The following is a 52,527-nucleotide window of genomic DNA, read 5'->3' as shown; positions in this document are numbered from 1 at the left end:
TAAAGTCCTCACTACAAACCTGTCAATTATTCTTCATAAAAAGTTCGTAGTGAGGACTTCAGTCCTCAGAAAGAAGGACTAAAGTCCTCACTACAAACCGATTTTACTTTTGACTTTTTGCGAGATCGGTAGTTCGATCGCAAATTCTGTTCCCCGATCAACTTCTGAATGACACCACAACTTACCGCCGTGGCGGTCTTTCACAATTTGGTAACTAATCGACAATCCCAAACCAGTGCCGCTGCCGATCGGCTTTGTACTAAAAAATGGGTCAAACATCCTTGACTGAACCTCAGGACAGATACCGGGCCCGCTGTCAGCAATCCGCACGCACACTTGATTTTCGCTGCAAACTTCCGTAACAATGCAAATCTGATTAACTTTGTCATTACAGGTTGCTGATGACTCTTCCACAGCATCGATCGCATTTGACAGCAAATTCATAAAGACTTGATTTAATTGCGCCGGATAGCACTCGACATTTGGCAGTTTGCCGTAATTTTTGACAACTTGAATTTCCCGACTTTCTGGCTGTGACTGCAATCGATGCTGCAAAATCACCAAAGTGCTCTCTATCCCTTCATGAATGTCGATGACTTTGCGCTCTTTTTCGTCGAGTCTCGAAAAATTTCGCAAAGACAGCACTATCTGCTTAATTCGGTTAGCACCTTCTTGCATTGAAGCCATGATTCTCGGGAAATCTTCAGCAATAAAATCCACTTCGATTTCTGCCAATTCTTCGGCAATTTCCCGAACCGGTTCGGGATAGTGTTGCTGGTAGAGCTGGATCAATTGTAGCAAATCGCGAGCGTACTGTGCGGCTGGAATAATATTTCCGTAGATGAAGCTGACGGGGTTATTAATTTCGTGGGCAACTCCCGCTACCATTTGCCCGATACTTGACATTTTTGCGGATTGAATGAGTTGGGATTGAGCATTTTTTAAGTATTCCAGAGTTTGTTCTAACTGTTGGGCTTTTTCTCGTTCTCGCTGTTCGCTACTTCGCAAAGCTGCTTCGGCTTGTTTGCGATCGCTAATATCAATGTGCGTGCCAGTCATCCGCAAAGGATTTGCCGATCCGTCGCGTTCCATCACCTTCCCTTGAGTCAAAATCCACTTCCACTCACGGGATTTTGTCAGCATCCGGAATTCCACTTCGTAGGTCGAATTTTTGCCTTCCAGGTGAGCATTTAGTGCTGCTGTAACTGATGCCAAATCCTCTATATGTACCAGTTGCTCCCACGATGCGAAACTATTTTCTATCTCCTCTACTTCATATCCCAGCATCGTTTTCCACCGCGAATTAAAATAGACTTCTCCCGTCGCAATATTCCAATCCCACAATCCCGTCGCACTGCCTTCAAATGCCAGATAAAAACGTTCTTCACTAAGAAGCAAAGCTGCTTCGGCTTGTTTGCGATCGGTGATGTCCATTACTGTTCCCAACAGTTTGATTATTTCTCCGGTTTCCTTAAAAACAGATGTCCCCCTTGCTTCCACGTATCGGATTTGACCGCCCGGATGCAAAATTCGCCATTCTTTTTTGTAGGAAGTTCCTTGTGAAATAGCGAGGCTGACTGTTTGTTGGAACAAGTCTCTGTCGTCGGGATGATGCATCTCTACAACTTCGACATAGGTCGGTTCAGGTGCAGTTGGATCCAGACCAAAAATGCGGAATACTTCTGCTGACCAAGTAAGTTTATTTGTGAGGAGATCGAATTCCCAACTGCCGATACGGGCAATTTTCTGGGCTGCTGCTAGACTAGCTTCGCTTTGTTGCAATTTAAGTCGCTGCTGTTTATCTTGTTCGAGAAGATTGGCTTGGGCGATCGCAATTCCCATTTGTGCGGCGACAGCTTTCAATAATCTAATCTCATCTTGCGTCCAGTGGCGGGGCTCATCGTACTGGTGCAAGCACATCATTCCGTTGGGTTTTCCCTGGTAGGAAGTGCGGATGGCTATCATCGACTTCAAACCTATTTGACGGCACAAATCAGTAACATTTTCCAGCAGCGGTTCAGCAAAAACATCGTCAGAAACTACAGGTTTATCTTGAGACAACACCAACTGAGCGTGAGGATTTCCCAGGACAGGAATTTCTACTACATCGCACAGCGTTGCTGATTCAGATTTCCTGTACTGAGTCATACAATAGATGCGGGGCAGTGGGTGTTCTTTGTAGGTGTGAATCAAGCAAGAATCGGCATTAAAAACTCGACCTATTTGAGCAGCCGCTGTTTGATAAACTTGGTCTTGCTTTAAGCTGTAGCGAATTTCGAGAGTAATTGTTTCTAGCAGAAATCTTTGCTTGATTTGCCGCTCCAAAGCAGACAAAGCTGTTTTAAGCTCGAATTCTGCTTGTTTGCGATCGCTAATTTCAGTAGCAGTTCCCAGAATTTTCCAAGGTTTGCCCTCCGCAGTCCTTGAAAACACCGTATCCCGGCTAAAAAACCAGCGAAATTCACCATTTTTGTGTTGGATTCGGTATTCAAACTCAAAGCTTTCACCATCTTTTGATGCCTGAATCCTCCTCATGTGTTCTGAGAATGCTGGCAAATCGTCAGGGTGTATTAAGTTAGGAAGAAATGCTGATGGCATTTGCTGTATTTCTGCCAGCGAGTAGCCAAGATCGATATATAGTTCGCGATTGAGATACAGAATTCGCTCTTCGATCACATCGTAAACGTACAAAACATTAGGATTCATTTTAATTACTGCCGACAGCCATTGCTGACTTTCTCGCAGTTGTGCTTCGACCCGCTTGCGTTCTTCTATTTCTGCTTCCAGCCGCGCATTTTGTGCTACTACTTGCCGAGAAAGCCTGCTCAGATGCAGTTGACTTTCGACGCGAGCGACCAATTCTTCTATTTGAAATGGTTTAGTAATGTAGTCTATCGCTCCCAGCGAAAAAGCTTTTACTTTATCAAAAGTTTCATTCAAAGAGCTGATAAAAATCACAGGAATATCTTTGGTTTCAGGAGCAGCTTTTAGCTGTTCGCAGACTTGATAGCCATCCATACCTGGCATCATAATGTCCAGCAAAATTAAATCCGGTGGAGTCGAGCGCGCAAACTTCAGGGCTAATTTTCCATCCAGTGTTGGCCGCACTTGATATCCCCGATCGGACAACAACTTGGATAAAAGACGCAAGCTTTCTGGGTTATCGTCAACAATTAAAATGTTTTGTTTTAATCCAGATGTTTCAGATATTTTGGTTATTTTAGCGTGTTTTTTGTCAACTTTATTCACAATAACTCCTCATAGTCTTACGAAGATATACGCAGCTTTTTTTATAAACGGGATTTGTTTTTTCTATGCTTATGATATAACTTTTGTGCGTACTATAGTGTGTATGAATCAAATTTTAACAATTATTAAATTTCACAATTGTTTGTAAATAAAACTATTAGATTGCGATGGCAATAAAATTGGGTAGATGTTGATTTATGGCGCGAATTTGAGCAGTTGAAGTTTCAATCAGCTCCGCATCCTGTTTGTCAATCGCTGGCGGTCATTCGATAGATTTGAGCTTTGAGCTTTGAGATTTGAGATTTCGGCGTGAGACTTTCCGTCAGCGCAATCGTCCAACGATTTTAGATTTACAAGGGTAGATGAATCTGGGAGATTGAACTTTTATCTAAAATTTTGGAATGCTCGTGACAGAAGAATGTGAGACGGTATCCGTTTTTGGACAGGAGTCAATGAGTGGCTGTATGCGATGCTTTTATTAGCTATGGCAGTATAAATCAGACACACAGCTTCCCTTTTGTGCTATGCCAGTGGCACTGTCCGATCGCCTGCCAACATAGCGCACCCCTTAATTTGTATTCAGTCTATCAAAAATGTCTGCATTTTTAATTTTTTGTTTCAGCAAATTATTGCAGGCGATCGAGAAAACAGCCGATATTCCTCAAATCAGGCATAAATCCGGCAAATTTCATTAAATATAAAATTCAAACAGTGATTAGAACGCGGTTTCGCTACTATTGGGCCAGTTGCTCAATGTTTGTTTTTAAGTATATCTACTGGCTCTGCACGGCAAGCAAATCTAGCCTGACAACCTGCTACCGTATCTTAAGTTTTGTTGAGGCGTTGACGCGATCGCCTGTACAGCATCTAGATTGTCTGCGATCTTAAAGGAGGAGAGGATTTGACGAGTAGGGAATAGGGCATTGAAATCTACAATTTAAATGCCGTACAGCTTACTCATCAGTCAACATCAATCTAAAATATAAAATCTAAAATGGCACGATCTATGGCATTTTTGTAGGAGCTTGCAATTCACTGCAAGCAGCATACACGGCTTTCACATTATACCAATTTAGAAAAATCCGAGCAATTTCTAATGCTAACTGTGACTTGCCTCGGTCGATCAACCACTGCAAAAAAGGTTTCATTGTGCGCTCATTTAGCATCCCGCCCAAAGATAAAACTCCCCACAGTATTTGGTGCAAAACAGTCATTTGAATCATCAGCCGCACTTCCCAACTCGGGTGTTTTTGATAAAACAAAACTCCCATTCTCCCGCGCTGAATTTCTCGGTCAATCATGCCAGGAATTTGCTCTAAATTAAAAGGTGGATGCCAGTGATAGCCGACAGCCTGCGGACATTTAATCAATTTTAAACCTAATTTTTTCAATCTGACACCCAATTCTAAATCTTCCCATCCGTAAAGTTGAAAGCGATTGTCAAACAGTCCAGCTTCCAGCAGCCAGTGACGGGCGATGGCGACATTTCCCGTAGCAAAATAAGCGGCCGAAAAGTCAGTGATTTTGTAAGGTTCCGCAGTCGGATTGTCGAAATTGCAAGTATTAATCACGCTGCCGTAAGTAAAAACCGCATCAGTATCCTTGTAAGCCTGTAGCAAAGCATCTGCGTGCGATCGCAAAAAATCCTTTGTTACCACCAAATCGCTGTCAATAAAAATAATCGTCTCGCCCTTAGCATCTTCAACGCCCAAATTCCGGGCGGCGGCGGGGCCTTGGTGAGATTGACAGATCGATCGCACGTGCGGCAAAAACTCAGCATCTGCGGCCAACCACTCGATCGTCCCGTCCGTCGAACCGTCATCGACTACAATCACCTCATAATCTGTGACAATGTTACCAAACTGCTGATTTTCCAAAGCCTGTAGACATTTTGCCAAAATTGGTTTACGATTGTACGTCGGAATCACAACACTAAAAAACACGGCTTTCCCCCATCGCCACAGTTACCGTATCCCACGGTAGCAGATTTTTCGCAGCAACCGGGTCGGGAAATAGCAAACTTCAGCAAAAAAAAGAATATCTAAATCTGTACTATTTCTGACAAGCATTGATGTCAATTAGGTGCATAATGAAAAATCGGTTAAATTCCAATACGGTTGGGTGAAGACTGTTTATGGCCCGGAGATCCCCCTCGCATCCCCCTTAAGAAGGGCGACTTTGAGAAGAATCTTGTCCCCCCCTTTTTGAAGGGGAGTAGGGGTTGACTTTGATAACACTCTTGTCCCCCCCTTTTGAAGGGGGGCTAGGGGGGATCGGGCTTAACCCAACCGTATTAAGTAAAATTCAGGATGTAAATACGAATGAGTCGCGCTAAAAAAGTTGTGCTAGCATATTCCGGCGGAGTCGATACCTCTGTCTGCATTCCTTACCTCAAGAATGAGTGGGGTGTGGAAGAGGTAATTACTCTGGCGGCGGATTTAGGACAGGGAGACGAATTAGAACCGATCCGCAAAAAAGCTTTAGCATCCGGCGCTTCGGAATCGCTGGTAATCGATGCTACCGAGGAATTTGTCAAAGATTATGCGTTTCCAGCAATTCAAGCTAACGCGCTTTACGAAAATCGGTATCCGCTTTCTACTGCGCTCGCTCGCCCGCTGATTGCTAAATTGTTGGTAGAAGCTGCGGAAAAATACGGTGCGGATGCGATCGCCCACGGTTGTACGGGTAAGGGAAATGACCAAGTACGGTTTGATGTGTCGATCGGCGCCCTGAACCCCAAGATTAAGATTTTAGCACCAGCGCGGGAATGGAAAATGAGCCGCGAGGAAACAATTGCTTACGGTGAGAGATGCGGTATTCCGTCGCCGGTGAAGAAGTCTTCGCCTTACAGTATCGATCGCAATTTGTTAGGAATGGCGATCGAAGCCGGAATCCTCGAAGATCCGTGGGCGGAACCGCCGGAAGAGGTGTTTTTGATGACAAAGGCGATCGAACAAACGCCCGACAAACCCGAATACATTGAAATCGGTTTCGAGTACGGAAATCCTGTCAGTTTGAACGGCAAAGATTTATCGCCAGTCGCCTTAATTACCCAACTCAACGAAATAGTTGGAAATCACGGAGTCGGGCGCATCGACATGATTGAAAACCGCCTAGTCGGGATTAAATCGCGGGAAATTTACGAAACTCCAGCGATTTTGGTTTTGATGCACGCGCACCGAGATTTAGAAAGTTTGACCCTGACAGCAGATGTAACGCGCTACAAGCGCGGCATTGAAGAAACCTACAGCCAAATGATTTACAACGGTCTTTGGTACAACCCTTTAAAAACAGCTTTAGACGCATTTATTCAGGACACGCAAAAGCGAGTTACTGGAACCGTGCGCCTCAAACTTTTCAAAGGAAATGCGACAATTGTCGGCCGCAAATCCGAGAATTCGCTGTACAGTTTCGACTTAGCAACCTACGGCGCTGAGGACGAATTCGACCACAAAGCAGCCGAAGGATTTGTCTACGTTTGGGGACTGCCAACTCGCGTTTGGTCGGAGAAAAATAGAGGGTAGAAATTAGGAGAAATTATTCGCAGGGTGCGTAATTCCGCCAGGGGTTTAAACCCCTGGCTAATAGCTCAAGTCCTCTGAAAGAGGACTGAAGAATTCATGAGTTTTTTAATTAACCCGATCTGAATTCGATCGAAGTTTTTCAGTCGTCTTTAGACGACTTTAGCTATGAGACGGGGGTTTAAACCCCCGGCGGACTGTGCAGCGCAGATGGGGACTAAACAATAGAAGCAATATTATGGCAGGATTTGGTATCATAGCTATGCCTGACTCAATATTTCCAAAAACTCCTGTACAACTAGATCCGGTTGTTCGCTGCATCGGGTAGCTTCGTAATGTTTGACAAGACAGATCCCAGAATCTATCGAAAGTCGATCGCCCATTTCCTCTTCAGTTGCATTTTGATGGGATGATTCGCTGTCAATTTTCAGCATTCCTAATTTACCTTGGTGGAAGATCAGAAAGTCAGCTTCTAAATTCTGTCTACCTTCCGGTGTTGCGAGTCGGAGTTGGGAGTTGGGGATGAAGAGTGCACAAGTGCGATCGAGCTATTTTTTCTTTCGTTTGAGTTCAGCGCACTCGTTTCAGAAAATGCGTAAAAAATGCCAGGGCTTCGTCGTAAGGCTTACAGGGCCGTTAAAAAACTGTCCGAAGTATTGAAACCGCATATGCTTGCGGAAACGGCATCACAGGCTCGCCAAATGTTTTGCACGATACCGTCTTTACCATAAACTCAGGAGAACCGCTGAAACTCTCATTGTACGGTTGGTAATTGAAAACTGTCCGGACTATTGTCAATGGCAATAGCATTAAGTAGCAGTCCCAAGGATTTCATTTATGGAGGGAAGAGGTTAATGTTTAAATTGTTGCAAACGTTGCAAAAAATAATGCTGGGTGGAAATAACACATCACAAAATATTGACAGACAGATCGGGAAGGCTACAATAGAAATCACCAAAAATACAGTTCAATTTGATTCTGATGTCTATCAGTTTCGTAATGTCACAGGCTTTGGCGTATGCCCTGTTCCGACATTTAAAGTGCCATTATCATGGATTTGGTTTTCGTTTATCTTTGGACTTTGGAGAACCATGAATTCTTCTCTGAGTAGTGACGAGAAAACCGGAGCAATGTTGACGATCGGATTTGCAATTCTCTCATGGGCTTTTAATAAATTATGGCCGCCCAAATATGGTCTTAAATTATACCTAAATTCTGGTTCTCCATTGCCAATATTTATCACCAGGGATGTTCCAGGGTTAAAAAAGGTAGTTTCAGTCTTATATAATTTCATGGAAAGCCACGAAGAAGGTCACTATACAGTCTATTCAACCGATCGATCTATTCAAATAAAAGGAAGTGTGGGAGGAGCTGTTACAGCAGGTGATATTGGAGGCAGTTCATCAAGCAATGTTGGAGGAAATGTTTCGCGAAATGACTAAAAATAGCACTGTTATTCAAAGACAAATCAAATTAGGAGGGAATAATGGAAGATAAACAAAATAAAATTCAAATCGGAGGAAGTGTTGGAGGTTCTGTTACAGGAGGTAGTGTTGAAGGCACTTCATCAAGTCACGTTGGAGGAGATGTTTCATTCGCTATAAACGAATTCCCCTCATCCTCTGAACCTGATCAACCTGGAATCAAAGAGTTACTCACACAACTTCAAAAAGCAATTGAAGCAGAGCAAAACTTAAGTGAAGACGACAAACAGGATGCTTTAGAACAAGTAAAAGAGTTAGCTGAAGCTGCTCAAAATCCTAATGATGCAGAAATGAAAAATAAAGCCAAAAAGGCAGATAGGATGCTAGGACGAATTATCTCGGCTGTACCACAAGCCACAAAACTACTAGAATTCTGTAATAACCTACTGCCATTGATTACTAAAGTGTTTGGATTTTAGTAAGTGTTCGCAACTCTTAGAACACGCCTCAGAGTTGCGAACACTTACTATTTCTACCACAAAAAAAGTTCTTTGTCAACATAAACATATTTGCCCAAAACCGTCAGCGGTATCATCTCCCCGCTGCCCAGTAAATCGATTGAAACCCCATCTCGAATCAAGATTTTAAACAATTCCTCATCATCTTTGATCAAACTAGCATCTAACTCAATAACTTGACCTTCTTCCCTCATCACCTCCAACAAATCCGAAGTAGATACCTGAAATATTTCCTGATTATTGCACCGCGCACTCAAGCAATTGCCATAACTGCCCGTAGCTTCAATATCAGATATTGCCCATTGGCTTAAGAGATAATTTTTGTCTAAATACTCAAGGATTTTTGCAACTCTCAATTCCAGTTTTTCCTCTGCTTCGCAGCAAAGCGTCACAGCCCATTTTTGACCGATATTGTAGGTAATAGCCGATTTTTAAGATTTCATACATTCTACCAGTCTCGCGTTGCGCGGACTTTGTTTGTGTAGACGGGATTTTCGATCGCCCCCAAATCGGTGGTTTCAATACCACATTTACTCCTCACTCCTGCGACTCAAAATCCACGCGATCGTACATTTCGCCCAAAGACATCTCAAACTGCACCGAACTCAACACCATAACCGCATCAGCACCATCATACTCAGACAAAACCCACTTATTGTCATCCGTCTTGCAAAACTGTTCGACGTGCATCTCGTACTGATCGATCAAAACATATTCCCTCAATGTAGGAATGGTGCGAAAAAGTTTAAATTTTTCACCTCGATCGTAATTAGCTGTCGATTTCGATAAAACCTCAGCCACCATCACCACATTAGTAATCGCATCTTTCCTCCCCTCAGCAAACTCTAGCTTCCCCGCAACCACCATCACATCCGGATAAGTACAAAATTGCTTTTGCGGTATCCACAAACGCAAGCCCAAAGCAAATAAATGATAATGTTTCTGTCCTTTAAAAGCAAAATTCAAAGGCGTAATAATATCACCTACTATCATATTGTGGTTGGCGGAATTCGCAGGCATTGGTAATATTTGACCGCGATAATATTCACTTTTGTCCTCTGCTGCTTCTTCTAAAGCAAAATACTCGGCTGGAGAGTAATAACGCTGTGGCTTACTCTCAATTACTTCTTCGCGAATTTCTGTTGATGCCGTCATAGTACATCCTCATGGGATCGTACTAACAATTATAACCGGATTATCCGCAATCAAAACAACCGCTCAAAGCTCACTATCTTTCATTTTAATTACCTTCCCCTCAAACTCAAAACCCCTTTCCCAACCATCTAAATACTTATCCATATTAGGCTTGAACCACAGCGCCGCCTCCCCGTGTCCCAACTCCACCGCGCGATCGACTAATTCATACCAATGCGTCAGAGGCTTCCCCGTCGCTTCCACCGCTTGCAAATAATCCCAAACCACCTTTGGCACGGATACCGGCGACACCGCATACCTCAACAATTCCTCGGCACCCTCGGGCGAAATAATTACATTATTCTCAACCCAAATCATACCCACATCTTCTTGTCTTTCGCCTTGCCAATTCACCTCACCTCTCAATACATAACCCCAAGGTTCGATAAAATTGTCAATCAGATACTGCAACCATTCCACATAATCATAAAACTTTTCCATGCCGCTCCACTGAATCCCCCCGCCGTCAGCAGTCGGAATCCACTGACACCACAATCCCGGCTGAGTCTTCGGCGGGCGGTTGTAATCTACGATCGACAATTCCGACTCTTCATCCCACTTTTCATTGACAAAATAGCAGCCTTCTTCGCCCAAAGGCAAACCCACCGCCCTTCTCGCCGCATCGGGAACATCTAGCAAAATTTCAGGATTTCGCTTCATCCGCCTCGTCCGAGAAAACTCCAATAAGTAAAGAGTTTCGCTGTCCAATAACCGCTTGTTTAAATGAAATATTCCGTCAAAAATTGTAGTGTATCCCATAATTAATTCCTTCCCAATTAAACGATCGCAATTTGTGGCAAATCATTAATATGTCATCAGATCTTTCTGAATTATATAGCGGTTCTGGTGTTGAGTGCAATACATATATTCAGTAGGGATACAACAATTTTGTGTTTTGACTTTGCATTGTAGCGGAGGTAGAGAAATAACATTGTTCAGTGGTGCAAACAACCGGATTAAACCCACATTCCGGCAGGGGTTAAAACCCCTGCCTCAAAGCGAAAGTCCTCTTGCATAGGACTGAAGAACTTATCATTTTTATCCAAGAGGACTCTTGTCTATAACTCAAGAACTTATCAGTCCTCTTTAGAGGACTTTCGCTATTAGCCAGGGGTTTTAACCCCTGGCGGTCTTTGCAGTTAAGCTGACACCAATGAACATTGTTGTGTCCCTACTTAGTCTTGTCCAAATTCCGCGACTCCAACCAAATAGGAATTGCAATCCAAGCCACTGTTAACAGCAAAGCAACTACCGCAAATTGAGCCGCCCAAGCTACCAATTTCTCTAAAGACACAACTTGTCCTAGGAAATATGACAAACTTACCATGACAGATGCCCAGCTTGCTGCACCCAAAATATTGAACAGCGAAAATTTCCAGAAAGGCATTTCTGCGATACCTGCTAGGGGGCTGGCAAAAATTCGCAGCAGTGCGATGAAACGACCCAAAAATACGGCTTTAGCTGCATTTTCGCTAAACTTTTCTTTTAGGTCAAACAGTTGTTCTTCCCGAAAACGGAAAAATTTTCCCAGCTTCAGCAGTAGGGGCCAGCCGCCGTATCTGCCGATCGCATAACCGAAATTTCCCCCCACCGTCGCACCGGCGATCGCGCTTCCGAGCACATACCAGTAATTCAGTTCCCCGCTGCCGGCCAAAAACCCGCCAGCAATCGTAATCGTCTCGCCTGGAAGAGGGACTCCCAGATTTTCTAGCAAAATTCCCAAAAATACCGCCCAGTAGCCGTAATCTCGCGCAAATTGCTGAATAGTCTCTAAGGATAAAAACTCAAAAGACATTCGATACTGCCTTCGTAAACTTTTGCAAAGCTCGATACTTTTATATATTGGCTCGATTCCGCCAATAGTGCAATCTTTCGCTGTGATGAAAAACACACTACACTTGCGATCGCCAGCCAAACAAAAAAATAGCCTTCAACGCATTATAGATAAATGGAGAATTGTTGCGGTTGCCGGACGCGCGATCGCCAGCCAGTTTTTCTACTCAATTTATCACAAGAGGGCGATCGCCTGTGCTTTCACAGCAGTCCCGATCGCGCATCCTACAAACCTTAGCTAAAATCCGCTGATGCTGTTGAGACGTTTCAGCAAGTGAATTCACTTATTCATACTTTACAATCGTAGGATAACTGCTATGGAATTTTCCAACTTCAACGAACACATCATCCTGCAACCTCACAACTGCCTCGACTCCCAAGCAGGCAACCTCATCCAGCAACAGCTAGCCGAGATTTTGCCCGATCGCCCTCAACTCTGGGTAATAGACATGGCCCACGTAGATTTTATCGACAGTTCCGGCTTGTGCGCCTTAGTCGGCGGACTTAACGCCGCCCGCCACCGGGGATGCCGCCTGGTTATTTGCAACCTCTCAGTTACAGTCAGGCTCATTTTTGAAATTACTCAACTCGACCAACTATTTGAAATTTTTGACAGTTTCGAGCAAATTATCTCAACACAAAATCCCGCTTTAGTCGCTTAATAAAAATTATATCATTTCCCGTTAATTACCCACAATTAGGTTCGTAGTAAGGACTTTAGTCCTTCTTAATTCATCAAGAGAGGACTAAAGTCCTCACTACAAACATAAGAAACTCCCGCTTTAGTCGCTGGATAAAAATTATATCATCTCCGGTTAATTGCCCACAATTAGGTTCGTAGTAAGGACTTTAGTCCTAATTAATTTATAAAGAGAGGACTAAAGTCCTCACTACAAACATAAGAAACTCCCGCTTTAGTTGCTTAATAAAAATTACATTATGTTCCCTTAATTACCCACAATTAGGTTCGTAGTAAGGACTTTAGTCCTTCTTAATTCATCAAGAGAGGACTAAAGTCCTCACTACAAACATAAGAAACTCCCGGTTTAGTTGCTTAATAAAAATTACATTATTTCCCCTTAATTACCCACAATTAGGTTCCTAGTAAGGACTTTAGTCCTTCTTAATTCATCAAGAGAGGACTAAAGTCCTCACTACAAACATAGAGAAGTAATTTCTAAATCGTAAATTGGCTGATTTGTCAAGCAATGCCAGTGACAAACAAATAAATCCGGTACTTGAACCCCGACAGAAGCGATCGCAGGTGCAGCCGGAAAAGGCAAAAGTCGATCGAAAAAAATCCTGTCCCCAACGAACCCGAACTGCATCAAATAAGTCGCCGGCGGCGCATTTAAAAGATCCACGAGCAAACGGCAAGCCAACTCGTACAACTGCTGGCGCCAAACATCCGACAAATGCAGCGGTTGAGAGTAAGTCAACTCCCCCGACAACTTGTCAGATTCCCCAGCGATCGCCTCAGCATACAGCGGCCCCTTTGCCGTCAACACCACCGGCAGCCAAAAATTGCCATCGCCGACGGGCACTTGTAGTTCCTGAGCCACTCGATCGCGCGCCGCTAGAACATTAGCGCAAAATCGAAACAGATTTTGACCTGGAAAAACCAGATTTGACGGCACATCCAGCGTCAAAGGGCAAACGATCGCCCCCGAAAGAGCGATCGCGCCAGAATTGAGTTCAGAAACCGCACATATCTCGACTTCTGTTAAAGGATAGGATTGAGCGATCGCAGCCTTGAGGCGATCGGCCGGGCCTTGTTCGTAGCCTGTTACAATCACAACTTTAGGCATTGCCAAAGCTCGGCATTTGAATCCCGCGATCGTCCTCTGGATCGACGCTGGGCAGATCCAGGCCCTTAGCCTTGCGGTTGCGTACCGCCAGACGGTAAGTCACGCTCTGTAACTCAGTGTGCAACTGGTTGTTTTCCTTTTGCAGTTGCTGCAACTTTTCCTTAATCGGCTCGATCCGCTCGGCAAACTTCTGGCGGTAAACTCCCGGCAATTCCTGAACCACCTGTTCGAGCATTCTAGAGCGATCGGTCAATTCTTGCACCGACTGCCGCAGTTGGTAAACCTCAGCATCGCGCTCGGCGATTTGTTCCTGATAAAAACCAACTTGCTCTTCCACGGCTTGCAATTGTTCTCGCATCGCCTGCATTTGAGCTTGGTGGCGATCGGAAACTTCCGGCGCCGGCACAAAACTCGAATTTCCCTTTACCAGTCTGAACAGTTCTTGAGATAACTGCTGCACCAATTGGTCGCGCATTTGCAGCTCTTCGGTGAGACGAGATACCTCTGATTGCAGTTCTTTTGAGCTTACAAGTTTAGTTTGATTCACAATGATCCTCAGCTTTTACGATATTATATATTTCTTTAAAATATCTTTACCTTACCTCAGAGGCAAGAGGTACTTAAAAAGTTTTGAACCCGCAGCCGAGCGATCGATCGACCACAAATCAAGGGTCAAGCCCAGTTTAACCCCGATCGGCACCAACGTCAGTCGATTTTAGATTTTAGATTGCGGATTACTGATTTGATAAGGGTTTGGATCGCGGGCTGATAGTTGGATTCTTGTTTTAAACTGAAATTACATAAAATCGTCGGTTTCTTGTCAAGAAACCCGGTTTCTTAGCTTTTTCTGGCAAGAGTGCGAGATCTCAAGTCTAACCGATCGCCGCCGAGAGCACTTTGCCAGCTTCATCCAAGGTGCCGCCAAAACAGATAATTCCGTCCTCGTGACCGGCCATCGCCAGAATTTTGCGATCGGCCAAATTCTCCTCTTCAAAAAGTCTAAACATTTCTAGCGCCATTTGAGGAGTGCCATAGGGTATCTCTTTTCTAGTAGTAGGAATTTTAAACAGCAGTTGCTGCCATAGTTGAGGATTGTGAACGTGAATTATCGCACGCACATCATCTCTGCGAAGGTACAGTGCAGCGTGAGTTAGCGACTCCGACGAAGCTGGTACGGGGCCGCGACAGCCGAGGAAATTTTGTTCTAAGTTAAATTCGGTAACAGTACAATAAAATTCAGGCCCCAGATTTGGCAAGTGTGCCGTCTGGGTGCCTGAAATAATGAACTGACAAGAATTGCCAATTCTGATACTGATGTTACCAAAACCAATACTATTTTCGTAGACGCCTATTAGTCCCCAAGAGTGGAGTCGATCGCGCCAGTCCATCAAATCTGCTATGTTCTCGGCAGCCAAAGAATCTGCCTCTTGCCATTCGCAGCGGTACTTAACGACTCCTTCATCCATCTATTTTTATGCCTAGCAAATCCGCGACACACAAGTCTTATCCTGAGACTTCACCGAAGTTGTCAAACTGTTGTTTTGTCTGCTGCCTTCTGTCTCAATGGATGAGTGCCTTAAATAATTTACATTCCTGTGTCACCGTAATTGGCGATCGACATTAGCAAAAAGTATACTACGCAAGAAGAACAAATTATTCCAAACATCATAAGTCTAGCCTCAACAGGTCATTGCAAAAGTGGAAGGTAAAAACGCACGCTTTCAGGCTGGGAGTTTGATTCTTGGCTCTTGCTAGATCGAGTCTCTTATGTGAAACTATCTAACGTCCCTCAACAAGTTATTGCTTGAGATTACAGTATTTCTACTGAGGTTGTTAACCCTCTCAACAATATTTAACGATCGAGTAGTCCTTTATCCGGGAACTTAGGTAAAATCAACCGTACATTTACTTATTTTTTATTATATAGATATTTAAGTGAGCTGAACACAAAATCAAAAAAGTTTACCAAATCAACACAAATGCCAGCCGATCTGGAGTTGTTAATTACTGAAACCCTTGCTATTATTGCTTTTCCGTTTTCTCATACAACTCAATCAGGTTCAGCTAAGACCGTCCGGTCGCCAAAACAAGCTGAAACCTTTGCTGTTATTGATTTTCCCTTTTCTAGTATCGCTCAATGAGGTTCAGTTAAAACCGTCCGATCGCCAAAACGATGTGAAAAATAGACACGGAGATTGGTGTCACGCGCGATCGCAATTAAGTAGATCGGTGCTGTAAAACGCAATTATGTAAACCATTGTCAAGTATCCAAATGGGAAGAAAGCAGAACTCGTCAGTCTATTTACATACTGTTACATGGTTCTGTTCGCTCCCGCTGACCTACTTACAAAAAACCTTAAGCCAAGCGTATTGTTATATAACTTAAGCCTTCTTCCTGCTGCATCTGCTCGCCCCAAAAAAGCAAGCCGATCGAGCTATCACTGCTCGATCGGCTAAACTCTTCTGTGGAGGGCTCGCGCCCGCAGCCCTTTAAATGTGGAAGTGATACAAAATGCTGCCGTCGTCTTTAATTTCGCAATTGGCATTAAAGACTTCAGCTTGTTGGTTCAAAAAACGCTGGGCGACATCCGGCGACAGCCGCGTCTCCATCGCAAACCGCACCAGAGTGATTTCGCCGCTGCCTTCTTTGATCAGTCGGTACAAAGCACTTTGGAGCCTTTCGCTCTCTTCTCGCTGAAAAGCTGCTTTGTTCCTCCAATCCGCCACTGAAGGAATCAAACCGCGGCTGACCAAAATCGCCAACAGCAGGCCAACTCCCAAAATCAGAGGTACAGTTGGATCGCTCGTGGGCGTCGCCACAATTTGCGGCGCTGCAGCGGCGGCCAAACTGCTCACCATTTCTTTTTCCGAGGCTTGCGTATCCGCCATCGCCAGCTGAGTTTTGTTGTAAACGTCTTGCTGAAGCTTCATTTGCTGCAACAGGCGAGCGCGCTCTCTTTCGTATTGGTCGAGTTTTTGCTGAGCTTGTTTCAGGTCTTGAGTGACTTGTGCCAAGCGTTGGTTGAGCGTCTGATTGACTGATTGCCACCGATATCTATTAATCAGGCGGCTTTTTTCCACCATGCCCTTCATCAGCATATCTGCCGTTTGCACTGCTTGCTGCCGATCGAGCGATCGATACCCAACAGCAATCTCTAGCGGTTGTTCCGGCTTAGAAATCTGGACGCTAGCATTTTGTCGAACTTGCTGTGGCGACAGCTTAACTGCATCTGCCACTGCTTTGACAACATTATCTGCCAGCAGCACATCTGGAGTCAGTTGCTCTCCCTGCTTGAGAATTGTCGTGCCCGTGCTCGAAAATTTTACTGGCGGATTGTTAGAAGAAAGAGTGCCTTGAGCCATGAATCCGGGTGGCGGAGCTAGGCGGTAGGCAAGGGCCCCTGAAATACCCATAATTACAGCGAAACTGCCTAAGGCAATCCATCTGTACTGATTTGCTGAAGATCTAAAACGTAAATTTCCCATTTTGATAGTCAAGTCATAACATATGCGCCGTTGCAGCTAGTCCCAAACCAAAGAGCGATTGTCTCTTGATTTTGAGTGAAATTGACTGCTGAAAAATTCCTCAGATTGTAGCGAAAAGCTCTCATATCAAATCCGGGTTTCCGATACCCTTTATGAACCAGTTGGCCCAGGCCACGAAAGTTTGTATAGCAGCGGTTTCAACCGCCGAATGATAACGGGGATATCACGCCCCGGATTTGGTATCAGATCGGCTTTTGGGAGTTGCCAATATTCATGTTCCCAAAAAAGCATCGTACTTGTGTGTTATCGTAACTATAACCTCAGCTTTTATCTTTAGGAATTACTCAAAAAATTGATCGGTGACAAAGATTCAGGAAGTCTGCTACTACCTGCGGAGCCTCGTGCGAGAGTGAAATCTTGCGAAGCCTCGCCGTGTTTGTTGACACTTAAAACTTTCACCTTGGATCCTGCGGCAATCCTCCACTTATTTTACGTCTTGCTGTGCATTTTGCGTTCGCTATCGGGCAGATGCGTCGTTACTCGATCGCCCGAGCGCGAACGCAACTCGCCAGTAAATTTTTACTTTCGCGATCGCGGTGACGTTAGTTGTACGGGACTTCGGGAAAGTCTGAGATGTTGCCAAACTCGATACTTCTTCCCGTCGGCATATTTAAGCCCATCACAGTTACAAAAAGCCAAGCAATAGCGTCTACAGATTTTATCCGAGCGACTCCCGCTCACTCATCACAAACTGCTAATAATGCCCGATCTTCTCAAATAAGAGCCGGTCAAACAATGAAAAAAACCTTAAATATTATTCCTAAAAAGTTACTAGCCAAGAATTATACCACGCACTCCGAGTGTTTGCTACAAATAAAAAAAGTTGTGGAGCAGGCCGCCAGACCTGCTCCACATCAAATGATGGTTTGACAAAGGTACGATCGATCGACCGCACGAGGTGAAAGTTCAGAAGCCGATCGGCAAAATAAGACCCTCGCGGGCCATAACAGCCTTGGGAAAAGCGATTTGCACGTCTTCGGCGATGCGATCGAGAAAATCGTCAGTATGAGCCGGATCGTGGTGAAAAATCACCACCCGTTTGACCCGGGCCTCCTTAGCCATTCTCACCGCTTCCTGCCAAGTCGAGTGTCCCCAGCCCACCTTCGGAGACTTGGGGTTGTGATATTCCTCGTCGGTGTACATCGCATCGTAGATCAGCACGTCAGCATCGAGGGCTAAATTGTACACATTTTCATCTAGCCGATCGGGAAAATGTTCCGTATCCGAACAGTAAACAACAGAACGTCCCTGCCAAGTCACCCGATATCCCATAGCAGTATTCGGGTGATTCAGAGAACCAGTTCTAATCTCAATATCGTCCAGCATCATCGTCTGGTTGTGATCGATCTCGTGAAAAGTCAGATCTGCCGGCAAACCCATCAGCGGCACCGGCGAATTCGAGTGCAAAACCCGTTCCACGAAGTGCCGTTTCAGGCAATCTCCATCGGGGGGAATTGCCCCATAAATATCAAAACTATTGCCGCGAATGAAAGCTGGGGCGAACATCGGGAACCCTTGAATGTGATCCCAGTGATAGTGAGTAAAAAACATATAAGCTTGCACGGGCATTTCTTGCAGCAACTGGTCTCCCAGCATCCGCAAGCCAGTGCCGCCGTCAAAAATCAAGCGTTTTCCACCGACTCGCATTTCCAAACAAGAAGTATTGCCGCCGTAGCGAACAGTTTCCTGTCCGGGTGTCGGAACGCTGCCCCGCACGCCCCAGAACTGTACTACAAAATCATCTATACCTTTTATTGCTTCGGAGGGTTGAGGGCAATCAACGGGATTTGCCACTACAGAGGCCAAGCTGATTTCCATTTTAAAATTCAGACTTTAAGGTTCCACATTGTCCGTGATGGCGCAGCAAATGGTCGCACAATACTAAAGCTACCATTGCTTCCACCATTGGCACAGCTCTTGGTAAAACGCAAGGGTCGTGCCTTCCTTTTGCCGCCAGCAGCGTTGCTTCCCCCTCTCGGGTGACTGTGCGCTGCTGCTGGCGAATTGTCGCAGTTGGCTTGAAGGCCGCGCGCAGAATGATATTTTCACCGTTAGCAATGCCACCCTGAATTCCACCGGAGCGGTTCGTGACTGTACGAATTTCTCCTTGTTCATCAGTATAGTATTCATCATTATGTTCGCTGCCCAAAAGCAGAGTCCCGGCAAAGCCCGAACCAATTTCAAAGCCTTTGCTGGCGGGCAATGACATAATCGCTTTGGCCAAGTCGGCTTCGAGTTTGTCGAATACCGGCATTCCCAGCCCTTTGGGTACGTTGCGGGCGACGCATTCGACTGCGCCGCCGATCGAATCTCCACTGTCGCGAACTTTTTCGATCAGTTCAATCATTTTGATTGCACATTCGGCATCTGGACAGCGAACGATGTTGCTTTCTACTTGTTCTAAGGTAACAGTGTCCGGGTCGGCGACGCATTCTAAGTCAGAAATGCGTTTGACGTAGCCGACTATTTCTACGCCTGCTGCTTGGAAGAGAATTTTTTTGGCGATCGCCCCTGCTGCTACTCTACCAATGGTTTCCCTTGCCGACGATCGACCTCCGCCTTGCCAGTTGCGAATTCCGTACTTAGCATCGTAGGTAGCATCAGCATGGGAAGGACGGTAAGTTGTGGCCATTTCGCCGTAATCTTGGGGGCGAGTGTCTTGATTGCGGACTAAAATGGCGATCGGAGTTCCCAGAGTTTTGCCTTCAAACACCCCCGAAAGAATTTCGCAGGTATCAGCTTCTTTGCGGGGCGTGGTAATTTTGCTTTGTCCGGGGCGGCGGCGATCGAGTTCCGCTTGAATTTCCGAAGCGTCGATCGACACCAGGGGCGGGCAACCGTCAATTACCACTCCCACACCTCCGCCGTGAGATTCCCCAAATGTCGATATCCGAAATAGATGCCCAAAGGTATTGCCCATGATGCTTTTGCGTGAAACTTGATAATTTTTACTTTAACTGGAAGATAGATTTCTCAAATATAGATTTAGCGTATTTAAAAGAATATAGCATTGAGCCGCAGGCGACGGTGGTTCGCGCACCACAGAAGTTCGATCGCATCGTGGTAAAAGAAGATCCACGAGGCAGAGAATTGGAAGAAGAGGAAAACTATCAAAATTTCCCTTCTCCCCTATTCCATCCGTTACATCCGTTACAGAATCCGTTGCCGAACTTCCTTCCATCCGTTACATCCGTTACAGAATCCGTTGCCGAACTTCCTTCCATCCGTTACATCCGTTACAGAATCCGTTGCCGAACTTCCTTAATCTTCGTGTTCTTCAAAAGGATCTCTCAATTCCTTAGCGGGAGGGCCGAAAGCCGTGTAGATCGAGAAACCGGTGATTGCCACCAGACACATACCGAGAGAAATGCCGAGAACTGCTGCTGGTTCCATATTTGGGAGCGATTATGAGTTATCCCCTCTATAATATTACAAAAAATAACAATCCGTCTAAAAGTCTAGTAATTTTAGTCGCGGTACGGTATGGCAGACTCGGAGTGAGACAGGGAGAGGGGGAGAGTGTGCGAGTCGGGGATCTCAAAAATTGCGATCGCAATTAGGGCTAGAAATATGTCAAACTTTTGTGTAGAGATTCATTGCAGGTGACTTATGGCACAACGGACTTGGTTGGGAGACCGACTCAAACCCCTTAACTCAGAATACGGCAAGGTAGCCCCCGGTTGGGGAACCACCCTATTGATGAGCGTTTTCATTGGACTGTTTTTCGTGTTCTTGTTGATTATTTTGCAAATCTACAACTCTTCACTGATTCTAGAGAATGTGGACGTTGATTGGTCGAGTCTCGGTCGCTAAATTTTGAGCAGCGAAATTTAAGACTAACAGTAAAAGCTGAGGGTAGAGGAGAAAGGGTAAAAGCTAAGTTTTCCCGTTTTTCCTTGCCCTTTCCCGTTAGTGCGTCGGAATTAAATGTTAACTAATTAAACAAATTGCAGGAGAAACAAAATGAATATTTTTGGCATTGGTTTGCCGGAAATGGCAGTAATTTTCACCATCGCGCTGTTGGTATTCGGCCCGAAAAAGTTGCCAGAAATTGGTCGGAGTTTCGGGAAAGCGCTGCGGGGTTTTCAGGATGCTTCGCGGGATTTTGAGTCGGAGTTTACGCGGGAAGCCAAGCAGTTGGAAGAAGCAGTAGCAACCAAAAAGCCGGCATCAGAAAAACTCGCGGCGGCTAAGGAAGATACCGCAGATAGTTAAATGAACAACACTCAGAAGTCGGAAACTCCAGCGGAGTTAGTTATTCCCCAGCTAATTGTAGGTTTGGGGAATCCAGAACCAAAGTACGATCGCACGCGACACAATATCGGCTTTAATGCAGTGGATGCTTTGGCCCAAGCTTGGCAGATTTCGCTGTCGGAAAATCGCAAATTTCAAGGCATTTTCGGCGAGGGAAATCGGCCGCGCGGACAGAAAATCCGGTTGCTGAAACCGCTGACGTACATGAATCTGTCGGGCCAAGCAATTCGAGCGGCGACGGATTGGTACAAAATACCTCCACAGTCCGTGTTAATAGTATACGATGATATGGATTTGCCGATCGGGAAAATGAGAATGCGCCTAGCCGGTTCAGCGGGCGGGCACAACGGCATGAAATCCACAATTTCTCATTTAGGGACAGACAAATTTCCCCGATTGCGGATTGGCATCGGCAAACCTCAAAGCGATCCTGCTAAAAATGATAAAGATACGATTTCCTTCGTATTAGGAAAATTTTCCTCAGAGGAAAGTCAGTTAGTAGAGAAGATGCTGAAATTGGTTGTAGAGGCGATCGAGCTCAGTCTACAGCAAGGAATAGAAAAAAGCATGAGCCTCTACAACAATCGTACCATTATAGAAACAAACGCGGAAACAAAAAGGTGAGTTCGAGACGTTTGCCTGAAACTACAGCCTATGTCCGAGTTACAGGCCAATCTTGGCTAAAAGGCACGATTGAAGGTGAAGTGAGTGCCGGCAGTTTTGAGTGGCACTTTCAGTGGCGTTTTCGGGAAGAAAAAACACTAATTCTGGAGCCCTCTCAGGGTAGGGCATTGATTCAGGAACCGCTGCACCGTTTTCTAGAGAAATGGGATTATCAGCTTGAACCTGGTGGAGATTATTCGTTTACAGTTCGGGCTCAGTTTTAAAATTGATATTTATTTTGGAATAATTCTTGACACTTTATGCTAAATCTAGCATAATAGAATTGTAGGCACAAACAAAAACAACAGGAATCGATAGCCATGAGAAAAAACTTATTCAGACAATATTGTAAACATGACAAAAATATCACTCAAAACTATTGTATGGATTGGAAGTTCTCTGAACGATTTTAGAGAATTTCCAGAAGATGTACATGACATCATGGGCTATGCTCTGTATCTAGCACAAACAGGAGGAAAACACCAATCTGCTAAACCTCTCAAAGGGTTTGGAAGTGCAAAAGTTTTAGAAATTACCGATGACTGTGATGGGGATACTTATCGAGCAGTTTACACGGTAAAGTTTGGAGATACAGTATATGTTTTACACGCTTTTCAGAAAAAGTCTAAAAAAGGAATTGCTACACCGCAACAAGATATTAAGTTAATCCAAGAAAGGCTGAAACGAGCTCAAGAGCATTACGAAGAGTTCAAGAGTAAGTAAGAGTGGAATCAGTAGTGATAAGATGTGCTTATATTTCTAAATAATCTGGAAATAGACGGCTTCTTATCACTACTTTTTCAGGAATAACTAAGACTAGGTAAAAAATGGGGAAATCATGAGTAAGGAGATCGATATTCAAGTTAGTAGTGGCAATATATTTGCTGATTTGGGTATGCCTAATTCTGATGAAATGCTGATGAAGGCTGAATTGGTACGCCAGATAACTGAACTCGTTAATCAAAGGAAACTGAATCAACTTCAAGCAGCAGAAGTATTAGGAATTGACCAGCCAAAAGTTTCAGCATTGATGAGAGGAAAGCTGACAGGTTTTTCTACAGAAAGGTTGTTTCGGTTTTTAAATGCTTTAGGGTGCGATGTACAAATTGTGGTGAAGCCAAAGCTAAAATCACCTGCGATTCCTGGAATTAGTGTTGTCACTATCTGATGTCGGAAAAGCAGGCGCAGTTGCTTCTCGGTAAGCGCCGCAATAATACATAGTCAAAACAGCTTTGTAAGCCCAGTGATTTGATGGCACATCCGTAAAAGGATTTGGCAGAGTTTCCGCGCGATTCTGCACGCAAGCATTCAGAATTTGTTCTCGCGTTGGCTGGACTTGAACTAAAGAGTTATTTTGCTTTGGTTGTGCGGGATTTTGCGCCTGTGCGGGAGATGAACAACAGGCACTAACTAGCAGTATAATTGTGGAAACGATTCTGATTTTAAGCATCTCATTACTTTTTGTGCGACGATATATCCTAACTTCCACTGCATTCCCTGAAAACTATGCTGGGTCGTACCCTCCGCAATCGTTATCAAATTATCAAATTCTTGGGACAAGGCGGTTTTGGCCACACGTACCTTGCCAAAGATTTAGACTTACCCGGACATCCCCACTGCGTTGTCAAACATCTTAAACCGAAAGACCCCAATCCCAACCTTTTACTACTTGCCAAACGCTTATTCGAGACGGAAGCCCAAACTCTGTATAAATTGGGTATTCTACACGACCAAATCCCCAAGCTTTCCGCCCACTTTGAGGAAAATGGGGAATTTTATTTGGTGCAAGATTTTATCGCCGGACATGACCTTACCAAAGAACTGATTCCCGGTAAAAAATTAAGCGAATCCTATACTATTACATTCATTATTGCACAATATCTTAGAAATTTTAGCAATTGTTCATCAGCAAAAGGTGATTCATCGCGATCTTAAACCTGCTAACTTAATGCGTCGTCAAGATGGTAAAATTATCTTGATTGATTTCGGGGCTGTCAAGGAAATTAGCACAATAGTTGTGAATGCTCAAGGGCAAACGAAGTTAACTATTGGAATTGGTACTCCTGGTTATATGCCGAGCGAACAAGCAAGTGGCAAACCTAGACTTGCTAGTGATATTCATGCAGTGGGGATGATTGGGATTCAAGCCTTGACTGGTCAACCTCCTGATACCTTACCAGAAGATCCGCAGACAGGAGAAGTAATTTGGCGAAATCAGGCGCAAGTTAGCAATAATTTAGGGAATATTTTAGATAAAATGGTGCGCGACCATTTCAGTCAGCGTTATCAAAATGCAGAGGAAGCATTGCAAGCAATTTTATCTTTGTCTCGCTCTTCCTCGCCACCGCCGCCACCGCCAGGAGGTTCGACAGTGCGTGTAATTTCAACTAACACTACAAGACGAACTGTTTTACAATTTTTGGGTTTTGGTGGACTAGGACTTGTAGGCGTAGTTGTGAGTCAAAACTTGCTGAACAATTCCTCTCAAACTCCAACGGATCAGCCATCGCCACCGATATTACCCAAGGATACACCGTCTCCTTTGCCACCTTCAGAAACCCGACAACCAGAACCACCACCACCAAAAACTCCAGCGCCAAAAGTATCGTCAAATCCCCTAAAAACAGTTCAATTTGAAACGGTGACAGTGAATTCAACGGGGGAAATCACCAAGCGCAGCCAAAGTCAAGCACAGGTTTTTACTGAAACTATCGCCAAGGGCATTACTTTAGAGATGATGGCAATTCCTGGCGGCAGTTTCGTCATGGGTTCCCCCAATACCGAAGCAGGACGAGAGAAGAATGAAGGGCCACAGCGTACTGTTAATGTTGCCGCTTTTTTTATGGGAAAATATGAGGTGACTCAGGCTCAATGGATTGCTGTGGCCGGTTTATCAAAAGTCAAGATTGACCTCAAGGCTAATCCATCTTATTTTAAAGGTGATAATTTGCCTGTTGAGCAAGTATCTTGGGATGATGCTATAGAATTCTGTTTGAGGTTATCTCAACTTACTGGACGTAATTATCGATTGCCTAGTGAGGCAGAATGGGAATATGCTTGTCGTGCAGGAACGACTACACCTTTTTATTTTGGGGACACAGTTACCCCCGATTTAGTTAATTATAACGGGAATTATTCCTATGGTTCTGCACCGAAGGGAATCTGGCGTGAAAAAACAACTGCTGTGGGTAGTTTTCCACCTAATGGCTTTGGACTTTATGATATGCACGGGAATGTTTGGGAATGGTGTCAAGATGTTTGGCATGATAATTATAACGGTGCGCCGACTGATGGTAGTGCTTGGGAAAGTGGTGGGGATAATACTAAACGCCTGATGCGTGGTGGTTCGTGGAACTACCTTGCTAGGATTTGCCGCGCCGCGCTGCGTGCTTGGGACTCGCCGATTACCCGCAGCAGCGAATTTATCGGTTTTCGGGTTGTCCGTGCGTAGGCGAGGACTCTTGCCCTTTGCTATTTTGCTCTTTACTATTTTTTCTTTTTCCCTTCCCCTTATCGCCTCTGGTGACTCGATTTTTTTTGGCACTCCTGGATGCACTCCCGACAAAGAAACCGGGTTTTTTACTCTTTCTGTGGAGTACAGCGAAGGATATCGCAAAAAACCCGGTTTCTGGCCACCTGTGCGTAAGTCCTGTTTGGGAAAATTACTGTCACTGTGTCAAAATTGGGTTGATGCAACGATCGCCCTTACGCACTAACAACCGTACAGGTGCTAAACTTTTCTAATGAAGTGAGGTTGAGGAGTTAGGATTATTACACCCACACCTGAACAAAAAAATCAGTGCTATGTATTGTGCTGTTGGTTCACCAAGCTTTACTTGCCTATCAATATTGTTCGGATGGATGAGCGCACAGGAAATATATTTTTCCTGGCAGGTGAAGAAAATATCATAGAGATATACCCTAACGGACGATGGAGGTACATTGGATGAATAAGCCTAATTTTGAAGCAATGAGTCTGAAAGAATTGCGCGATTACTTTATGGCCCATCGGGATGACCAGGAAGCCTTTTATGCCTATGTAGATAAGCTGCATCAGGAAGGCAATTGGATTGAAATGCCTGCCTTGGAGTCATTGCAAGATTTAGAAAAATATCCTGAATTTACTGAGCGTTTTCGCGGTGACTCTCAATCTGTATAAATAATCAAGCAGTCGGCGGTTGAAGCCGCGTCTATACAAGCGATGTCCCTCTCTAAGAGACTAAAGAATCAAGGGTAAAAATTTGGGAAGAAGGACTAAAGTCCTGACTACGTTCCCACAGCCAACACGCTCAAAAACAATAGCCCGATCGCACCAGCCAACGGATTCCCATTAACTCCCGTCACCCAATCCGGTACAGAACCAGAATATCTGATTAATTTCCCGACATTAATCGTATAATATCCCCAGACGATACCTGCATGAAAGCCGATCGACAAACCCAATCTATCTTTGCTCTCCTCTCCTTTTAGGACTAATTTCAAATAATAATTCAGCCCGGTATAAGCAGACATCAAACTCCAGAAAGAAATTCATGTGTCCCAGAATTAATGGAGCATTCCTGTCTTTTGTCCAAGCAAAAGCTAAATCCACTGGAGGAAAGCGCTCAATGTTCGCCCTCAATACCAAGGCCCGCGCCTCAAACCTAGCCAAATTGCCTCCTAATGGAACAGAAAGTGTTTGACGTTCCCAAATTGCTCCTAATCTTAATCCCATTTCGTAGGGCAATACGTTAACACTAGAACCTGTATCTAGCAAGCCTGATGCACTTAAAGAGCAATTCTGATAAGTTAAAGTTAGTGGCAAGTAAGGCAATGTACTTAATGCACCCAGTTGCGGATCGATTTCGGTAAACGCAAATCTGACTTTATCAACCATGTTTTACTGCTTTTTCTTCTGATAATGCCTTTGCTAATACAGCAGCGGCTTCAAAAGAGTTGTAGGAATTAGTGCTAGATACTTTGCCTTGCTCTTCTAGCGGAACTATACCTGATTCTTGGAGTAATTCTGATACGATAAAATGCAGTAGTAAAAGTTTATCAGTGTGAGGCAAATCTTTCACGAGTGGTAGAAGTTCAGCAAGCTGCATAAAAATTTCCCCAGGTTGGTTGTAGAGTATGGTCTGATCTATTATGCCATTTTCAAGAAGTTTCCCACAGCCAACACGCTCAAAAACAATAGCCCGATCGCACCAGCCAACGGATTCCCATTAACTCCCGTCACCCAATCCGGTACAGAACCAGAATATCGCACTAACTCTCCGACGTTAATTATATAGTATCCCCAGACGAGACCTGTGTGAAAGCCGATCGACAAACCCAATCGATTTTGACAACTTCCCTTTGCCCAAACCAGTATCAAACCCAACAACAACAAGCCCGGAAACTGAGGCCAAGTCCGCAGCATTCCCTCCACGGATTTGATAAAATGAGATAGGGCAAACACCAGACTGTTCGATCGCACAGACATGGGATAACTGTAATCCCGCTGCAACTCGTCGAGCAACCAACCCCGGAATACCAACTCCTCCGCAAAACCCACTCCAAAGGCGCTTAATAGCCCTTCTGCAATGATTCTCGGCAAATTATGAGAATTTTGCCATGCGACAAAGCCGAGCAGTCCTTGCACCAAAAATAGGGTGAAAGTAATCGAAATGCCGATCGCCAATCCAGTCAAAAGCTCAAAACCGTTTTGTCGCGTATTGACTAAACCGTAACTTTTGAGCAATTGCGTTTGTCCGTAAACCTGTTTTCCCCAGCGCGGAAGTAGCAACAAAAACTCGGCAAACAGCAATGCCATTGTCAGAATAGTTGCGAGATTGCTATCTTTAACTAAGAGATAAATTGGTGCGGCTAACGGTAGCCAGATTGCTGCTAAGATTAATAGGAAAATTATTACACGTAACGGAAATGGATAACTGGCGATTTTTATGGGTTTAATCATTGGTTGTAAATTAGTTGAAGTTTGGTAAATTGGATTCTCCGATATTCCGACAGTCCGACAGGGGTTGAAAACCCCTGTCTCATAGCGAAAGTCCTCTGAAAGAGGACTGGAATTATTACATTATCATCGAGGTTGGCAGTCGGTTTTAACCGAATGCATGCTATGAGACGGGGATTTAAATCCCCGGCGGGCTTGTGGGTAAATCCGAAGAGTTTTGACGGAAATTCATCACATTATCATCGAGGTTGGCAGTCGGTTTTAACCGAATGCATGCTATGAGACGGGGATTTAAATCCCCGGCGGACTGGTGGGTGAATGCGAGGAGTTTTGGCTAAAATTTATTACATTATCATCGAGGTTGGCAGTCGGTTTCAACCGACTTTGGCTGTGAGACGGGGATTTAAATCCCGGCGGACTGGTGGGTGAATGCGATGTACAAAGCCCACAGAAAAAGCTAGAATAGCATCATATCAGTAGAAACTTTAAGTAAAGCAAAGCTATAACATCAGGTAACAATGACTGAAGTATCGGATTTTTCAAATGTCGATCGCGAATTAGACGACACAATATTAAGCTTCGCAGACATTCAGGCAGAACTCAACCTGCGCCGCGCTAAAGATGCTCTCCGAGATATAGTAGAAAATCTCGATTTGACAGCACAAGAGCGAACTGGACTGGAGCCGGAAATTGGCGGCTTGGAAACCATGCTCGACAAGCTAGAGCGCGCTTGCGTGCAAATCGCTGTGTTTGGGATGGTAGGAAGGGGAAAATCTTCGGTTTTGAACGCGCTACTCGGCCAAAATGTGTTTGAAACGGGGCCGACTCACGGGGTGACTCGCACCACAACTATTGGAGAGTGGGATGTCGGAAATGGTGTTGATGATGATTTACCCGATCCTCGACTTTCGCCGGTTATTTACCGTTTGTCGCAAGTAGAATTAATCGATACTCCGGGAATAGATGAAGTTGACGGCGAAACTCGCGAACTTTTGGCGCGCCGCGTCGCGCAACAAGCAGATTTGATTTTGTTTGTGGTGGCTGGTGATATTACGAAGGTGGAATACGTAGCACTTTCGCAGTTGCGGGAAGCCGGAAAACCGATGTTATTAGTGTTTAATAAAATTGACCAGTATCCGGATGCAGATAGACTGGCAATTTATCATAAAATCCGGGACGATCGCGTCAGAGAATTGCTATCTCCCGATGAAATTGTGATGGCGGCGGCTTCACCTTTGACAGCGCAGGCGGTGCGCCGTTCCGATGGAAGTATGGGAGTAAAAATGACTCGCAGTTTGCCGCAAGTTGAAGATTTAAAATTAAAAATTCTGGAGATTTTAGACCGGGAAGGTAAGTCTTTGGTGGCGCTGAATACGATGCTGTGTGCGGGGGATATTAACGAGCAGTTGGTACAGCGCAAAATGGAAATTCGAGATGATGCTGCTAACCGGATTATCTGGAATGGGGTAATGACTAAGGCTGTGGCGATCGCGCTTAATCCTCTTACTGTCATCGATCTTCTCAGCGGTGCGGTAATTGATGTGGTAATGATCTTAACTCTATCTAAAGTTTACGGCATTGCGATGACGGAAGCGGGGGCGGTGGAATTGCTGCAAAAGATTGCGATTAGTATGGGGGGAATTACTGCGGGCGAATTGTTGGCTAATTTTGGTTTGAGTTCTTTAAAAGGATTGTTGGGTTTGGCGACGCCTGCGACGGGGGGTTTGGCTTTGGGGCCTTATGTTTCTGTGGCTGTGACTCAAGCTGCAATTGCTGGGGTTTCTTGCTACGGAATCGGTCAAGTTACTAAGGCTTATTTGGCTAATGGCGCTTCTTGGGGAGATGATGGGCCGAAGGCTGTGGTGAGCAAGATTTTGGCTTCTTTGGATGAGGATTCTATTTTAAATCGGATTAAGGATGAGTTGCGGGCGAAGTTGGATTTGGGTAGTGTGGAAAAACAGCAATCTCATTGATTGTTTTGGGAATTATAGCGAGCGTAATTTCAGTTTGCAAGTCCGCAAGTTCGCCAGGGGTTAAAACCCCTGTCTCATAGCTTAAGTCGGTTGAAACCGACTGGGAAGATATTATAATACTTGTTGAAAAATGTGTTTTTCAGTCCTCTTTAAGAGGACTTTCGCTATGAGACGGGGGTTTTTAACCCTCGGCGGACTTGTGGATTAGCGCCCGGTTATGTGTTACTCACAAACCAATTACCAATTACCAATTACCAATTACCAATTACCAATATTATGTTATTAACTATCTCCACAACTCGCTTCCCTGCTACGGATTTGGGCTATTTGCTTCACAAACATCCCGATCGCCTTCAATGCTTCCCGATGACTTTCGGACAAGCCAGCGTGTTTTATCCTGAAGCGAATGCAGACAAGTGCACGGCGGCTTTGCTGTTAGATGTCGATCCGGTTGGTTTGGTGCGCGGTAAGTCCAAATCGGGCGATCGCCCGCTCGAACAATACGTCAACGATCGCCCCTACGTTGCCTCTTCGTTTCTGTCTGTCGCCCTCGCCCAGGTCTTCCGTACCGCTCTATCCGGTCGCTGCAAAGACCGCCCAGAACTCGCAGAAACTGCCATTCCGCTGACAGTAAATCTGCCGGTATTGCCCTGTCGCGGCGGCGAAAAGTTCCTGCGCCAAATGTTTGAGCCGCTGGGCTATCAAGTGACAGCAATACCCCTGATTCTTGACGAACAATTTCCCGAGTGGGGTGCGAGTCCTTACTTTGCTGTGGAACTGCAAAATACACTGCGTTTGGCGGATTTGTTGAGTCATCTTTATGTACTAATTCCTGTGTTAGATGACGATAAACATTATTGGGTGGGCGATGATGAAATCGAGAAGTTATTTCGTCACGGCGAAGGTTGGTTGAACGCGCATCCCGCCCGCGAACAAATTGCCGATCGCTATTTGAAACGCCAGCGCCGTTTGACTCGCCTTGCTGTAGCGCAGTTAGCAGAAGAAGATAGTACCGATCCTGAAAAAGTCGAAGTTTCTCGTGCTTTAGAAGAGGAAGTTTTAGAACAGCGAATTAGCCTCAACGAACAGCGTTTAGAAGCTGTGATGGATGTTTTAAAAGCCAGCGGTGCTCAGCGAGTGGTGGATTTGGGCTGCGGTGAGGGAAAACTGCTGCGATTTATGTTAGCCGAAAGTGCGATCGCCCAAATTACCGGAGTCGATGTCTCTTTTCGGGCGTTGGAAATCGCCAAGGAACGATTGCAGGTCGATCGCTTTTCTCCCGCACAGCAATCTCGCTTACAATTGATCCAAAGTTCCCTGATTTATCGGGACAGCCGCTTGACGGATTTTGACGCAGCAGCGGTGATTGAGGTGATCGAACATCTCGATTTAGAACGGTTGGCTGCTTTTGAACGGGTGTTGTTTGAGTTTGTGCGGCCGAAATTTGCGATCGTCACAACTCCTAATGTTGAATATAATGTTCGGTTTGAAAACTTGTCGGCGGGCAAATTTCGCCACCGCGATCACCGTTTTGAGTGGACTAGAAATGAGTTTCAGACTTGGGCGCATGGGGTTGGCGAACGGTTTGGTTTTGGGGTAGAGTTGCGATCTATTGGAACGGAAGATTTAGAAGTGGGTTCGCCTACGCAAATGGCAATATTTGCTTTGATAGAATAACTGCTACAGTTTTTTTGTGCTTACAATGTAGTTAAACTTGGAAAAATGCAGGCTTCAGCTATGAGCAAATCTATCCAAACCCAGATAATTAAAGTCGATCAATCTCAAGGAATTCGCATTCCTAAATCTTTGTTAGAGCAAATTGGTATTAGTGAAGAAGTAGAAATTGAAGTTCAGGGCGATCGAATCGTCATTCGTGCAGCCGCAAAACCACGGGCCGGTTGGGATGAAGCGTTTGCAAAAATGGCCGAACAACATGATGATGTTTTGCTTGATGATGTCACGACTACTGAGTGGGATCAGCGTGATTGGGAATGGTAGTCAAACGTTTTGACGAAGAACAGTATTTGTAGGGTGCGTCGCCATCAACAATCCCTAACTTTAATCGACTTTTCAAGCGGCGACGCACCCGATCGACAGAGTTGATGACAATTATTTTGTAGCAATACTTTTGAAAAATAGTATAAAAATACTCAGTGAATAATACTATTAAAGCATGAAAATTACCATTCCCGAACTATCTTTAGTCCTGCTCATCGGTGCATCCGGTTCGGGCAAATCCACTTTTGCGCGCCAGCATTTCCAAACGACAGAAATCATCTCATCCGATTACTGCCGCGGCCTGGTTTCCGATGACGAAAACAATCAAGCGGCCACCGCTGATGCTTTTGAAGTGCTGCATTTAATTGCTGCGAAACGTCTGGCTGCGGGTAAATTAACTGTGATTGATGCTACGAACGTTCAGCCGGAAAGCCGCAAACCTTTGTTAGAATTAGCCCGAAAATATCATTGCTTTTTAGTAGCAATTGTGCTAGATTTGCCAGAGAAATTGTGTGCCGATCGCAATCAACAGCGTCCAAACCGCAACTTCGGGAGCCACGTAATTCGCCGCCACGTTCAAAATTTAAGGCGATCGCTCCGAAATCTCGATCGCGAAGGCTTCCGCTACGTTCACGTCCTCCGTTCGCCAGAGGACATCGCAGCAGCCCAAATCGAGAGACAACCGCTGTGGAACAACCGCAAACAGGACACCGGCCCCTTTGACATCATCGGCGACGTTCACGGATGCTGCGGCGAATTGTCACAATTGCTGCAACAGTTGGGCTATCAAATTGTCGAATCATCCAGCCAATCAGGCTTTTGGGATTATCCCACCTACGCCCATCCAGAAGGCCGTAAAGCGGTGTTTTTGGGCGATTTGGTCGATCGAGGCCCGCGCATTCTCGACACCCTCAAACTCGTCCGCAACATGGTAAGCGCATCAACCGCTTTGTGCGTCCCCGGAAATCACGATATCAAATTATTGCGAAAACTCAGCGGCAAGAATGTCAAAATCAACCACGGACTCGAACAAACCTTAGCAGAAATAGCAGCTTTACCCGATGAATTGCGCGAATCAGCAGTTAGCGAAATTAGCCAATTTCTAGATAGTTTAATCGGACATTACGTCCTCGACGGCGGCAAATTAGTCGTCGCCCACGCCGGAATGAAAGCAGAACTTCAGGGACGCGCATCCCCCCGCGTTCGAGATTTCGCCTTGTACGGAGAAACCACAGGCGAAATCGATGAATTCGGCTTACCAGTCCGCTACAATTGGGCCGCCGAATATCGAGGTCAAGCTGCTGTTGTTTACGGACATACCCCGATTCCCGAAACAGAATGGTTGAACAATACTGTTGATATTGACACTGGCTGCGTTTTCGGCGGCAAACTAACAGCTTTGCGGTATCCTGAAAGAGAATTTGTCAGCGTTCCTGCTGCGATGATTTACTGCGAACCTGCAAAACCGATCGCCTTTCCATCCATCGCAACTCCAGATAACAGTTTTGCCGCCACAAATCTCACCGCCCAACAGCAGTTTGACGACGTGCTGGACATTTCTGACGTACTCGGAAAACGCACGATCTCAACTCGCCTGCAACGTAACATTGCAATTCGCGAAGAAAATGCGATCGCAGCCCTGGAAGTAATGAGCAGATTTGCCGCCAATCCCAAATGGCTGATTTACTTACCGCCCACCATGTCTCCCGCTGCTACCTCCAAAGAACCCGGACTTTTAGAACATCCAGCCGAAGCATTTAACTACTACCAACAGCAGGGTGTATCGACAGTTGTCTGCGAAGAAAAGCACATGGGTTCCCGTGCAGTTGTCATTGTTTGCCGCGACGAATCGGCTGCTAAACGGCGCTTTGGGATTTTTAACAACAGCATTGGCATTTGTTACACCCGTACAGGTCGCCATTTCTTCGATAATTCTACCTTAGAAACAGAGTTTTTAACGCGGGTAAATCGCGCTCTTTCTGCCAGCAATTTTTGGGATAAATTTCAAACCGACTGGGTGTGTTTAGACTGCGAATTAATGCCTTGGTCGGCAAAAGCTCAGGGTTTATTGCAAGAACAATACGCTCCCGCGGGCACCGCATCCCGTCACGGGTTTGCGGCGGCGATCCAGCAGCTAGAACAGGCGAAACAGCGCGGAGTTGCAGTTGATTCTGTGTTGGCTAGCTACCGGGAACGAGCTGATTTAGCCGATCGCTATGTCAATGCCTACCAGCGCTACTGCTGGCCCGTGAAATCCATCTCCGACCTCAAGTTAGCGCCTTTCCACATCTTGGCAACCGAGGGAAATGTTCACACCGATCAGAATCACTGCTGGCACATGGAACAGATAGCAGAAATCTGTAATTTTGACCTAGAATTGCTGTTAGCTACTGAATACAAAGTAGTGAGAATTGCCGATCTTGACAGTCAATCCGCAGGGATTCAATGGTGGGAAAAAATGACTGATGCCGGGGGCGAAGGGATGGTTGTTAAGCCGATGGAATTTATTGTTAATAATAGCAAAGGACTGATACAGCCTGCGATAAAATGTCGCGGTAAAGAGTATTTGCGAATTATTTACGGTCTGGAATATTCTTTGCCGGAACATTTAGATAAATTGCGATCGCGCGGGCTTTCCGGGAAGCGTTCTTTAGCTTTGCGAGAGTTTGCTCTCGGTGTAGAAGCCTTGGATCGATTTGTTGCGGGCGCTCCGTTGAGGCAAGTTCACGAGTGCGTTTTTGGAGTTTTAGCGATGGAAAGCGAACCAGTCGATCCGAGATTGTAATTTGGTTCGTAGTGAGGACTTCAGTCCTCTGAATATGCGGACTTTGTGCGTGTAGCAGCGGTTTCAACCGCCGATCGATTGAGGTATATCTAACCCGGATTTGGTATAATTCCCATGCTTCTCTATTCAGCTCGATCGCAAAAATAGATGGAAAAAACTCTCCCTTCTCTCCGCAATCTCTGGCGCTGGAGCGTTTAATTATAGCAGATTGGAAGGGGAGCATCTCAGTTTTACAAGAAGCATTTTTTAAAGAGCGGACACCAGGACGTACCACGAACCTTTTTTGAGTTCCCGACAGCACTGTAAATGCTCCCCTGAGATGCTCCCGATTGGAAGTTTCGATCGCAGATATTTTCTAAAACATCGGCGACCAAAGATTTGCCACCGGAATTTTCCAACCGGGCAGTAACTCCGGCACTGTTAACACATCCCGATCGCGCAATGTTGCGATCGCCCCGCCCGAGCGATATATCGTGACTGTTTGCTCGTCAGGATCGATCAGCAATCCTACCTTAACACTCAAGGCGATCGCTGCTTGTACTTGCTCCTGCAATCGAGGCGATCGATCGACAACAGATTTAATCTCAACAAACATATCCGGTGCTAATTCTGGATAGATGCGAGGAACTCGTTTGAGACGTTCGGCAGCAACAAATGCGATTCGAGGAGTTAGCACATTACCATCAGGTAAGTGAAATTCGGTGCGATAGCCGATCGCTCGTCCCAATTTACGCGGCTCGATCCAAGCAAATAACAAAGCACAAAAACGAGCGCTAATTTCGGCAGAAACAAAGTCAGTTGTTGAATTATCGCTAGATCCAACGATCGAAGCAGCTTGTTGGGTTGATTCGTTCGGGGATTCAATTTGGGCAGAAATTTCTAAGTCTTCTCCTCTTGTAGTAGCAACTTGCAATACTTGTTGCTCTAGCACTTCTAGATCTATTCCTAAGTTCTGGAGAACTTTTACAGCCACTCCTTCTCCGTTCTCTGTGAGGCGATCGGGTTTATCAACTCGCAACAAGCCCAAAAGTAGGTGTTCGGTATCAATATAAGAATGCCCTAATTCACTAGCCGATCGCGCCGCACAATTGAGCAAAGATTTTGCTCTCGCAGTAGGACTAAACGCCTGTCCTTTAGTGACAAATCCGCTGCCGCGACCAATAATTTTTTCTACTTCAATCCGTGCGGCTCTGAAATTAACTCCTGCCTCGTTCAGAACCCGAGCTGCAATTCCTGTTCCTTCCTCAATTAATCCCAGCAGAATTTGCTCCGTGCCGGCCCAATTATGACCCAGGTTGCCTGCTTCTTCTTGAGCCAAGTTAATAACTTTAATCGTTCTGGGGGTAAATCTGTGAGCGAGCGCTGTTTCGGGCAATTTAGAAAAATTCAACGGTGTTCGATCGGCAAGCATTGTTACTTCCTCCTGTGAGAAAATCGCTTCGATAGGGATGTTAAATAGTTGGGCAATTTTGAGCGCTAATGGCAGACTCGGATCGTATTTACCCGCTTCTAAGGCGTTAATTGTTTGGCGGCTGACACCCAAGCGTTCTGCTAGTTGTGCTTGCGACCATTGACGTTCGGTTCTGAGAACGCGGATCTGATTTTGCATAGATTTTTGCCTCAGCTTGCAGCACAAACCTATTCAAGCCGTACTTTTACTGTAATACGTGCTTGACTCTTATGTCAAGTATGTTTTACATTAGATTTTGATGCGGGCGCGATCGCCCTCATGACAAAGCTTTGCGGGCGATCGCGCCCTCCCTACCTCTGGTTAAACAAAAAAAGGCAGTCGGCACACCTACCTTAAAATAGTTGCGGGAGAAATCTATTCATTTTCTCCTATTAATCGCTGCGCCTCCGATGTCGATAAATTCATCATTTGTGCAACTTGCTCTAAATTCATTCCCGAATTTAATAGGTGAGAAATCAGCGATCGCAAAGCTGATTCCGCCGCCAGCCGTGCTTGTTCTGATTGCTGGTAAGTCTTCAGAAACTCTCCTGTTTGAGGATTTCTAAACCTTAATTCTCCAGAAACTAAGTGCAATTCCAGTCCCAATACTTCGCTGTACAGCCACAGCGTATCGAAGGCGATATTATTGACGGGAATCGGCTCGTACTGGTTGTTTACTAAACGCACTCCTTGCAATATCGGATTCAAATAATCCCCAGACGGATCGTACTGGAAGTATTCCCTGACTCCCAAACTTCGATAAGTTTCTGGTTTAATTTCTCGATCTACCTCTTGAGTTGTTTCTGAGGTTATTTCTAAGACAAAATGCGGTGCTATCCCTGCTTCTTTCCAGATTTTATAGTTATCTCTCTGGCGTTTTCTGACTCCAAATACTACATAAATGTCTGGAGAAACTACTGCTGATTTGTTTCCTTCTTCGTAATACACGAAAGAATTTGCTGACACGTAGACATCCGATCGCCCTTGAAAGTGCTGCTTCAGAGCTTCCACGCCGTAAGTCATGTAATCGCGCGTGATGTCACTTTCCGCCATCGGTTCTCCGTCGCTGCTGGGATATTCTATTTCTTCTTCGATTTGTTGAGTTAAAACTGTCACGGTTTAAGTCTCCTCAATTCTCGCTGATTTTATCTTAGCAGGTTCGATAAATTTAAGCATAAAAAAATGGCGTTTGTACTTGACAAACGCCATTTTATAGACTTACAAACGCGGCGTCTTATCTTGTTTAAACGACGCCAGCCATCCGCGCAGTTCGTCGGCCGCAATCTCGCGCCCGCCCAAACCAAAAGCTAGAGCAATCCCAACTGCGATCGCCCCCAGCAGCAGCCCGAAAGCCAAATTCACAATATCGCTGCCAATGCCCATCTGTTGCAGCGCTAAGGCCGAAACAAAAGCAATCACCGCGATCCGAGCCGTTTGGCCCAACAGCCGCGCTTGGCGAGTTCCAGAGCTAGCAATCAAACTAAACGCCAGATTCGCCAAATACAAGCCGATCGCAAATACGATCAAACCAGACAAAACCCTACCTGCAACCAGCACAATACCGCTAACAATCGCCGTCAGGGCCGGAATCTTCAGCACGTCGGTAGCCGCCACCACAGCAAACAGCATGATGCCTACCTGCACCACAATGCCGACAAATTGCGAAGGCGTGCGTGCCGCAACATCCGGTTCCTGAAGTACCGTTGCGTCGGGATCGATCGAACTCGGTGGTAGTAGTCGCAGCGGCTGTTTCGGCTGCATTCCCAACCAAGAAAAGACATTGTTAAAGCCAATTCCCGTCAAGATATTCGTCACCAAATCGCCGATCCAGCGCCCCAAAATGTAAGCAACGGCGAGAATTATCGCTGCTGTAAAAATGTTGGGAAGCGCGACCAGAATCGTGTTGAGCATCGCGATCGCCGGCAAGGAAATCGCCTGAATGTCCAAAGCGTTCAAAGCTGCGATCGCCGTCGGAATCAAAATCAACACGTAGACAATTGTGCCGATAATCCACGACAGCGATTGTCCGCCCGAGCTCCGGGAAATGCCAAACCGAGCGCCCAAACTGTCCGCCCCACCAGCAGCCAGCAGATTCGTGACAATCCGCCGCACCACTTGAGCTAGCAGCCAGCCGACAAACCCAATCAGCACAGCTTCCAGAATCTTCGGAATTGCCGCCAAAATTTGGTTCAGCAAATTATTCACCGGCAGCAGAGCCTGCTGCATTTCCAGTGAGTCGAGAATCAGCGGCAAAAACAGCAGAAAAATGAACCAGTACAGCGCATTCGCCACAGTATCGCTCAGCAGCAAAGGGCGCTCAGTGGGCGCAGTGCCCACCTCCTGATTCAAGCGCTCGTCTACGCCAAAAGTCCGCATCGCCCGCGATACGGCCAATTTGGCAACTGTCGCCAACACCCAAGCAATCCCCAACCAAATTAACCCGCCGGCTAACTTCGGCAAGAAACCGGTAATTTGATTGAGAAATGTATTCAGGGGTTGCGAGACAGCCGTGAGATTCAGTCGGTTGAAAAACGCAACTAGGAAAAAGATAAAAATGATCCAGAATACCGCTGCGGAAATAATTTTTTCCACTTGCGGAGATCCTTCTCCTTCCGGGCGCCCGGTAATCCAAGCAGCCAGCCGGTTGTCGATCGTCGTTTTCTTGAGCAATCCGCCGACTAAAGATGAGACTAGGGCTGATACGATCGAGCCAATTAGCAGGATGCCGATCGCCCAGACGAGATTTTCAAGGTTTGTGCCCTGAATGAAATTGTTAATTCCGCGTTCCGCATCTGTCAGGGCATTCCCGGACTGGGTCTGTGCCAAAAGGCGTAGCGTAGCGGGGCGTAAGCCATCGGACATAACCGCCACCCGGCCCGATATCGGTTGAGTTATTTCTTGCCAAGTTTCATTCATTTTTTTCTCAGGTTAACGTCAGATTTTGACATGGAGAAGACGAAACTTTAAGAATAGTTCCACCAAATCTAGACCTCGCCTAAATTTAATGTTTGTACGCTTTTAACCGTACTGGGTTAACTACAAAACCCTCTATCGAATTTGGGACCAACCCATCTCCGACTGCTTTTGGGCCAATATTCAAACAACCGTTGACATCGGCATTGATTAGTTGTCCAGTTTTGGTTCTGAACAATCCCATTTTTACTCTACCGCCAATGTACTCTGATTTTTGTTCAATTGGTTCCAAATCCAAGGCAGAACAGATCGATGTGTAACTCTCCTCTACTAACACAACGTTAATCCGGGCCAGTTGTCCTTTGTACTGCAACATTTGCACGAACCGGCGATCGGGAATGCAGGCAAAATTTTGATAGTTAACCTTGCCACGATTAATCCCATCTTTAAAATCCTGGTTCCAGCCTACAACCAGCAAGCCAATTTGATGATTGACGAGTTCCTCGATCATTGCAGAACTCGTTGTGTGGAGGTAGTAATCCACTTTACAGTTACGCTTGTGCCACAATTTGACAAGTTTTTTACTGTTTTTTTGCGCGATCGGCAACAATGATTTTAATGTCGATGAAACTTGATTGCAGTATTGGTTGGTTGACTTGAGGGCCCCTCCGCCGTAGATTCTCGCTACTAACCCAGCAACATTGTAAGTTAATGTTGCCAGATTGTTTAATCCTAAATCTATGGCAGCTACTCTCTGATTAACTTGTAAAGGCTGTTCTAACTTTTCATAAACGACCTCGACAATATAACCACCCACCTTGGGAACAATCCGGATTTCCTGAATCGAGGTGACTTTTGAGAGCAACCAAATATTAGTCTCTGAGTAACGAGCATATCCTTTTTTTAAGGCTCTTTTGCTGACAGCTTGACAATTAAATACCGCTACATAGCGCCCGCCTGCTCTTTTTCGCTCTCTTGAACCTTGATAATAAGGGATTTTGGGTGCGGCTTTAAATTTAGTTGCGTCTTCCTGATAGTTTCGCACCGCCAGATGATAGCTAGTCCATGCTTTGAGGACTAAGCCGAGGGTGCTTTGTGCTACTTTTGCGGGCAGTGCTTTGCAATCTGAACAGGTTTTGAGCGCGCGATAAACAGCCAGAGCGTTTGTTTGTTTGTTTGTTTGTTGGCGAAAAAGTTTTGACGGTATGTGTAGTTAGCCGAGTTGTAAAGATTTTTGCAATGCCATGACAGTCGATCGGCTTCTCGATAAAACCTATGATTTGGTTTGATGATGTGCCTTTCGACTAACTGCATAATCGGTATATAGCGGTTATCAAAAAAGTGAGGTATGCCCTAGGCCCTAGGCCCTAGGCCCAGTCGTCCGCGAATTTTTTTGCTCGAAAGGCTATATATACTGTTATTTTCCGATGATACACTGTATTTAGGGGTGTGTCAATCTTTTACTTTCTGGAGAAATTGACGCTACAACTAAGTAAATAACTCTAAAGTAAGCAAAGTCTTGTAATACCCTCCTTGTTGCAGGTTTCCATGTCAATTCGTCAAGTTTTCGAGCAATCCATTGAAATTCGCGCTGCTGCTACCTTGGTGGAGCGCTGTATAGTCGATCGCACTTTAATGCACAAATGGCTCAATCCCTTGCTGCGCTGCGATCCCAAGGGCGAATGGGATACTGCTGTAGGAAGTCGCAGCTTATTTATCATAAAAATTCCCGTTTTGCAACCCACTTTAGAGAGTGTTGTGTTGGAGCGACAACCGGGTTTAATTGTATGGGGGTTCGACGGATATTTCAAAGGATGCGATCGCTGGGAATGCCAGCCCCAAATCCAAGGGACACTCTTGATTAACCGCTTTGAATTTCAAATTCCCAATCCTTTAATTAGATTTGGATTCAATCGCTTTGCAGCCCCTTGGACGCAAAAAGATATGAAAAGCCAACTCCGGCGGCTCAAACGGGTAGCCGAGCAATTATCTCAAGAAATTGGTAAGGTGTAATGGGGCATGGGGAATGGGGCATGGGGCATGGGGCATGGGGCATGGGTAATTGGGTAATTGGGTAATTGGGTAATTGGGTAATTGGTAATCGGTAATCGGTAATCAGTAATTGGTAATGGGGAATTGGTAATCGGTAATCGGTAATCGGTAATTGGGAATTGGGAATTGGGAATTGGGAATCGGTAATCGGTAATCGCTGAAAAGTAACAGATAATAGGAAAAGAAAGCACCAATTCCCTATGCCCTGGGAAGGCCAATCCCCTAGGCCCTAGGCCCTAGGCCCTAGGCCCAATTCCCAATTCCCAATTCCCTAGGCCCTAGGCCCTAGGCCCTAGGCCCTAGGCCCAATTCCCAATTCCCAATTAAGAGCAAAATGATTTACTTCCCAGCCCCCGATGATGAGTTGGGCTGACAAATCATTTGTCTGGCTTGACCCGCCGTACTTTGCAAACCCGGGGAATTCTGATACATAGCTTGCAAATCTTGCATATCTTTCATCACTCGCTGGTAGATAGCCATCGCTTGATTGCCGTCAACTTCTAAAGCCGGGGGAGCGTAATTTTGCATCACTTCCATCAGCGATATTTTGCCATCTTTGGAAGCGGCGACTAAAGCATCGCGCAGTGCCGGCGCGCTTTGTGCCTTTGTTGCTGGCGTATAAGCAACCTCGCCCAATTGTTTGAAAACAATTTCCCCAAAATAAGTATTTGCCAGCCGCGATACTATTTGGGGATCTAAAGCCACTTCTCGCGTTAATATTTCGCGCACCGATTCGGGAGTTTGTTTCGCAAGACTCAAAACGCTTTGCAGTTGAGCTGATGGTTTGCCGGTTTGTGCAAAGCTTTGCAAGTCGCTCATCGGTAAAGTTACGTCAACAGCACCGTATTTTACGGTAACATTGTCTAATGCAAAGGCTTTGCCACTGCTCAGCAATACTGCACTTGTTCCCACCAAAAGTGCCAAACCTAACGATAAACGCTTTGACATTTTTTTGGCTAAATGGGCTGACTGCTGTTGCATTGCGTTGAGATAACCTTGTTGAAACTTAAAGTTCATGAGTTTGCGCCTCTTTACGTCAAAATACTGTTTCTATCGATCGCATTCGCAGCTATCAGTCGGGAAGGTGGACTCAGGAGTTCCGTAAATGACCTAGGTATTATACAGTCATGTCAAACCAATTTAACCTATCAAAAGATAGGTGTTGATTGATAATTTATATGTTACCCTCGGACTTTTGACAATTTTATATACCTTTGCAAAACTTATAAAAGCGAGATTTGGTCGTCGCGCACCAGTATATAGATTGTCGGTTTCACCTGCGATGTTGTGCGATCGATCGCAAATTTAAGTTCAGATATCCCGATCGAGCCTTTCGAGCAACAGGCGAATTCTAGGAGCATCCTCAGCATTCGGAGCATTTCTCAGGTAGATTTCCAAATCCTGACGCGCCTCGGCCAAGCGGCCCTGTTGATGGTAGAGAATTCCGCGATCGCGCCTTTCCAAGAGTGCATCAGGAAACAGCAGCAAAATCCGATCGATCGCCCCCATAAACCTCACAGCATCACCCTGCTGGAAGTAAATCGCCTTCAGATTTCCCAGCATTCGCCCCAACAACTGCCGCGGACTTACCGGGGCGAGAAAAGCCGGCTGCAACTCCATAGGTTGACCGTAAATTTGAGAAAGCCTCCCTTGACAATCTTCTGGAAATAATATCTCGCCGCCGTTAAACGCATCCACAAAAATCCCAGCATCCTCAAAATTCGGCCTAATTAAAAAATGTCCCGGCATTCCAATCCCCACCATCGGAAAATCAATCCGCTTAGCAACCTCCAAATAAACCAAAGACAAAGAGATGGGAATCCCAGTGCGGCGATCGATCACTTGATTCAAAAAGCTATTGCGGGGGTCGTAATAATCAGCATTATTGCCGGAAAATTCCAAATCGTCATACAAATAGCGGTTAATAGTTTGAATGATCCGCAGCGGATAATTCTGTGACGGGAGGCGCAAACGCACTCGATCGGCGATCGCATCAAGTGCATTGAGATAATCCAGAGGCTCAAAATTCGGATATTCTTCCAAAGCCATGTACAGCGCAGCTTTCGCTAGGTCGATCCCAGCGTCTGGCTGACTAATTTCTTGATAAAAGAGTTGTCGGGCGATCGTCAAATCCATATTTATAATTGATGTGATTTTAATTAACATTTTATCCGAATATTCTGAATAGGCAAGATACCTGTTCCACAAGAGACTTTTTTTATTGAAAAAAAGGCATTTTTATTTTAAGCCAGAATTTTTTTACTGTGAAACAGGCCAGCAAGCCTGTGGCAAGTTCGTAGTGAGGACTTTAGTCCGCATTCATGAAGGACTGAAGTCCTCACTACAAACCTCTTATAAAAAATCAACTTTCAGGTTCGTAGTGAGGACTTTAGTCCGCATTCATGAAGGACTGAAGTCCGAAGGATCAAACCTATTATAAAAAATTGAACTTTCAGGTTCGTAGTGAGGACTTTAGTCCGCATTGGGTGCATCTCACTTTGGAAGAGGGCGAAGCATGACCGCATATAAGTTATTAGTTATCATCTCCTATTTTCTGCGGTCATGCTTCGCCCCTACGCATATATTCGCTTGCATTGAGATGCACCCTCCGCATTTATGAAGGACAGAATTCCTCACTACAAACCTCTTATAAAAAATCAACTTTCTTTTTTATTGTTCTCTACAGTTTAATTTTGTAGTTAATTTATAACTTTCAAATCCCGTGACTTTTCCCAATCACCCAACTGCGGCGAAAAATGCGAGCCAAAGTCGATTCTTCCAAAGCAAAATAGATCGGGCGGCCGTGGGGACAGGTGCGCGGGTTGCGAGTTTGCTGCCATTCATCCAACAAATTTTGCATTTCCGAAAGATTGAGAGGAGTACCGTTGCGAATAGCGCTGCGACAAGCAGTAGCAACTTGAGCAGCTTGCAAATCTGCGACTTTACTGAGTTCAAAAAGCGCATCCGCACAGTCATCTCGATCGACCAATAAATCCGGTACTTCCCGCGCCGCCCATAGCTGTTCGCCAAAACTTTCTACTTCCAAACCCAAGCGGGACAAGTTCTCAATTTGCAGGGCAGATAATTGACTGAGAATTACTGGTTTTTCGAGAGATTTTAATTGCCAATCAGCGCAGATGCGTTCGTACAAAACGCGCTCGTGAGCGATGTGCTGTTCTACCAACCACATTCCGCTAGAGTGTTCTGCAACAATGTAAGTATTGTGAACTTGTGCGATCGCCCGCAATTCCATCAATCCTATTTTACGACCTGTTGCCTGTTCGTCACCGCCATCACTCTTACGAGCCGAAGTCCCCACGCTGTAAGCACTTTTTTGTTCCGATGCTTTCAGCAACTGTCCCACGCGATCGGGAATTGGAGGATCTGGCAAAACTTCATCATTCAGGTGCAAAGCCCGATCGATTGCAGCGCCAACTTGTGCTTGCCAAAAACTCGGATCGTGCAGATATATTTCCACTTTAGCCGGGTGGCGGTTCCAGTCGATTTCCGAGGGGGAGAGTTGCAGGTGAACAAAACACACGGGATAGCGATCGCGCCCACAAGTGCGGGCGAAGGCGCTGAGAATAGTTTGCTCTATTTCGGGCGATCGCACAACCCGCCGGTTTACTGCCACCTTAACCCAATCCGGCCGAGAGCGGTGACAGCGATCGGGCAAACCAATTACCAACTCTAAAGACTGAGAATTGGGAATTGGGCATCGGGAATTGGGCATAGGGAATTGATAATTGTGCTTGTTTGTAGCTCCCACAAGTTGAGGTTCTACCAAAAAATTTGCAGCTTTCTGATTTTGAGGACTCGCAGGCAAATCTAATTTTAAATATTGTAAATCGCTCGATCGCACGCCGCGCACAAATTGAGGCAAAATTTGTTCCGCTGTGCTGGCCGAAGTTATGTAAAAACAAGGCGCATTTGCTTGGCGCAACTGCCAATTAACGTGGGGGTGACAAATTGCAATTTGCTGGAGGATTGATTGGATCGATCGCATTTGCTGCGCCGGCGACAAAAAAGTGCGGCGCACAGGCCAATTGCCAAACAAATTAGCCACAGTCACCACCGTGCCCGGAGCAATTGCCGCTGTTTCCACCTCCACAGCAACGCCTGCGTTGTTGTAAACTACCCGCCAGCCCGATCGAGCATTTTGGGTTCCCGACTTGTTAAACGATGACTTCTCAACTCCCCCCCTTAACAAGGGGGGGCTGGGGGGGGTTTCCCCAGACTCTCGATTTTCCCAAAAATCTCCCAATCCCAAATCGTTGGGCCTGCTCAAAACCTCCAAACAGCCTAACTGAGCCAAACTGTGCAAAGCTTCACCGCGAAATCCCAAAGTAGCAATTTTGTAAAGGTCAGCTTCCGTGGTAATTTTGCTCGTACTGTGAGGCGAAGCCGCCTGCTGCAAGTTTTCCAGATCCATTCCCGTACCGTTATCCGCAACTTGCACCCGCCATTGTTCGGGCCAAACAGACACAACGATGCGAGTTGCGCCTGCATCGAGAGAATTTTCTACTAATTCTCGTACCGCAGCGGCGATCGAGTCAATCACTTCTCCTGCGGCAATTAAATCTATAACTTCTGCGGGTAAGGCTTGAATAGTAACTGGCATCAGATTTTTAGCAGATCGTTAATTCAATTATACCTGATTGTGCAACTCGCTACACATTATTATGACCTAATTAGCTGGGGACAAATAAACATTACTTAAACTCGATCGGTTAACTGATGACTTTCGGCAAGCGGATGTAAAAAGTTGTCCCTTTTTTGTTTTCCGACTCATAAGTAATTTCTCCTTTGTGAGCATCAACTATCGACTTAGCAATTGCCGTTCCCAAGCCCGTACCAGTCCGCTTCCCATAGGTTACAAACGGTTCAAATAACTTGTCTTTTATTGACTGCGGAATGCCCGGCCCGTTATCGTAAATGCTAATTTCTGCCCAATCCTCACTTTGTGTCACAATAATCTCTACTCGCCCCCCGCGTCCGCCAAAAGCTTCAACAGCATTCCCAACTAAATTTTGCAAAACGCGCAAAATCTTATTGTCATCAGCTTCCACTATCACTTCTGATACCCGTATCACCAAATCTACTTTTGCCGCCTCAAAATAAACTCTGTTCAACTTTTCAAACTGCTGCAACGTCTGGATGAGATTAACCGGTTTTTTATTTAATGCAGAGGTGCCACGCGAAAATTCTAATACTTCCTCAGCCATCCCCAACATTCGCTGAACTTGCAATTGAATAAGTTCGCACCATTCCTGAGTTTCAGTATCCGGGTGCATTTCTTTGAGCATTTCGCTGGAGAGTTTAATTCCCGTAAAAGGACTTTTGAAATCGTGAATAATTGTACTCACCATTTCTCCCACTAAGACCATTTTTTGTTTGTGTACGAACTGGCTAACATATTGATCCGTGGTAGACCGCAAATTTTTAATAATAAAACTAAACATTTGCATTACTGAACTGCCTTTAGCAAACTGGAGAGTTGCTATCAGTTCTTCGCGACCTATTTTTGCCAAAGTTGAACCTGCAACTGCCACAGCTCTAGCACTGCGAGGCTCTCCGTCTAAAACTCCGAGTTCGCCAAAAAAATCGTCGCGCTTAGCGACAGCAATAGTTTGATATTTACTGTTGTCAATTCGCTTGCTAAACTCGACTTCACCTTCTAAAATTAGATATAAAAAATCCGCTGTTTCTCCTTCTTCAAAAACCAGCGTTTCTTCAGCAAAACTCTCCAAGACAGCTATTTGACACAGGTGAGCAGCTTGAAGAGGTTCAAAATAAGACATAAATCGATGAGATGCCAGATCCATGTGAAAATACCTGAGGCTTAATTGAAATTGTTTCTTTCTTCTATCTTTGCGCTATAAGCATTGATGCGTTAATAAAATACAATACTGCTGGAATCTGCTTCTATTTTCTGGCATCCTTGACTTTGACAGAAGGTAAGCGTCGGGATGCAGAGCCAGACTAGGAAAGTAGCACCAGCAATCTCAGCAACATTCTAAGTTAATTTACTAAAATACATATATATGATATTTGATCTCAGATTTAAATGGGAAGTGCGATCGCACTTTCTGACACGCCCCCACAAGATTTTAATTGTAGAGAGATGCTGTAATTTCAATGCCGATCGCCTTGCATTGCCAAAAATTAACGATCGCCAGATAAGACAATCCCAGCATTCTGCCCGCCAAAACCAAAACTCAAACAAACCGCATTTCTCACAAGAGTCGATCGGGCAAACCTCACAAAATCTAACTCAAACCCCGGTTTTTTCATGCCAGTGCAAGGTGGCAACATCTGGTATTTAATACCCATCAAACAAAAAGCGACGCCCAGAGCACCCGAAGCTCCCAAAGTATGACCAGTAGCCCCCTTCGTCGAACTAACAGCAACTCCTTGGCGAAACAATTTCTGAATTAACAGGGCTTCATGTCGGTCATTTAAATCAGTTCCAGTACCGTGAGCGTGAATAAAATCTATATCAACCGCCGTTAAATTGCTGCGTTTCAAACATTGACTTACGGCTGCGATCGCACTTTTTCCGCCCAACTCCGGCGCATTAGCATGAAAAGCATCATTTGTCAACCCAAAACCGGAAATTAGACCGTAAATTTTAGCGTTGCGGCGCCTTGCCAACTCACTTGATTCTAATACAAATAAAGCCCCGCCTTCGCCGAGAATTAAGCCTTCCCGATGTTCGTCAAAGGGATAGCAGCCGGTGTTTGCCAAAGCACCCATGCGGTTAAATCCAGCCACAGTAAGCGGTGTAATTGGCGCTTCTACAGCACCGGCGATCGCGCGCTGACACTCACCAGTGCGGATTAAATCAACAGCGCGGGCGATCGACTGTAGGCCCGTCGCACAAGCAGCCATCGGCGCCAGCACAGGCCCCATCGAGCCAATTGCCCTCGCCACCGCGATCGCCCCCATGTGAGGCAAAAAATCCACGAATTGGGAATTGGGCATGGGGCATCGGGCATCGGGAATTGGGAATTGGGCATTGGGCATTGGGAATTGGGCATTGGGAATTGGGCATCGGGCATTGGGTATTGGGCATTGGCCAAACAGGGCATTTGGGCATTGGGAATCCGGCAGTTCTCCCCCTCTTTCCCTCTCCCCTTCTCCCCCTCTCCCCCTCTCCCCCTCTCTTGCCAACTGTTCCAAATTCGCCTGAAAACCGCGACTAGAACCGATCGCAATTCCGCAATCAGGAATTGGCAAAGTCAAATTAGCATCTTGCAAAGCATCTGCCAAAACCTGCCGAGTTAAAGTTATTAAATCGGCAGGTTTTTTGCCAACTAAAGCCAAAAGTTGCGGTTCAAGTTCTAAAAAAGGTTGATGCTTCCCAAGGCCACAATTCCCATACAGCAGTTGTTTCCAGCTATTTTCTAGATTGCCTAAAGCTGAAACAAGACCAATTCCCGTAACCACAACATCCATAGATAGAAAGCTTGCTTTCGGCAGAAAGTAGAAAATAGAAAGCAGTTGTTTTTCTAATGAATACTGACTGCTGGAAAGCGAGGGGCGACAGCACTAATGACTACTGGAAAGCGAGCTCTTGAAGTGCTCGCACTATGACTATTGACTGCTGGAAAGCGAGCTCTTGAAGTGCTCGCGCTATGACTATTGACTAATGACTACTGACTGCTGACTAATGACTAAGGACTAATGACTAAGGACTAATGACTAAGGACTACTGACTAATTAACAGCCTTAAAATTTTCCAAACCCTGAGTCACAGTAGCCTTCTCAATCCGATCGCCCGCTTGAATCCGATCGATAACATCCATCCCTTGCTTCACGTAGCCAAAAACCGCGTAGCTACCGTCCAAAAACGGCACATCGGTCAAAGTAAAGTAAAACTGAGAAGAAGCCGAATCAGGACTTTGCGATCGAGCCATAGCCACAGCCCCGCGAGTGTGCATCAACACGGGTTTCTGAGCAATCCCAGCTTGTTCTAGCGTTTGGCTGTAAGTCGGACTCGGGGCATCTTTAGCTTTAATTTCCAGAGGAATCCTGCGTTCTGTAGATGTTTTCGGGTCAATAAAGCCCCCAGTTCCCAGTCGCGACGCAGGGAATTTAGGGTCTTTGCCCTGGGGGTCGCCGCCCTGAACTACAAAAGGCTGAGGTTCCCGCACCACTCGGTGAAATACCAGCCCGTCGTAGACTCCTTTCTGAACCAAATCGACAAAATTGCCGGCAGTAATTGGGGCATTGGTGCCGTCGAGTTCGATCGTAATTGGAGTACCTTTCACCGTCATCACCACCGTTGCTTTTCCTTGCAAGCGTGGCAGATTGCTAAATTGCGAACTCGCCGCCACAGCAGCAGAAGGAGATGGAGACGGAGACGGAGACAAAGAAATGCTTTCACCCGACGCCGGATTTGGTGTCGGAGTTGAGTTCGCAGCAGGGGAACTACCGCATCCCCCCACAAACAGCGCGCCAATTATTAAAAGTGAGAAGAACCACCGCTGAATTTTGATTTGCATTTGCATTTGTATTTTCACTTTCACTTCATCAGTCGGGTACACGGCGAGGCGCACCCTAGATTTATCGATTTTGTGCGCCTCGCCGTCCAACCTACAAAACATTACCAATCTCAAATCGAAAATCCCAAATCCCAAATCTCTACAGTCCTTCTAGGGGAACTTGCAAAAATCGAGCCAATTCGGCAGCTTGATTTTCCACTTGAGACAAAGCAATCGGCTGTCCGACTCTAGTCAGGGGAAACTGACGGCGGTCTTTGAGCTTGAGGTAAATACTGCGGCGGGGACTGAGACCTTCTTTGATGTCCACCCGCACAGATTGCACGTCCGATGTCTTGCAAGTAAAATCAAGTTTGCGGTTTTTGCCGGGAAATCCCCAGCGAAAGATCCGAACGTTACCTGTTTTGCGATCGAACTCATTGTATCCGCCGCCAACATCCCAGAGCACAGTCAGCCACAGGTAAAGCCCCAACAGCAGGGCGCAGACACCGTAGAAACCCATCGCGATCCCTTGGGGGATGAAAACGAGCTGAGTCGGGTCAGCAAAAGGCAGCAAGTTCTTGTGTAAGTAGCTGGAAATGCTCGACAGCAGGAAACCCGTCCCTCCAATGCTGACAACCGTTGCCCACCAGTAATTGCTGAAGCGGCGAGATCCCAAAACCTCGTAGCGCAGGACAGAATCGATCGAGGTCATTGTTTTTGCAGTCATAAATTTAAACAGCCTTAAACCCAAATTTTAATTCAACTAGGCTACCTCAGATACATTTAACCCGGCAAATCCAGGACTAAGCCAGAATTAGCCGTGTATGGCAAGAAGCGTGAAAGCAGCAAGCTCTCCCGTCAAGGAGGTATCTCTCAAAGCTTTCAACAAAATATTGAAAGCGCCATTTAAGTCTCTGTCCAGAGTGTGTCCGCATTCTGGACATTTAAACTTTTTAGATCCACCTAATTTGGTGTGAATATGTCCACATTTTGAACAGGTTTTCGATGTGTACTCTTCGGTTACGTCTACTACAAGGCTGCCATATTTAACAGCCTGATGCTTCAACATTTGCTGAAAACTGTAATGACTTAAAGTGACCATCGCTCTAGCTGTTTTAGTCGCTAATTTGCGCTTTCCTTTTTTAATCATTTGCTGCGTTTCAAAGGTCGGCAAGAAAATTAGCTTATACTTTGTCACCAAGTATTTAGCAGCCTTCTTGTGTAACTCGTTGACTAAGTTTTTGATCTTAATCCGAATCTTTGCTGCCGACTTTCTCAAGCAATACCTCAATCGTTTGAATTGTCCTCCCTTGGCATACCCTATCCTCCACATCAGTTTGTCTAAATGTCTTGCCAGTCGGTAGATACGACCGATATCACCTCTGCCTGCTTCAATAATATCACTACCGTCGAATCCAGTTAGAAAAGTTCTAACGCCAGGGTCTAAAGCCCTAGCCAAGCTGCTTTCGTTTTCAAGAGGCCTGGGAAGCATTTACAGTGCTGTCGTTCCGCTCAAAAAAGGTTCGTAGTACGGACTTCAGTCCGCTCTTTAAAAAATGTTTATTGCAAAACTGAGATGCTCCCGTGTCAACTGTATAGCAAATAAACCATTACCCATTAATTAGTGATAGTGTTGGTTCGTGTTCCATCACTTCTATGATTGGTTCGGACGCTTTAAATGATAGTCCTTTGGTTGCTTGCGGATAAAAAGTTCCAGACTTCCAATTACTAACTTGAAATCTGATGGTCCCAGATGTATCAAAACGACTTCTAAATTTGGCGTTCCCCTTTGACTTTTTAGCAGCCTTGTGTGCTTCAAAGGCTTGAAATACTGCCATTTGTCGTGGGTTGTAGGGCTGCTCGGATACCCATTTAGGAGTCGAGTCCATTATCTTTTTCCTCAGAGCGTATTTGCCAATCTTTTCGGTTTTAAGAATGGCAATTGCTTGATTGTAACACCATCTACTTGCTGCAAGCCAAGTCCTCCATTTCGCTGCTAGCCTGGTTTCCGGGTAAACTCGAATCTTCTTTGATAGCAGATTTGTACTTACGCAGGGAGTAGAGTCGGCAACTAAAGGCGTGGATGATGGCAAGGATATCTTCAACCATTTCTCGTTCTGGAGATAGCTCGTTTCTACCGAGAACCATGAGTTGGCAATCGTTTTGCTCACATATCCATTTGATGAGGTCTCCACCAAACCTCGCAAGCCTATCTTGGTGTCCGACCACAATTGTTGAGATATTTCCTGACATGACTTGTCCCAAAAGGGCAAGCAGCGCTTTTCTTTTGAAGTTGAGTCCGCTTCCGATGTCTTTAAAGACTTTGGCTTGCGGGTAGAGGTTTTGGAGGTAACTGACTTGTCGTTCGAGGTCTGCTCGTTGCTTGTAACTACTAACCCTGGCGTAGATAGCTGTAATTCGGCTGTGTCCTGTTCCAAGAACGCTGTCAATGTCGTAGCGTCGTTGGTTGGAAGGAGTTCTGATTGCTGATATTTTATTGGCAAGCTCCCAGTTTCTAAGGGTTTTTTCTGAGACTTGCAGGATTTCGCAAGCTTTCCTTGGTGTGACATACTTGGTCATAGCTGGCAGTATTTTTACTGTAAATTAATACTACCAGGTTTTAATATGATTTTCCGGGACTTACCGGGAAAATATTTACTTTGCGTTAACAGTCTCACTCCGCTGGGGCGATCGTGACTGGGCGATCGCGATTCTGTAACAACTTCTGCCCTTTTACTTGAAAATTAATGAACTTATAATGTATAGTTATGTTAAGTTTAATTAGAAACCTTGGTCTTTTAACAAGCAAAAGGATTTTACCGCAATGACAATCGCAGTCGGACGCGCCCAGAACGAAAGAGGCATCTTTGATGTACTCGACGACTGGCTCAAGCGCGATCGCTTCGTCTTCGTAGGTTGGTC

Annotated in this window: 53 protein-coding genes and 4 pseudogenes; 22 read left to right on the top strand and 35 right to left on the bottom strand. The window is 45.5% G+C overall.

The window, feature by feature from the left end; translation table 11 throughout:
* Positions 1-90: 90 nt before the first annotated feature.
* Together JGK39_RS21615 and JGK39_RS21610 are read right to left on the bottom strand one after the other, a co-directional pair.
* Complete coding sequence (locus tag JGK39_RS21615) at positions 91-3,249, bottom strand: PAS domain-containing protein (RefSeq protein WP_293257136.1); 3,159 nt, start codon at positions 3,247-3,249, stop codon at positions 91-93.
* A gap of 1,004 nt (positions 3,250-4,253) precedes the next feature.
* Positions 4,254-5,192 (bottom strand): glycosyltransferase, encoded by a 939-nt coding sequence (locus tag JGK39_RS21610; protein WP_293257134.1) that lies wholly within the window; start codon positions 5,190-5,192, stop codon positions 4,254-4,256.
* A 378-nt stretch (positions 5,193-5,570) separates the two neighbouring features.
* Here JGK39_RS21610 and JGK39_RS21605 point away from each other — a divergent pair, with 378 nt between their 5' ends.
* On the top strand, positions 5,571-6,773 hold the full coding sequence (locus JGK39_RS21605) for an argininosuccinate synthase (protein ID WP_293257131.1): 1,203 nt from the start codon (positions 5,571-5,573) through the stop codon (positions 6,771-6,773).
* Positions 6,774-7,030: 257 nt separating this feature from the next.
* Here the strand turns inward: JGK39_RS21605 and JGK39_RS21600 are convergent, their stop codons facing one another.
* A complete protein-coding gene (locus JGK39_RS21600) occupies positions 7,031-7,204 on the bottom strand; it encodes a hypothetical protein (protein ID WP_293257128.1) in 174 nt (57 codons plus the stop codon).
* Positions 7,205-7,567: 363 nt separating this feature from the next.
* Between JGK39_RS21600 and JGK39_RS21595 the strand changes: the two genes are divergently transcribed.
* The gene (locus JGK39_RS21595; RefSeq protein WP_293257125.1) at positions 7,568-8,212 is read left to right on the top strand and encodes a hypothetical protein; all 645 of its coding nucleotides are present in this window, start codon (positions 7,568-7,570) and stop codon (positions 8,210-8,212) included.
* 44 nt (positions 8,213-8,256) lie between these two features.
* On the top strand, positions 8,257-8,673 hold the full coding sequence (locus JGK39_RS21590) for a hypothetical protein (RefSeq protein ID WP_293257122.1): 417 nt from the start codon (positions 8,257-8,259) through the stop codon (positions 8,671-8,673).
* A gap of 53 nt (positions 8,674-8,726) precedes the next feature.
* On the opposite strand, the gene JGK39_RS21585 is transcribed toward JGK39_RS21590, so the two are convergent.
* The 4 genes from JGK39_RS21585 to JGK39_RS21570 form a co-directional block, all read right to left on the bottom strand.
* Positions 8,727-9,104 (bottom strand): hypothetical protein, encoded by a 378-nt coding sequence (locus tag JGK39_RS21585; RefSeq protein ID WP_293257119.1) that lies wholly within the window; start codon positions 9,102-9,104, stop codon positions 8,727-8,729.
* A 145-nt stretch (positions 9,105-9,249) separates the two neighbouring features.
* Positions 9,250-9,867, bottom strand: a complete 618-nt coding sequence (locus tag JGK39_RS21580; protein WP_293257116.1) for a Uma2 family endonuclease — start codon at positions 9,865-9,867, stop codon at positions 9,250-9,252.
* 63 nt (positions 9,868-9,930) lie between these two features.
* Positions 9,931-10,665, bottom strand: coding sequence for a hypothetical protein (locus JGK39_RS21575; protein ID WP_293257113.1), 735 nt, complete (start codon positions 10,663-10,665; stop codon positions 9,931-9,933).
* Positions 10,666-11,077: 412 nt separating this feature from the next.
* On the bottom strand, positions 11,078-11,701 hold the full coding sequence (locus JGK39_RS21570) for a DedA family protein (protein ID WP_293257110.1): 624 nt from the start codon (positions 11,699-11,701) through the stop codon (positions 11,078-11,080).
* An 85-nt stretch (positions 11,702-11,786) separates the two neighbouring features.
* Between JGK39_RS21570 and JGK39_RS21565 the strand changes: the two genes are divergently transcribed.
* Both JGK39_RS21565 and JGK39_RS21560 read left to right on the top strand, forming a co-directional pair.
* Positions 11,787-11,981, top strand: coding sequence for a hypothetical protein (locus JGK39_RS21565; protein ID WP_293257107.1), 195 nt, complete (start codon positions 11,787-11,789; stop codon positions 11,979-11,981).
* A 75-nt stretch (positions 11,982-12,056) separates the two neighbouring features.
* The gene (locus JGK39_RS21560) at positions 12,057-12,401 is read left to right on the top strand and encodes an STAS domain-containing protein (RefSeq protein ID WP_293257104.1); all 345 of its coding nucleotides are present in this window, start codon (positions 12,057-12,059) and stop codon (positions 12,399-12,401) included.
* A gap of 492 nt (positions 12,402-12,893) precedes the next feature.
* On the opposite strand, the gene JGK39_RS21555 is transcribed toward JGK39_RS21560, so the two are convergent.
* On the bottom strand, positions 12,894-13,547 hold the full coding sequence (locus tag JGK39_RS21555) for a hypothetical protein (protein WP_293257101.1): 654 nt from the start codon (positions 13,545-13,547) through the stop codon (positions 12,894-12,896).
* On the bottom strand, positions 13,540-14,094 hold the full coding sequence (locus tag JGK39_RS21550) for an Npun_F5560 family protein (RefSeq protein ID WP_293151059.1): 555 nt from the start codon (positions 14,092-14,094) through the stop codon (positions 13,540-13,542). Before JGK39_RS21550 ends, JGK39_RS21555 begins: the two co-directional genes overlap by 8 nt.
* Before the next feature lies 1 nt (position 14,095).
* Here JGK39_RS21550 and JGK39_RS21545 point away from each other — a divergent pair, with 1 nt between their 5' ends.
* Complete coding sequence (locus JGK39_RS21545) at positions 14,096-14,266, top strand: hypothetical protein (protein ID WP_293257098.1); 171 nt, start codon at positions 14,096-14,098, stop codon at positions 14,264-14,266.
* A 153-nt stretch (positions 14,267-14,419) separates the two neighbouring features.
* On the opposite strand, the gene JGK39_RS21540 is transcribed toward JGK39_RS21545, so the two are convergent.
* Positions 14,420-15,013 (bottom strand): class II aldolase/adducin family protein, encoded by a 594-nt coding sequence (locus JGK39_RS21540; RefSeq protein ID WP_293257095.1) that lies wholly within the window; start codon positions 15,011-15,013, stop codon positions 14,420-14,422.
* Positions 15,014-15,526: 513 nt separating this feature from the next.
* Between JGK39_RS21540 and JGK39_RS21535 the strand changes: the two genes are divergently transcribed.
* The gene (locus JGK39_RS21535; protein WP_293207328.1) at positions 15,527-15,688 is read left to right on the top strand and encodes a hypothetical protein; all 162 of its coding nucleotides are present in this window, start codon (positions 15,527-15,529) and stop codon (positions 15,686-15,688) included.
* 349 nt (positions 15,689-16,037) lie between these two features.
* On the opposite strand, the gene JGK39_RS21530 is transcribed toward JGK39_RS21535, so the two are convergent.
* Positions 16,038-16,961: a hypothetical protein gene (locus JGK39_RS21530; protein WP_293257092.1), complete on the bottom strand. Its 924-nt coding sequence runs from the start codon at positions 16,959-16,961 to the stop codon at positions 16,038-16,040.
* A gap of 705 nt (positions 16,962-17,666) precedes the next feature.
* On the opposite strand from JGK39_RS21530, the gene JGK39_RS21525 reads away from it, so the two are divergent.
* Positions 17,667-17,963 (top strand): hypothetical protein, encoded by a 297-nt coding sequence (locus JGK39_RS21525; protein WP_293257089.1) that lies wholly within the window; start codon positions 17,667-17,669, stop codon positions 17,961-17,963.
* A 36-nt stretch (positions 17,964-17,999) separates the two neighbouring features.
* Here the strand turns inward: JGK39_RS21525 and JGK39_RS21520 are convergent, their stop codons facing one another.
* The 3 genes from JGK39_RS21520 to psbN all read right to left on the bottom strand — a co-directional run bounded on the left by JGK39_RS21520 (position 18,000) and on the right by psbN (position 20,486).
* On the bottom strand, positions 18,000-18,911 hold the full coding sequence (locus JGK39_RS21520) for an MBL fold metallo-hydrolase (protein WP_293257085.1): 912 nt from the start codon (positions 18,909-18,911) through the stop codon (positions 18,000-18,002).
* Position 18,912: 1 nt separating this feature from the next.
* Positions 18,913-20,013, bottom strand: coding sequence for a chorismate synthase (gene aroC, locus JGK39_RS21515; RefSeq protein ID WP_293257082.1), 1,101 nt, complete (start codon positions 20,011-20,013; stop codon positions 18,913-18,915).
* 341 nt (positions 20,014-20,354) lie between these two features.
* Positions 20,355-20,486, bottom strand: coding sequence for a photosystem II reaction center protein PsbN (gene psbN, locus JGK39_RS21510; protein ID WP_193971847.1), 132 nt, complete (start codon positions 20,484-20,486; stop codon positions 20,355-20,357).
* 216 nt (positions 20,487-20,702) lie between these two features.
* On the opposite strand from psbN, the gene psbH reads away from it, so the two are divergent.
* From psbH to JGK39_RS21480, 6 genes are all read left to right on the top strand, one after another.
* On the top strand, positions 20,703-20,906 hold the full coding sequence (gene psbH / locus JGK39_RS21505) for a photosystem II reaction center protein PsbH (RefSeq protein ID WP_293127124.1): 204 nt from the start codon (positions 20,703-20,705) through the stop codon (positions 20,904-20,906).
* A 150-nt stretch (positions 20,907-21,056) separates the two neighbouring features.
* Entirely contained in the window at positions 21,057-21,308 is a 252-nt protein-coding gene (locus tag JGK39_RS21500; RefSeq protein WP_293257079.1) for a TatA/E family twin arginine-targeting protein translocase, read from the top strand.
* Complete coding sequence (gene pth / locus JGK39_RS21495; protein WP_293257076.1) at positions 21,309-21,971, top strand: aminoacyl-tRNA hydrolase; 663 nt, start codon at positions 21,309-21,311, stop codon at positions 21,969-21,971.
* Positions 21,968-22,234 (top strand): DUF3146 family protein, encoded by a 267-nt coding sequence (locus JGK39_RS21490; RefSeq protein ID WP_293257073.1) that lies wholly within the window; start codon positions 21,968-21,970, stop codon positions 22,232-22,234. Before pth ends, JGK39_RS21490 begins: the two co-directional genes overlap by 4 nt.
* A 130-nt stretch (positions 22,235-22,364) precedes the next feature.
* The gene (locus JGK39_RS21485) at positions 22,365-22,733 is read left to right on the top strand and encodes a type II toxin-antitoxin system RelE/ParE family toxin (RefSeq protein ID WP_293257070.1); all 369 of its coding nucleotides are present in this window, start codon (positions 22,365-22,367) and stop codon (positions 22,731-22,733) included.
* A 115-nt stretch (positions 22,734-22,848) separates the two neighbouring features.
* A complete protein-coding gene (locus JGK39_RS21480; protein WP_293257068.1) occupies positions 22,849-23,178 on the top strand; it encodes a helix-turn-helix transcriptional regulator in 330 nt (109 codons plus the stop codon).
* On the opposite strand, the gene JGK39_RS21475 is transcribed toward JGK39_RS21480, so the two are convergent.
* On the bottom strand, positions 23,140-23,460 hold the full coding sequence (locus tag JGK39_RS21475; RefSeq protein ID WP_293257065.1) for an S-layer protein: 321 nt from the start codon (positions 23,458-23,460) through the stop codon (positions 23,140-23,142). The two genes, JGK39_RS21480 and JGK39_RS21475, sit on opposite strands and share 39 nt — an antisense overlap.
* 56 nt (positions 23,461-23,516) lie before the next feature.
* Between JGK39_RS21475 and JGK39_RS33705 the strand changes: the two genes are divergently transcribed.
* The 3 genes from JGK39_RS33705 (at position 23,517) to JGK39_RS21465 (ending at position 26,169) form a co-directional block, all read left to right on the top strand.
* Positions 23,517-23,945 (top strand): hypothetical protein, encoded by a 429-nt coding sequence (locus JGK39_RS33705; protein WP_366048933.1) that lies wholly within the window; start codon positions 23,517-23,519, stop codon positions 23,943-23,945.
* Positions 23,926-25,461: an SUMF1/EgtB/PvdO family nonheme iron enzyme gene (locus tag JGK39_RS21470; protein WP_366048932.1), complete on the top strand. Its 1,536-nt coding sequence runs from the start codon at positions 23,926-23,928 to the stop codon at positions 25,459-25,461. The genes JGK39_RS33705 and JGK39_RS21470 overlap by 20 nt, the downstream gene beginning before the upstream one ends.
* Before the next feature lie 495 nt (positions 25,462-25,956).
* Positions 25,957-26,169 (top strand): hypothetical protein, encoded by a 213-nt coding sequence (locus JGK39_RS21465; RefSeq protein ID WP_293257062.1) that lies wholly within the window; start codon positions 25,957-25,959, stop codon positions 26,167-26,169.
* Positions 26,170-26,276: 107 nt separating this feature from the next.
* Here JGK39_RS21465 and JGK39_RS21460 read toward each other — a convergent pair whose 3' ends face one another.
* Genes JGK39_RS21460 through JGK39_RS21445 form a run of 4 tightly spaced genes read right to left on the bottom strand, consistent with a single transcriptional unit; the run spans position 26,277 to position 27,951 of the window.
* The gene (locus tag JGK39_RS21460) at positions 26,277-26,492 is read right to left on the bottom strand and encodes a hypothetical protein (RefSeq protein WP_366516002.1); all 216 of its coding nucleotides are present in this window, start codon (positions 26,490-26,492) and stop codon (positions 26,277-26,279) included.
* Positions 26,455-26,886, bottom strand: coding sequence for a hypothetical protein (locus tag JGK39_RS21455; protein WP_293180059.1), 432 nt, complete (start codon positions 26,884-26,886; stop codon positions 26,455-26,457). Before JGK39_RS21455 ends, JGK39_RS21460 begins: the two co-directional genes overlap by 38 nt.
* On the bottom strand, positions 26,879-27,097 hold the full coding sequence (locus JGK39_RS21450) for a hypothetical protein (protein ID WP_293180061.1): 219 nt from the start codon (positions 27,095-27,097) through the stop codon (positions 26,879-26,881). Before JGK39_RS21450 ends, JGK39_RS21455 begins: the two co-directional genes overlap by 8 nt.
* 41 nt (positions 27,098-27,138) lie before the next feature.
* Positions 27,139-27,951 carry a type II CAAX endopeptidase family protein gene (locus JGK39_RS21445; protein ID WP_293322380.1) on the bottom strand — a complete coding sequence of 271 codons (813 nt, stop codon included), beginning with the start codon at positions 27,949-27,951 and terminating at the stop codon, positions 27,139-27,141.
* 515 nt (positions 27,952-28,466) lie between these two features.
* On the opposite strand from JGK39_RS21445, the gene JGK39_RS21440 reads away from it, so the two are divergent.
* The 4 genes from JGK39_RS21440 to JGK39_RS21425 all read left to right on the top strand — a co-directional run bounded on the left by JGK39_RS21440 (position 28,467) and on the right by JGK39_RS21425 (position 34,704).
* Positions 28,467-29,921 carry a GTP-binding protein gene (locus JGK39_RS21440; RefSeq protein WP_293257056.1) on the top strand — a complete coding sequence of 485 codons (1,455 nt, stop codon included), beginning with the start codon at positions 28,467-28,469 and terminating at the stop codon, positions 29,919-29,921.
* 219 nt (positions 29,922-30,140) lie between these two features.
* Positions 30,141-31,598: a 3' terminal RNA ribose 2'-O-methyltransferase Hen1 gene (locus tag JGK39_RS21435; RefSeq protein WP_293297282.1), complete on the top strand. Its 1,458-nt coding sequence runs from the start codon at positions 30,141-30,143 to the stop codon at positions 31,596-31,598.
* A gap of 60 nt (positions 31,599-31,658) precedes the next feature.
* Positions 31,659-31,919: an AbrB/MazE/SpoVT family DNA-binding domain-containing protein gene (locus tag JGK39_RS21430; RefSeq protein ID WP_293257050.1), complete on the top strand. Its 261-nt coding sequence runs from the start codon at positions 31,659-31,661 to the stop codon at positions 31,917-31,919.
* 175 nt (positions 31,920-32,094) lie between these two features.
* Positions 32,095-34,704, top strand: a complete 2,610-nt coding sequence (locus JGK39_RS21425) for a polynucleotide kinase-phosphatase (protein ID WP_293257047.1) — start codon at positions 32,095-32,097, stop codon at positions 34,702-34,704.
* A 355-nt stretch (positions 34,705-35,059) separates the two neighbouring features.
* Here JGK39_RS21425 and JGK39_RS21420 read toward each other — a convergent pair.
* The 6 genes and pseudogenes from JGK39_RS21420 to JGK39_RS21395 form a co-directional block, all read right to left on the bottom strand.
* Positions 35,060-35,494, bottom strand: a pseudogene (locus tag JGK39_RS21420) (Uma2 family endonuclease); the annotation flags it as partial.
* A gap of 78 nt (positions 35,495-35,572) precedes the next feature.
* Positions 35,573-36,115: pseudogene (locus JGK39_RS21415) on the bottom strand (Clp protease N-terminal domain-containing protein); the annotation flags it as partial.
* An 18-nt stretch (positions 36,116-36,133) separates the two neighbouring features.
* Positions 36,134-36,313, bottom strand: a pseudogene (locus tag JGK39_RS21410) (helix-turn-helix transcriptional regulator); the annotation flags it as partial.
* Positions 36,314-36,529: 216 nt separating this feature from the next.
* Positions 36,530-37,270 carry a Uma2 family endonuclease gene (locus tag JGK39_RS21405; RefSeq protein ID WP_293257044.1) on the bottom strand — a complete coding sequence of 247 codons (741 nt, stop codon included), beginning with the start codon at positions 37,268-37,270 and terminating at the stop codon, positions 36,530-36,532.
* A gap of 102 nt (positions 37,271-37,372) precedes the next feature.
* Positions 37,373-39,070: a mechanosensitive ion channel gene (locus JGK39_RS21400; protein ID WP_293257041.1), complete on the bottom strand. Its 1,698-nt coding sequence runs from the start codon at positions 39,068-39,070 to the stop codon at positions 37,373-37,375.
* A gap of 85 nt (positions 39,071-39,155) precedes the next feature.
* Positions 39,156-40,181, bottom strand: a complete 1,026-nt coding sequence (locus JGK39_RS21395) for a transposase (protein WP_293297289.1) — start codon at positions 40,179-40,181, stop codon at positions 39,156-39,158.
* A gap of 434 nt (positions 40,182-40,615) precedes the next feature.
* On the opposite strand from JGK39_RS21395, the gene JGK39_RS21390 reads away from it, so the two are divergent.
* The gene (locus tag JGK39_RS21390; protein ID WP_293257038.1) at positions 40,616-41,080 is read left to right on the top strand and encodes an SRPBCC family protein; all 465 of its coding nucleotides are present in this window, start codon (positions 40,616-40,618) and stop codon (positions 41,078-41,080) included.
* Between the two features lie 378 nt (positions 41,081-41,458).
* Here the strand turns inward: JGK39_RS21390 and JGK39_RS21385 are convergent, their stop codons facing one another.
* The 10 genes and pseudogenes from JGK39_RS21385 to JGK39_RS21340 all read right to left on the bottom strand — a co-directional run bounded on the left by JGK39_RS21385 (position 41,459) and on the right by JGK39_RS21340 (position 52,185).
* Positions 41,459-42,136 carry an alpha/beta hydrolase gene (locus tag JGK39_RS21385; RefSeq protein ID WP_293257035.1) on the bottom strand — a complete coding sequence of 226 codons (678 nt, stop codon included), beginning with the start codon at positions 42,134-42,136 and terminating at the stop codon, positions 41,459-41,461.
* Between the two features lie 294 nt (positions 42,137-42,430).
* A complete protein-coding gene (locus JGK39_RS21380; RefSeq protein WP_293257139.1) occupies positions 42,431-43,255 on the bottom strand; it encodes a tetratricopeptide repeat protein in 825 nt (274 codons plus the stop codon).
* Between the two features lie 577 nt (positions 43,256-43,832).
* Positions 43,833-45,740, bottom strand: coding sequence for a DNA mismatch repair endonuclease MutL (gene mutL, locus JGK39_RS21375; protein WP_293261786.1), 1,908 nt, complete (start codon positions 45,738-45,740; stop codon positions 43,833-43,835).
* 109 nt (positions 45,741-45,849) lie between these two features.
* Positions 45,850-46,944, bottom strand: coding sequence for an ATP-binding protein (locus JGK39_RS21370; protein ID WP_293261789.1), 1,095 nt, complete (start codon positions 46,942-46,944; stop codon positions 45,850-45,852).
* A gap of 340 nt (positions 46,945-47,284) precedes the next feature.
* A complete protein-coding gene (locus JGK39_RS21365; protein WP_293261792.1) occupies positions 47,285-48,577 on the bottom strand; it encodes a beta-ketoacyl synthase N-terminal-like domain-containing protein in 1,293 nt (430 codons plus the stop codon).
* Between the two features lie 260 nt (positions 48,578-48,837).
* Positions 48,838-49,626, bottom strand: coding sequence for a peptidylprolyl isomerase (locus tag JGK39_RS21360; protein ID WP_293261795.1), 789 nt, complete (start codon positions 49,624-49,626; stop codon positions 48,838-48,840).
* A gap of 139 nt (positions 49,627-49,765) precedes the next feature.
* Positions 49,766-50,332 carry a photosystem I assembly protein Ycf4 gene (locus tag JGK39_RS21355; RefSeq protein WP_293261798.1) on the bottom strand — a complete coding sequence of 189 codons (567 nt, stop codon included), beginning with the start codon at positions 50,330-50,332 and terminating at the stop codon, positions 49,766-49,768.
* 87 nt (positions 50,333-50,419) lie between these two features.
* Positions 50,420-51,073, bottom strand: a pseudogene (locus JGK39_RS21350) (RNA-guided endonuclease TnpB family protein); the annotation flags it as partial.
* Between the two features lie 142 nt (positions 51,074-51,215).
* Positions 51,216-51,494, bottom strand: coding sequence for a hypothetical protein (locus JGK39_RS21345; protein WP_293261801.1), 279 nt, complete (start codon positions 51,492-51,494; stop codon positions 51,216-51,218).
* 73 nt (positions 51,495-51,567) lie between these two features.
* Positions 51,568-52,185, bottom strand: coding sequence for an IS607 family transposase (locus JGK39_RS21340; protein ID WP_293261804.1), 618 nt, complete (start codon positions 52,183-52,185; stop codon positions 51,568-51,570).
* Positions 52,186-52,527 lie beyond the last annotated feature (342 nt).

The organism is Microcoleus sp. PH2017_12_PCY_D_A (assembly GCF_020738565.1).
Classification (GTDB): Bacteria; Cyanobacteriota; Cyanobacteriia; order Cyanobacteriales; family Microcoleaceae; genus Microcoleus.
This window is presented reverse-complemented; position numbering and strand designations above follow the sequence as displayed.

Coding starts and splice junctions, on each gene's coding strand:
- JGK39_RS21605 (WP_293257131.1), top strand. CDS start 5,571: ATGAGTCGCGCTAAAAAAGTTGTGCTAGCATATTCCGGCGGAGTCGAT.
- JGK39_RS21440 (WP_293257056.1), top strand. CDS start 28,467: ATGACTGAAGTATCGGATTTTTCAAATGTCGATCGCGAATTAGACGAC.
- pth (WP_293257076.1), top strand. CDS start 21,309: ATGAACAACACTCAGAAGTCGGAAACTCCAGCGGAGTTAGTTATTCCC.
- JGK39_RS21575 (WP_293257113.1), bottom strand. CDS start 10,665: ATGGGATACACTACAATTTTTGACGGAATATTTCATTTAAACAAGCGG.
- JGK39_RS21570 (WP_293257110.1), bottom strand. CDS start 11,701: ATGTCTTTTGAGTTTTTATCCTTAGAGACTATTCAGCAATTTGCGCGA.
- JGK39_RS21480 (WP_293257068.1), top strand. CDS start 22,849: ATGAGTAAGGAGATCGATATTCAAGTTAGTAGTGGCAATATATTTGCT.
- JGK39_RS21390 (WP_293257038.1), top strand. CDS start 40,616: ATGTCAATTCGTCAAGTTTTCGAGCAATCCATTGAAATTCGCGCTGCT.
- JGK39_RS21370 (WP_293261789.1), bottom strand. CDS start 46,944: ATGGATCTGGCATCTCATCGATTTATGTCTTATTTTGAACCTCTTCAA.
- JGK39_RS21465 (WP_293257062.1), top strand. CDS start 25,957: ATGAATAAGCCTAATTTTGAAGCAATGAGTCTGAAAGAATTGCGCGAT.
- psbH (WP_293127124.1), top strand. CDS start 20,703: ATGGCACAACGGACTTGGTTGGGAGACCGACTCAAACCCCTTAACTCA.
- JGK39_RS21360 (WP_293261795.1), bottom strand. CDS start 49,626: ATGCAAATCAAAATTCAGCGGTGGTTCTTCTCACTTTTAATAATTGGC.
- JGK39_RS21345 (WP_293261801.1), bottom strand. CDS start 51,494: ATGGACTCGACTCCTAAATGGGTATCCGAGCAGCCCTACAACCCACGA.
- JGK39_RS21500 (WP_293257079.1), top strand. CDS start 21,057: ATGAATATTTTTGGCATTGGTTTGCCGGAAATGGCAGTAATTTTCACC.
- JGK39_RS21520 (WP_293257085.1), bottom strand. CDS start 18,911: ATGGAAATCAGCTTGGCCTCTGTAGTGGCAAATCCCGTTGATTGCCCT.
- psbN (WP_193971847.1), bottom strand. CDS start 20,486: ATGGAACCAGCAGCAGTTCTCGGCATTTCTCTCGGTATGTGTCTGGTG.
- JGK39_RS33705 (WP_366048933.1), top strand. CDS start 23,517: ATGCTGGGTCGTACCCTCCGCAATCGTTATCAAATTATCAAATTCTTG.
- JGK39_RS21380 (WP_293257139.1), bottom strand. CDS start 43,255: ATGGATTTGACGATCGCCCGACAACTCTTTTATCAAGAAATTAGTCAG.
- JGK39_RS21430 (WP_293257050.1), top strand. CDS start 31,659: ATGAGCAAATCTATCCAAACCCAGATAATTAAAGTCGATCAATCTCAA.
- JGK39_RS21340 (WP_293261804.1), bottom strand. CDS start 52,185: ATGACCAAGTATGTCACACCAAGGAAAGCTTGCGAAATCCTGCAAGTC.
- JGK39_RS21565 (WP_293257107.1), top strand. CDS start 11,787: ATGAAAAACACACTACACTTGCGATCGCCAGCCAAACAAAAAAATAGC.
- JGK39_RS21455 (WP_293180059.1), bottom strand. CDS start 26,886: ATGGTTGATAAAGTCAGATTTGCGTTTACCGAAATCGATCCGCAACTG.
- JGK39_RS21545 (WP_293257098.1), top strand. CDS start 14,096: ATGATCCTCAGCTTTTACGATATTATATATTTCTTTAAAATATCTTTA.
- JGK39_RS21525 (WP_293257089.1), top strand. CDS start 17,667: ATGTTGCCAAACTCGATACTTCTTCCCGTCGGCATATTTAAGCCCATC.
- JGK39_RS21475 (WP_293257065.1), bottom strand. CDS start 23,460: ATGCTTAAAATCAGAATCGTTTCCACAATTATACTGCTAGTTAGTGCC.
- mutL (WP_293261786.1), bottom strand. CDS start 45,740: ATGCCAGTTACTATTCAAGCCTTACCCGCAGAAGTTATAGATTTAATT.
- JGK39_RS21540 (WP_293257095.1), bottom strand. CDS start 15,013: ATGGATGAAGGAGTCGTTAAGTACCGCTGCGAATGGCAAGAGGCAGAT.
- JGK39_RS21600 (WP_293257128.1), bottom strand. CDS start 7,204: ATGCTGAAAATTGACAGCGAATCATCCCATCAAAATGCAACTGAAGAG.
- JGK39_RS21535 (WP_293207328.1), top strand. CDS start 15,527: ATGCCAGCCGATCTGGAGTTGTTAATTACTGAAACCCTTGCTATTATT.
- JGK39_RS21485 (WP_293257070.1), top strand. CDS start 22,365: ATGACAAAAATATCACTCAAAACTATTGTATGGATTGGAAGTTCTCTG.
- JGK39_RS21425 (WP_293257047.1), top strand. CDS start 32,095: ATGAAAATTACCATTCCCGAACTATCTTTAGTCCTGCTCATCGGTGCA.
- JGK39_RS21445 (WP_293322380.1), bottom strand. CDS start 27,951: ATGATTAAACCCATAAAAATCGCCAGTTATCCATTTCCGTTACGTGTA.
- JGK39_RS21355 (WP_293261798.1), bottom strand. CDS start 50,332: ATGACTGCAAAAACAATGACCTCGATCGATTCTGTCCTGCGCTACGAG.
- JGK39_RS21450 (WP_293180061.1), bottom strand. CDS start 27,097: ATGCAGCTTGCTGAACTTCTACCACTCGTGAAAGATTTGCCTCACACT.
- JGK39_RS21530 (WP_293257092.1), bottom strand. CDS start 16,961: ATGGGTATTTCAGGGGCCCTTGCCTACCGCCTAGCTCCGCCACCCGGA.
- JGK39_RS21590 (WP_293257122.1), top strand. CDS start 8,257: ATGGAAGATAAACAAAATAAAATTCAAATCGGAGGAAGTGTTGGAGGT.
- JGK39_RS21385 (WP_293257035.1), bottom strand. CDS start 42,136: ATGAACTTTAAGTTTCAACAAGGTTATCTCAACGCAATGCAACAGCAG.
- JGK39_RS21560 (WP_293257104.1), top strand. CDS start 12,057: ATGGAATTTTCCAACTTCAACGAACACATCATCCTGCAACCTCACAAC.
- JGK39_RS21595 (WP_293257125.1), top strand. CDS start 7,568: ATGGCAATAGCATTAAGTAGCAGTCCCAAGGATTTCATTTATGGAGGG.
- JGK39_RS21555 (WP_293257101.1), bottom strand. CDS start 13,547: ATGCCTAAAGTTGTGATTGTAACAGGCTACGAACAAGGCCCGGCCGAT.
- JGK39_RS21580 (WP_293257116.1), bottom strand. CDS start 9,867: ATGACGGCATCAACAGAAATTCGCGAAGAAGTAATTGAGAGTAAGCCA.
- JGK39_RS21365 (WP_293261792.1), bottom strand. CDS start 48,577: ATGGATGTTGTGGTTACGGGAATTGGTCTTGTTTCAGCTTTAGGCAAT.
- JGK39_RS21400 (WP_293257041.1), bottom strand. CDS start 39,070: ATGAATGAAACTTGGCAAGAAATAACTCAACCGATATCGGGCCGGGTG.
- aroC (WP_293257082.1), bottom strand. CDS start 20,013: ATGGGCAATACCTTTGGGCATCTATTTCGGATATCGACATTTGGGGAA.